This is a genomic window from Deltaproteobacteria bacterium, from assembly GCA_016210005.1.
In the GTDB taxonomy this organism is placed as follows: Bacteria; Desulfobacterota; Binatia; order HRBIN30; family JACQVA1; genus JACQVA1.
On the sequence record JACQVA010000076.1, the window covers coordinates 1 to 57671 of the forward strand.

The 57671-nt window shown below is 66.3% G+C and carries 34 protein-coding genes (1 of these 34 running past the window's edge); 10 read left to right on the top strand and 24 right to left on the bottom strand.

Going from position 1 to position 57671, the window contains the following annotated elements; genetic code table 11:
- On the bottom strand, positions 1-127 hold a 127-nt coding region (locus HY699_07775; protein MBI4515698.1), incomplete at its 3' end, for a GIY-YIG nuclease family protein.
- 162 nt (positions 128-289) lie between these two features.
- On the opposite strand from HY699_07775, the gene HY699_07780 reads away from it, so the two are divergent.
- Positions 290-598: a (2Fe-2S)-binding protein gene (locus HY699_07780; protein ID MBI4515699.1), complete on the top strand. Its 309-nt coding sequence runs from the start codon at positions 290-292 to the stop codon at positions 596-598.
- Positions 599-626: 28 nt separating this feature from the next.
- Here HY699_07780 and bamA read toward each other — a convergent pair whose 3' ends face one another.
- The 7 genes from bamA to HY699_07815 all read right to left on the bottom strand — a co-directional run bounded on the left by bamA (position 627) and on the right by HY699_07815 (position 13416).
- On the bottom strand, positions 627-3395 hold the full coding sequence (bamA, locus tag HY699_07785) for an outer membrane protein assembly factor BamA (protein ID MBI4515700.1): 2769 nt from the start codon (positions 3393-3395) through the stop codon (positions 627-629).
- On the bottom strand, positions 3385-7206 hold the full coding sequence (locus HY699_07790) for a translocation/assembly module TamB domain-containing protein (protein ID MBI4515701.1): 3822 nt from the start codon (positions 7204-7206) through the stop codon (positions 3385-3387). Before HY699_07790 ends, bamA begins: the two co-directional genes overlap by 11 nt.
- A 95-nt stretch (positions 7207-7301) precedes the next feature.
- Positions 7302-9128: a HAMP domain-containing histidine kinase gene (locus tag HY699_07795; protein ID MBI4515702.1), complete on the bottom strand. Its 1827-nt coding sequence runs from the start codon at positions 9126-9128 to the stop codon at positions 7302-7304.
- Between the two features lie 73 nt (positions 9129-9201).
- The gene (locus HY699_07800; GenBank protein MBI4515703.1) at positions 9202-10356 is read right to left on the bottom strand and encodes an MFS transporter; all 1155 of its coding nucleotides are present in this window, start codon (positions 10354-10356) and stop codon (positions 9202-9204) included.
- Positions 10357-10398: 42 nt separating this feature from the next.
- Positions 10399-10956 (bottom strand): dTDP-4-dehydrorhamnose 3,5-epimerase, encoded by a 558-nt coding sequence (gene rfbC, locus HY699_07805; protein MBI4515704.1) that lies wholly within the window; start codon positions 10954-10956, stop codon positions 10399-10401.
- Complete coding sequence (rfbA, locus tag HY699_07810; GenBank protein ID MBI4515705.1) at positions 10956-11828, bottom strand: glucose-1-phosphate thymidylyltransferase RfbA; 873 nt, start codon at positions 11826-11828, stop codon at positions 10956-10958. Before rfbA ends, rfbC begins: the two co-directional genes overlap by 1 nt.
- A 40-nt stretch (positions 11829-11868) precedes the next feature.
- Positions 11869-13416, bottom strand: coding sequence for a DUF4301 family protein (locus tag HY699_07815; protein MBI4515706.1), 1548 nt, complete (start codon positions 13414-13416; stop codon positions 11869-11871).
- 262 nt (positions 13417-13678) lie between these two features.
- Between HY699_07815 and HY699_07820 the strand changes: the two genes are divergently transcribed.
- Positions 13679-15367: a GAF domain-containing protein gene (locus tag HY699_07820; GenBank protein MBI4515707.1), complete on the top strand. Its 1689-nt coding sequence runs from the start codon at positions 13679-13681 to the stop codon at positions 15365-15367.
- Positions 15368-15590: 223 nt separating this feature from the next.
- Positions 15591-21203 (top strand): excinuclease ABC subunit UvrA, encoded by a 5613-nt coding sequence (gene uvrA, locus HY699_07825; GenBank protein MBI4515708.1) that lies wholly within the window; start codon positions 15591-15593, stop codon positions 21201-21203.
- Between the two features lie 29 nt (positions 21204-21232).
- On the opposite strand, the gene HY699_07830 is transcribed toward uvrA, so the two are convergent.
- The 12 genes from HY699_07830 to HY699_07885 all read right to left on the bottom strand — a co-directional run bounded on the left by HY699_07830 (position 21233) and on the right by HY699_07885 (position 41826).
- Positions 21233-22714 (bottom strand): NAD(P)/FAD-dependent oxidoreductase, encoded by a 1482-nt coding sequence (locus tag HY699_07830; protein MBI4515709.1) that lies wholly within the window; start codon positions 22712-22714, stop codon positions 21233-21235.
- An 18-nt stretch (positions 22715-22732) separates the two neighbouring features.
- A complete protein-coding gene (locus HY699_07835) occupies positions 22733-23242 on the bottom strand; it encodes a hypothetical protein (protein ID MBI4515710.1) in 510 nt (169 codons plus the stop codon).
- Entirely contained in the window at positions 23188-24861 is a 1674-nt protein-coding gene (locus tag HY699_07840) for an NAD(P)/FAD-dependent oxidoreductase (GenBank protein MBI4515711.1), read from the bottom strand. The genes HY699_07835 and HY699_07840 overlap by 55 nt, the downstream gene beginning before the upstream one ends.
- A 29-nt stretch (positions 24862-24890) precedes the next feature.
- A complete protein-coding gene (locus HY699_07845; GenBank protein ID MBI4515712.1) occupies positions 24891-26627 on the bottom strand; it encodes an NAD(P)/FAD-dependent oxidoreductase in 1737 nt (578 codons plus the stop codon).
- A gap of 119 nt (positions 26628-26746) precedes the next feature.
- On the bottom strand, positions 26747-28408 hold the full coding sequence (locus tag HY699_07850; protein ID MBI4515713.1) for an NAD(P)/FAD-dependent oxidoreductase: 1662 nt from the start codon (positions 28406-28408) through the stop codon (positions 26747-26749).
- Between the two features lie 64 nt (positions 28409-28472).
- Positions 28473-30146 (bottom strand): NAD(P)/FAD-dependent oxidoreductase, encoded by a 1674-nt coding sequence (locus HY699_07855; GenBank protein MBI4515714.1) that lies wholly within the window; start codon positions 30144-30146, stop codon positions 28473-28475.
- A 206-nt stretch (positions 30147-30352) separates the two neighbouring features.
- The gene (locus HY699_07860; GenBank protein ID MBI4515715.1) at positions 30353-30958 is read right to left on the bottom strand and encodes a TetR/AcrR family transcriptional regulator; all 606 of its coding nucleotides are present in this window, start codon (positions 30956-30958) and stop codon (positions 30353-30355) included.
- Between the two features lie 409 nt (positions 30959-31367).
- Entirely contained in the window at positions 31368-33551 is a 2184-nt protein-coding gene (locus HY699_07865) for a GAF domain-containing protein (protein ID MBI4515716.1), read from the bottom strand.
- A gap of 54 nt (positions 33552-33605) precedes the next feature.
- Complete coding sequence (locus tag HY699_07870) at positions 33606-36452, bottom strand: molybdopterin-dependent oxidoreductase (protein ID MBI4515717.1); 2847 nt, start codon at positions 36450-36452, stop codon at positions 33606-33608.
- A 24-nt stretch (positions 36453-36476) separates the two neighbouring features.
- On the bottom strand, positions 36477-37697 hold the full coding sequence (locus tag HY699_07875; protein MBI4515718.1) for an MFS transporter: 1221 nt from the start codon (positions 37695-37697) through the stop codon (positions 36477-36479).
- Positions 37698-37951: 254 nt separating this feature from the next.
- The gene (locus tag HY699_07880) at positions 37952-40732 is read right to left on the bottom strand and encodes a molybdopterin-dependent oxidoreductase (GenBank protein MBI4515719.1); all 2781 of its coding nucleotides are present in this window, start codon (positions 40730-40732) and stop codon (positions 37952-37954) included.
- Between the two features lie 74 nt (positions 40733-40806).
- A complete protein-coding gene (locus HY699_07885) occupies positions 40807-41826 on the bottom strand; it encodes a 4Fe-4S dicluster domain-containing protein (protein MBI4515720.1) in 1020 nt (339 codons plus the stop codon).
- A gap of 672 nt (positions 41827-42498) precedes the next feature.
- On the opposite strand from HY699_07885, the gene HY699_07890 reads away from it, so the two are divergent.
- Both HY699_07890 and HY699_07895 read left to right on the top strand, forming a co-directional pair.
- On the top strand, positions 42499-43989 hold the full coding sequence (locus HY699_07890; protein ID MBI4515721.1) for a caspase family protein: 1491 nt from the start codon (positions 42499-42501) through the stop codon (positions 43987-43989).
- A gap of 15 nt (positions 43990-44004) precedes the next feature.
- Positions 44005-44229 carry a hypothetical protein gene (locus tag HY699_07895; protein MBI4515722.1) on the top strand — a complete coding sequence of 75 codons (225 nt, stop codon included), beginning with the start codon at positions 44005-44007 and terminating at the stop codon, positions 44227-44229.
- 53 nt (positions 44230-44282) lie between these two features.
- Here the strand turns inward: HY699_07895 and HY699_07900 are convergent, their stop codons facing one another.
- Positions 44283-44582 (bottom strand): hypothetical protein, encoded by a 300-nt coding sequence (locus tag HY699_07900; GenBank protein ID MBI4515723.1) that lies wholly within the window; start codon positions 44580-44582, stop codon positions 44283-44285.
- A 10-nt stretch (positions 44583-44592) separates the two neighbouring features.
- Positions 44593-46569, bottom strand: coding sequence for a cation:proton antiporter (locus tag HY699_07905; GenBank protein MBI4515724.1), 1977 nt, complete (start codon positions 46567-46569; stop codon positions 44593-44595).
- 128 nt (positions 46570-46697) lie between these two features.
- Here HY699_07905 and HY699_07910 point away from each other — a divergent pair, with 128 nt between their 5' ends.
- From HY699_07910 to HY699_07920, 3 genes are read left to right on the top strand one after another with little or no spacing between them, the layout of a single operon-like run.
- Positions 46698-47858: a zinc-binding dehydrogenase gene (locus HY699_07910; protein MBI4515725.1), complete on the top strand. Its 1161-nt coding sequence runs from the start codon at positions 46698-46700 to the stop codon at positions 47856-47858.
- Positions 47859-47906: 48 nt separating this feature from the next.
- The gene (locus tag HY699_07915) at positions 47907-48137 is read left to right on the top strand and encodes a zinc ribbon domain-containing protein (GenBank protein ID MBI4515726.1); all 231 of its coding nucleotides are present in this window, start codon (positions 47907-47909) and stop codon (positions 48135-48137) included.
- Positions 48138-48182: 45 nt separating this feature from the next.
- Positions 48183-49217 (top strand): alcohol dehydrogenase catalytic domain-containing protein, encoded by a 1035-nt coding sequence (locus HY699_07920; protein ID MBI4515727.1) that lies wholly within the window; start codon positions 48183-48185, stop codon positions 49215-49217.
- Position 49218: 1 nt separating this feature from the next.
- On the opposite strand, the gene HY699_07925 is transcribed toward HY699_07920, so the two are convergent.
- Complete coding sequence (locus tag HY699_07925; GenBank protein ID MBI4515728.1) at positions 49219-51609, bottom strand: PAS domain S-box protein; 2391 nt, start codon at positions 51607-51609, stop codon at positions 49219-49221.
- A 175-nt stretch (positions 51610-51784) separates the two neighbouring features.
- Between HY699_07925 and HY699_07930 the strand changes: the two genes are divergently transcribed.
- Positions 51785-53473: a thiamine pyrophosphate-binding protein gene (locus HY699_07930; protein MBI4515729.1), complete on the top strand. Its 1689-nt coding sequence runs from the start codon at positions 51785-51787 to the stop codon at positions 53471-53473.
- Between the two features lie 47 nt (positions 53474-53520).
- Complete coding sequence (locus HY699_07935; protein ID MBI4515730.1) at positions 53521-55860, top strand: heavy metal translocating P-type ATPase; 2340 nt, start codon at positions 53521-53523, stop codon at positions 55858-55860.
- Positions 55861-55887: 27 nt separating this feature from the next.
- Here the strand turns inward: HY699_07935 and HY699_07940 are convergent, their stop codons facing one another.
- Positions 55888-57671, bottom strand: the 3' portion of a protein-coding gene (locus tag HY699_07940; protein MBI4515731.1) for a VCBS repeat-containing protein. The gene runs 1159 nt beyond the window's last position; only the last 1784 of its 2943 coding nucleotides appear in the window; its start codon lies off the right edge, out of view — the gene reads right to left on this strand; its stop codon occupies positions 55888-55890.

Here is a 57671-nt window from a genome sequence, read left to right on the forward strand (position 1 = left end):
CCGAAAAACCCTCCACTACCTTGCTCTTATGCTGCCACACCCGCGTTGCCAGCTCTGAGGTCACCCCAATGTACAGCGTGCCGTTCCGTTTGCTGGCCAGGATGTAAACGCAGAACTGCTTGTCCATAGCACCAAACGCCAAACTGGATTCCCGCTTTCGCGGGAATGACGGCCATAACACCGAACCACGTTACCCACAAATTTGTCGCGCACCCTTCCCCGCGCCGGTCGCAGCGGTGTTGGACTGGCGCGGGCCCCCCGCTACACTGGCGCGCACGTAAGCCGAGCCATGAGCAAGCCGCGTAGATTCACCGAGGACGAGCTGCGCGCTCGCCTGCGGGTGGTGTGCATTTGCAAAGGTATCAAGTTGGCCAAGATCAGCGATGCCATCGGCGCCGGTGCCCGCACCGTCGCAGAGGTCAACCGCGCCACCGGCAGCGGCGATGGGGGTTGCGGCGCTACTCGTTGCACACCGGTCATCCTTGAAATGCTGCGCCACGGCGGCCGGCCGCCGGCGAAGCTGCCCGCGCTCGCAGCGGCCGAGCACGACGAGGATTATTGGTTCCCGCCGCTGGCGCGCAAGACCGAGCACAAGTAGCAACCGCTGGCGGCGGGCGCGTACAAGCTCAGAACATGGCGCCGATGCTGAAGTGAAGCTCACCGACCGACTCGTCGGTGCGGCGGTCGAGTTTGAAGCCGTAATCGAGGCTGAGCGGACCCACCGGGGTGTTGTAACGCAACCCCAACCCGCAGCTGCGGCGGAAATCGTCCAAACTGGTCGCGCGGTCTTGCAGATAAACCCCACCGCCGTCGGCAAACACGGCCCCGCCGATGCCGAAGGCCAGCGGGAAGCGTAGCTCGGTGTTGAGAATACCAACCAGGTCGCCGCCCAAGGGGCTGCCGGCGCTGCCGGCCGGGCCGATGACGTTCTCGCCGAACCCGCGCACGGTGGTGCGCCCGCCGAGAAAGAAGCGCTCGCGGATCGGCACCTGATCGCCGTCGGCGAAGGCATAGGCCCAGCCGCCACGCAGTACGTACAGAAAGGTTACGCTCTCGGTGATGGGGACATAGTGTGTGTGCTGGCCCAGCAGCTTCACAAACGCGACGTCGGCGCCGAGCTCAGCCGGGGCGTAGCGCAGGCGCAACGAGTCGAAGACGCCGCGGCTGGGCATGAAGGCATCATCGCGTCCATCGTAGACCAAGAAGGGACCCAGACTGATGCTGCGCAATCGCCCCTGATCGCGGGGGTTGAAGGCGAGCACATCGCTGGCGACGTCGAACACCTGGCTCTGCTCCACTTGCAGATCAAAGCCCGCCCGCAGCTCGGGTAGCAGCGGTCGTTCAAGGGCGGGGATGAAGGCGAAGCGCTCGACGCTGAAGCGATCGACGGTGCGGGTGGCGCGCTGCGCGATCAAGTCGGAGCGCAGCGCCCACTGCGTGTCGGCCAGGCGTGGTTCGCGAAAGGCAAGATCACCCAGGTATTCATCGGGCGACAGCGACGCCGGCTCGAAGTTGAACTCGCCCCGCAGGCTCAAGCGGCGCGCTAGCCCCTGCAAGTTGCTGTGACTGATTTCGCCGAAGCCGCGAATGCCGTCGCGGGTGTTGTACCCGGCGCCCCACTGCAAGCTGCCTGGGGGTTTCTCGGCGACGCTGATGCCGATGTCGCGCCGGCCGCCGGCGGCTTGCCGCGGCAGCGGCCGAACTGTGACGCTGCGGAACAGCCCGAGACGGTAGAGCTGCGACTGCGCCAGCAGCAGCGCCTCGGGATCCAGCGGATCACCCGATTTGAACGGGAGAGCACGCGCAATCACCCCGGCCTTGGTGTCGAGGTTGTTCTGGATGATGATCGCGCCTACGCTCTCGGCGGTGCCGGGGGCCGCGGTAAAACGCACGCTAGCAGCCAGCTCGCCGCCGGCCGCGCTGGTGCTGACCTCGGCCGCTACCTCCGCGTGCGGAAAGCCGGCACGCGCCAGTGCGGTAACCAGCCGCTGCCGGTCGGCCTCCAGCGCCTCGCGATCGAGCGGCTCGCCCACGCGCAGGGCCAACTCCGGGGGCGCGAGCCGCAGCGGCTCGAAGCCGGCCAGCTCGACCGTCTGCACCCGCGTGCGTGGCCCCTCTTCGATGACGACGGTGATGAACACTCGGCCGCGCTCGGGCTCGAAGCGGGTGCGCAGATCGACGATCTCGGCCGCCTCGAAGCCGTAGCGGCGGTACAGGTACCACAGCCGCTTGAGATCGTCGGCCAGCACGTCATCGAGCAGCACGCCGCGCCGCCACGGCAGCCAACTCGGCGGTTGCGTCGCCATTACCGCCCGCAACTGCGCCGGCGATACGCCCTGCGCGCCCTCGAAGCCGACCTCGGCAACCCGAAAACGCCGGCCCTCGACGATGTCGAAGTGTACCGTCTTGGGCGGCCCCGGCGCGATGCTCAAGCCGACCCGCACGACGTAGTAGCCGGCCTCGCGATACGCGCGCTCGACGCGCCGTGCCAGCTCGCGCCACGAGCCGTCGGTGACGATGACCCGCCCGGGCAGATCCATCAGCTCCAGCAGCTGGCTCGCGCTAAAGCGGAGATTTCCCGACCATGTGAGGTCGAAGCGCGGTCCGGGGTCAAGCTGGAAGCGCAACGTTCCGCGCCGGTTCGCGCCCAACTCCCAGGTGCTATCGACCCGCGCCTCGAAGTAGCGCTCGGCACGCAGCAAGCGCACGATCGCCTTCTCTGCCGCCACCTGCCGCGAGCGCACGTAGCGCCCCTCGACGCGTATTCCGATCGCCCGTTGTAGTCGCCGCGGTGGCACCGGCAGCTCACCGGCAAATTCGATCGCGGCCACCCGCAGCGGCTCGCCCTCCTCAATTCTAAATGTCACATCGACTTCGCCGGCCGCCCCGGCGGTGACACCGGCGCTCACCTGCGCCAGCTCGAAGCCCTCGGCGGCGTAGCGCTGGCGCAGGCGCGCTACGGCCTGGTCGCGCAACTCCTCGGAGTAAATCGCTCCCGGCCGCAGCCGCACCAGCCGTTCGAGCTCATCGCCGCCGAGCGCATGGTTACCGCGAAAGCGCACCACGTTCACCACGATGTGGCGCTCCAGCCTGAGCGTCAGCGCCACCCCGTCTTCGCGCGCGACCGGCTCGATCGCGCTGGCCTTGAACAACCCCGTTTGCTCCAGCCGCCAGCCGGCTTCCTCTAGGTCAGCCCGCCGCAGCTCGTCGCCCACTCGCATGGGCAGCAAGGCCGCCAGTCCGCGGCGGTCGATCGGCGCGGTGCACTCGAAGCCGATCGCCACAATCCGGCGGCCCAGCCACTCGCTGTCCTGCGCCCAGCCGGGAGCCGCGGCCAGCGCCAGCAACGCGCTGAGTGCCAGACCAGCGCGCCGCCAGATGCACTCAGCGCTCATCCGCGGCCCCGCTGGCGCCGCCGGCGGGCATCAGCGACAATGGCAGCCGGCGGAATTCGTAACGAAACTTGACATCGCCGCCGAAAGCACCGGCTTGTGCCTGGGTCTGACTCTCCCAGCTTCCCAACAACGATATGCGCCGTGTCAGCCGATACTCCAGTTGCACGCTGCGCCGGGCCTCGACACCGAAGCTGCCCGAGGCGACTGCGCGCAGCCGCTCGGTGAGATCCTTACCGATGGTGACGCGCGGCTCGATCGCGCCGGTGGTGCGCGCCTGCGCCGCCTCGATCTCGAAGCGGTCGACCCCGACCAGCCGGCTCACGCGCTGCTCCACCGCGCGCGTGGGTAAGAGCGCCAGCACGTCGGTGGCGCTGACCCCGCCGCCTTCGCGCTGGAGTTGCGCGGTGGTCTTTCCGAAACTGACCAGGCTGAGGACGTCGTTCTGCGACAGGTTGGGGTCGTCGGCGCTGAACTGCACGCGCGGATGCTCGGCGGTGCCGGTCACCGCCACCGTCACGGTGTAATCGGCGTCGGCTGTGGCCACGTGCGTTTCGGCGTTGATGTTCAAGTTGGGATTGAGGGCGAAGCGATCGCGGAAGTCGACCGCCCCGCCGGTGATCGTGAAGGTGTGTCCGCGAAACGGCACCTCGCCGTTCAAGACCCCGATCGTGCCCTCGACCACCGGTCTATCGTTACTGCCGGTGAGGTGGAGATCAGTCCACATCTCGACCTTGGCGACGTTATTGTCGATGAAGAGGCCGTCGTGTGCGTACACCCGCAGGTCCCACTCCACTTTGCGCGTCGCCGCCTCTTTGCGTGGAGCCGGGAGAATCTGTTCCTTCAGCCAGGGGAACAAATCGGTGAGCTGGAGGTCGCGGTCGTAGAGGGCATCGACGATTTCCACGCTGCCGTCCAGCCGCAGCGCGGCCCAGGGGCCACCGGCGCTGCCGTGCCCGGACAGGCGCGCTTCCAACCCCTCGGCCAAGGTGAGCGCGACTTGATCAATCGTCCACGACACCTCGGGGCCACGATTCACGTCGACCGCGCCACTCACGCCAAAACCGCCGCCGCCGGCCTTGCCCTCCAGCTGCTCGATGCGGATCCGGCTGCCGGCCAAAGTAGCGCGGCCGTTGGTGTTGGTGAACACCAGCGGGGCGCCGACATCGAGGGCCGCGTCTTGGAGGCTGGCGCTGCCGCGCAACTGCCAAGTGCCCGCGGCGCTGCGCTGCGCGTCCGCTGCCACCGCGAACTCGCCCAAGGCCGACTTGACCGGCAGCGCCACCAGTTCGAGCAGGGCGAGGTTGCCGCCGCCCTCGACGCGCAGCTCAGCCACTCCCGCGGTGGTGATCTCGCCCGCCAGCTGCAATCGGCTGCCCTCGCCCGCCAGCGAACAGCTGGAGATGCGGAAACGCCCGTGTTCCCCGCGCACGACGATGGGCTCGGTAGCCTGCACGCGATAGGCTTGCCGCTCGACGTTCAGCACCGGCACCAGCAGTTCACCGCCGAGATCCGCCGGTGAGCTGAGACCGCCCGCCAAGCGCAGTGAGCCGGCGGTCTCCACCCGCAACAGCCCATCGCGAGCGATCAGCGGCGCGGCATCGGCGAGCTGCCATCGGCCATGCAACGTAAAGGGCCACTCCCGCGCTGTCGCCAGCGTGGCGGCAAGCTCTATCGCGCCGTCCAAAGCGGTCGTCTGCGCCTGCCACTGGCCGGCTTCACCTTCGGCGTTGACGGTAATTGGGCCGAGCGGACGGCCGCCGATGACCAGCGTCTGGCCCTCGAGCTGCAGCCGGCCGCCGAGTTGCGGCAGCGGGCCTTCGAGGTGTCCGCGCAAGGTAGCCGTGCCCTCGAGCCCGCGCAGACCAGCCCCGCGTAGATTGCCCAGCTGCCACCGGCTCGATTCGATGTCGGCACGCCAGGGTTGCCGGCCGCGGCCCGCTGCCGTAACTTTTAGTGATTCGGAGCGGGCGTGGGTCACGATCACCTCCGCCTGCCAGTCGGGCGGGGTCGCCGCAGCCCGCAGCGCCAGCATCGCCAGCGGCTCACGCAGCACCCACAGGCGTTGCAGATCGAGGCTGGCGGCGAGTGCCGGAGTGTGCCACGGCCCGCGGCAGCTGACCGCCCCGGTGGCGGTGCCGCCGTGCAGCGGCAGCTCGTGGCCGAGGGCCGCGGCCGCCGCCGTCACCAGCGACCAGTCGAAGTCCTGGAGCTGCAGCTGCCAATCATTGGTGGCCACGCCGGTCAACGCCAATACGCCGTCAAGTTGGCCGCTGCCGGTGGCGCTGGTGAGCTGCAACGCCCGCGCCGTCAATAGGCTATCGCTCCACTCGAGTTGCCCGCGCAGCGACGCCAGCGTGGCGCCCAGCACGGTTAGCCGGTCGCCTGCGAGCGCGCCGCTCAGCCTCGGCTCGGCGAGGGTACCGCTCAAGGTAACGTCAGCCGAAAGGCTGCCGGCCAGGGTCTCGCGCAGCGGTGTCGGCACCAGCGGCGCCAACTTGGCGACGTCGGCCAAATGGAGCGTCGCCCTTCCGCTTGTAGCCTCACCGCCAGTGAGCGAGGCGCTCACCTGAGCCCGATTGCCGGCAGCTTGCTCGATGGTTCCGGTCAGCTGCAAGTCGTCGCGGGAAATGCCCAGCCGTGCGGTCCACTGCGCCGGCGCCGCCGCGCTCTCACCGGTGCCTGCCGCCAGCGCTCCGGCGCCTTCGAGGCTGAGTGCCACCGGTTCCAGGGTTCCGGTCAGCTGCGCGCTCCCGTCAGAGCGGAATGACCACGGCTGCAGCGGCCCGCCGGGGCGGTTGATCCACGCAGCATCGAGGCCTTGCCAGGTCACAGATCCGGTTGCCGGCACCGGACCGGCCACGGTCAACTCGAGGCTCGCGGTCGCTGTCCCCTGCCACGCACTAATGGTGACGTCGCGCGCCGCCAGCAACTTGCCGCGGCGCAGGACCGTGCCCTTTACCTCACCGACGGGCAAGCCGCCGAATACGGCGCCGCCCAAGCTCGCCTGCGCTTCGATCTCGGAGTCAAACAGCTCGCCGGTGCAGGAGGCCTCGACGCTGAGTCTACCGGCGGCTTGCTTGAGCGGCTCGAACACCACTGCCAGCAACTCGAACGGCAACTCCGCCGTGAGGTGATGGCGCGTAGCTGGCGGCAGGGCCTGGTTCACGACGCTCAAGCTTACCTGCTCGCCGGCGATCGTCGCCTTGTGGAGGTAGAATTCTTTGCCTAGGACGCCGGCTTCCATATGGACCGCGGAGACCGAGAGCTGACGCTCGGCGCGCCGCAGCGCCGCCGCGCCGGCGTCGATGGTCATGGTGATGAAAGGCTGCTCTGGACTAATACCGACGCGGCCGTTGACCAGGGGCGCGGTGGCCTGGAGGGGTTGCCGATCGATAGGGAACTGGACCGTAACATCCTCGATGCTGGTGGCTGTAACCTCGAAGGCCACGGGTTTGGCGGCGGCGCCGGGCCGGGTGTCGCCCCCGGGCGCTGAGCCCTTCGGCAAGCCATCAATATCGAGGAATACACCAGCAGCGCGCAGGGTTGCCACCGGGCGCAGCCGGCGCAAGCTTTGCGTCAGCCGCAGCTGCACCGTGGCGCTGCGCACCGCCAGTATGGGCGCGTCACGGCCAATCCGGAAATCGCTAACCGTCAGCGTCGTCGGCCACCATGAGATGCTCACGTCGCCGACTTGGCAGGGGGCGTGGAACACGCCCGCCAGCTCTCGCTCACCCCATTGCCGCGCCCAGCGCAGCAGTGGCAGCGATCCGAACCACAGCGTCGCCGCGGCGAGCAGCGCGCCAATCAACATCCCCAGAACGAGCCGGCGTAACAGCCTCACAACGCCGAGGAGGTACCGACAAATGCGGGCGACCGCAAATGCTAGGGGGCGGCCGCTTAGCGCCGTCAGCCCGCCGCGGTGCGTGGCCCTTGGCGCGGCAACACCACGCGAAAGCAGGCCCCAGCCCCCGGCTGGCTGTGAACGCTCACGCTGCCGCCCAGCGCCTCGCTCAGGCGCTTGACAATGTAGAGCCCCAGTCCGACGCCGCCGTCGCGTCCCGGCGTCGCGCTGGCCTGGCGGAACATCTCGAAGATCGCCGTCTGGTCTTCGAGCGCGATGCCCGGGCCGGTGTCCGTAACCGAGAAGCACACCTGGGCCTGGTCCCCGACCTCTTCAGCGGCCACGCTGACAGCGCCCGCCTCGGTGTACTTGAGGGCATTGTGGATGAGGTTGCGCAAAATCATTTCCAGCTTGCCGCGGTCGGTTCGCAACGTCGCCGCGCCGCCGCGATTGAGCCAATCTACCTTCACTTTGGGCCCGCACCAGTTCGAAGGCACGCTGGTGCGCAGGCTGGCAAAGAGCGCGCCGAGGTCGAACTCCTCGAGATTCAGGCGCAAGCCGCCGGCATCGAGGCGGCTGACGTCGAGCATGGCTTGAATGAGGTCAAGCAACTGCAGCGACTGCTGGCGGATGCGGTCGAGCGCGGCGCTTTGCTCGCCGGGGTCGCCCAGCGCCGCTTCGCGCAACAAGTCAGTGTAGCCGATGATCACGTTCAGCGGCGTACGCAGCTCGTGGGAGACGGTGGCGACGAACTCCGACTTGAGGCGATTGGCGGCGCGGGCTTCCTCCATCAGGCGAGCATTCTCCAGCGCCACTGCCGCCTGGTTGGCGATGGCTGCCAGTAGGCGGCGCTCCTGCGGCCGAAACGGCCCGCGCGGCTGCACGTAGCAGCACGACACGACCGCGGTTATCTGCTGCTCGCGCATGATGCTTTGGCTCAAGAAGGCCGCCAGCCGCCAGCGCTGCAGCAGCGTCTGCGCAAGTGGCTCGCTACTCTCACTGTTGGTGAGTGCAACCCAGCCGTTCCTGCGCAGCGTCCGCTCGAAAGGGGCTATTACCTGCGGGCTGAAGCCGATGGTACGAATCTCCTCGGCGACGGCGGCCGGCACGCCGCTACCGGCTGCCAGCTCGAACGTTCGCCCGCTCTCGTTCCAGCGCAACAGCGCCGCCCAATCCGCCGCCAAGGCCTGGCGGGCGCACGCCGCCATCTGCTCCGCCAACGCCTGTGGATCACGGATAGTGGCGTTGAGCGCCCGCGCCACTTCGAGCAGTGCAGCGGAGAATAACTGAGCCCGCTCCAGCTCGGCGGCGCGCCAGTAGGCCGCAAAGCGGTGGCGCTCGAGCAGGTACGCCCCGGTGAGCGTCAGCCCGACGGCCGTACTCAGCGCAGCCAGGCCGTAAACGCTGGGCGAGGCCGTCGTTGCCCCGGCGAACGTGCTCAGCGGGTATCCCAGAGCCGCGCCCAGGCTTCCGAGCGCTTGCCCGCGCAAGCCCCAGGGAAAGAGCAGCACCACTCCGGTCAGATACAAAGTCAGAGTCAGCACCAGCATTTCGGCACGATTGTGCACCGCGGCCGAATACGCGGTCATGCACAGCGCCAGAGCGTTGGTAGCGGCCACCGTGATCGCGAAAGTCCGATCGGGCCGGCGACGCACGGCGACGACCGCGGCCACGCACAGCGCCGCGTACACCGCACAAGTGAGGAGCAACGCGCTGCGGCGAGTAGGGAAGTAGATCACCTCCAGGGTGGTGATCGCGCCGGCAAAGAGGAGAAAGAAGATGGACGCCGCTTGCACTCGGTGCGCCAGCAGGCGCTGTGTCTCCTGCCAATAGGCGGACAGCATCCCTTCGTCCGCACTGGTTGCATCAACGGTGCCCCCCTCGCGAGTCACGCTGGCATCCTACCACACTCGATCGCCGATCCGGTCACGCAAAGTGCATCTATGGTCAAATGCGCCGGCCGCCTCAGCCGGCGCCGCACCTGCGATCCCACAGCGCGAAGATAGTCGAGCCCGTCAACACCAGCAGCGCGGCAACGTTGAACATGACGGGATAACTGCCGAAGCGGATAACGGCGCCGAGGCTGGGGCCACCGAGCAGAACTCCGCCGTCGAACAACGCCGTGAACACCGACAGCGCCGCGCCCCGCTCCGCCGCCCGGGCGCGCTCGACTACCAGTCCCAACAGAATCGGGAACACGAACCCATGCCCCAACCCGCACAGAATGCCCGCGGCCACCACCTCGCTCGCCCGCGTCGTTCGTGCCAGGAGCACCAGACCCAGCGCCAGCACCGCCAGCGCCGGAAAGAGCACGCGCTTTGGCCCCACCCGTTCCGGCAACCAGGCGAAGAAGAGTCGCAGACTCACGGCGCTCAGAGCGTAGGCGGTGAAGAAACCGCCGACCGAACCGATTCCGGTAGCCAGTACGAAGGTCTTGAGGAAGGTGAAGTAAGCCGCCAGCGCGGTGGCGAACACAGTGCCGACAAACCACACCGGCAGCAGGTCGCGCTGCAGCGCGGCGGCGACAAACCCGCGGTTGGGCAGCTCGCCGCTAGATAGCACAGCGTCCCGCAGCGGTAACGATAGCGCCAGCGACGAGGCCGCCAACACCACCGAGGCGGCAAACACGGCCGCGTAGTCGGCCCGCGCCAGAATCGCATCGCCCATCAGACCACCGAACGAGATCGGCAGCATGCCGGAGACGCCGAACAACGCGAGGCCCCCGGTGCACCGCGAGGCCGGCACCAGATCCGCCGCCTGGGTAAAGAAGGCGGCAAACAGCGCGGCCTCGGCCAGGCCGTGCCCAACGCGAACCGCGTAGATCCAGGGGCCAAGTCGCCCAACGGTAAGATAGAGGCAACAAACGACGACGTTGAGCGCCCCGCCCGCCAAGATCAGCCGGCGCCGGCCATGGCTGTCCATTGCGCGCCCCAGCCACGGGCGCACCACGATCGCCACCGCTGCGGTCAGACCGAAGATGAACCCGATCTGCACCTCGCCCGCTCCCAGCTGCTGCAAGAAGCCGGGCAGATGCAGATACAAGTTGAAGGCCATGCCCTGGAGGAAGTTCGCCAGCGCGCAAAGCAGGAACGGCCCGGTAATCAACGGCGCCCGCGTCATCGCTGTCGCACGCAACCTCGGCGGGCCCTGCGCTGCCGGCGCCTATTGCGGCGGGTAAAGCGGCAGCCGCTCGGCGACCTCCGCCAGGCGCGGCGCGGCGCGGTCTTTGGCCGACAAGAGCGGGTCGGCTATCGGCCAAGCGACGCCGATGGCGGGATCATCCCACCGGACGTGCAGCTCGCCACCGGGATCGTAGAGATCGGTGCACTTGTACTCGATCTCGGCCGCATCACTGAGCACGCAAAAGCCATGAGCGAATCCGGGCGGAACATAGATCTGGCGAAAATTCTCCGCCGATAGATGTACCCCCACCCAGTGCGCGAAGCGCGGCGAGCCGCGGCGAATGTCGACGGCGACGTCGAAGATCTCGCCTTGCAGCACGCGCACCAGCTTGCCCTGCGGCCGGCGCCACTGGGCGTGGAGGCCACGCAGCGTTGCCCGGCCCGAGCGCGAGTGATTGTCCTGCACGAACGGTTCGGTAATACCGCCGTCGCGGTACTTCTCCCAGTGATAGGTTTCCAAGAAGAAGCCGCGGTCGTCGCGGTAGACGTCCGGCTCCACCACAATGATCTCGGGCAGCTCGGTACGCAGGAATTGCATCACCACTCCTGTTCGAGCATGCGTAGCAGGTACTGCCCGTAGCCGGTGCGGGCCATCGTTTGGGCAATACGCTGCACGTCGGCGGCGCTGATGTAGCCCATGCGATAGGCGATCTCCTCGACGCAGGCCACCTTCAGCCCCTGGCGTTCCTCGATGGCTTGGATGAAGTTAGAGGCCTGTAGCAAGGCCTCGTGCGTGCCGGTATCGAGCCAGGCGGTGCCGCGGCCGAGCTTTTCGACGTGCAGTTTGCCCGCGCGCAAGTATTCGAGGTTGACGTCGGTGATCTCCAATTCGCCGCGAGCGGACGGTTTGAGGCTTTCGGCGACCCGCACCACGTCGTTGTCGTAGAAGTACAGGCCGGTCACCGCGTAGGGCGAGCGGGGTTTCTCCGGCTTTTCCTCCAGCCCGATGGCGCGGCCCTGCTGATCGAACTCCACCACCCCGTAGCGCTCGGGATCACGCACCCAGTAGCCGAAGACCGTCGCCCCGACCGAGCGCGTGGCCGCCCGCCGCAGGAAGTCCGCGAAGCCGTGGCCGTAGAAGATGTTATCGCCCAGTGCCAGTGCCGCCGGCTCACCGGCGATGAAGTCGCGGCCGATCAGAAACGCCTGGGCAATGCCTTCCGGCTGCGGCTGCACCGCGTAGCGGATCTGCAGCCCCCACTCGCCGCCGTCGGTGAGCAAGCGTTTGAACCCGTCTTGTTCGTGCGGGGTGGTGATGACCAGGATTTCCCGAATGCCGGCGAGCATGAGCGTCGACAACGGATAGTAGATCATCGGCTTGTCGTAGATCGGAATCAGTTGCTTGCTCACGGCGCGGGTCAGCGGATAGAGGCGCGTACCCGATCCGCCCGCGAGAATGATGCCTTTCATGCCTGCTCCTTTACTTGCGAAGCGCGCGCCCGCGCCTTTTCTACTCCGGCTGATGCTGCGGGCGCAAAAGGTCGGTGACCGTCTTGACCGGGCAGAAGGTGGTGGCCGGCACCTCCACCAACAGTGTGATCCAGCGCGCCATCGCCCCGTTCCACAAGCCCGGCCGCTCCAGAGCCTTGAGGTTACGCCCGGCTTCCGACTTGTGCGCGATGAAGACGGCCTCCGGGTCGACAAACCGGCTCAGTTCGAATGATCGCCCGCGCCGGTCGCGCACACCGCACACCAGATCAACCGGGTTGAAATGGCTGGCCGAGCGGAAGACCGCCTGCTGCGCCGGTGAGGCGGGATCGACTTCCGCCCCCTCGACGATTTGCACGCTCAGCCGGCCTTGCGGCCCACGCACCCAGAACGGACCACCGCCGGGCTCACCGGCGTTGGCTACAACTCCGCAGACCCGCAGCGGCCGATCGAGCACCGCCGTCAGGGCCGCGCGCTGTTCCGCCTCACTGCCCGTTACCTCGAGAGCCAACTGCTGCTGCACGAAGCGCGCGGCGGCGCCGACGGCGGCAGCACCTGCCGCCGGCTGATCGAGAGCCGACAAGTGCGCGAAGATTTCGCGCTGCACCGCCACCAGCAGGCCGATGAGTGCCTGCCGCCACTTGATCACGATCGGCTGGCGATAATCGGGCAGCACGTTGTCGATGTTGTTGATGCAGACGATGTCGGCGGCGAGGTCGTTGAGGTTCTCGATCAACGCGCCGTGGCCGCCAGGGCGAAACAGCAGCCGCCCGTCATCCGTCCGAAACGGGCGGTTATCCAGGCCAACTGCCACGGTGTCGGTCGACGGCTTTTGCTCCGAGAAGCCGACCTCGAAGCGCACGCCGAGCTGCTGCTCCAAGGCCAGGGCCAACTCGCCCAGCAACGCCGCGAAGCGTTCCCGGTGTTGCGGCGAGATGGTGAAGTGCAGCCGGTAAACACCGCGGTCGTCGCACAGGTAGCCCGCCGCCTCGCGCAGATGCTCCTCGAACGCGGTGCGGCTACCGGTGGCGTAACGGTGAAATCGCACCAGGCCTTTCGGCAGGGCGGCGTAGTCCAGACCATGCGGCGCCAGCAAGTAGTCGATGATCTCGCCGAAGCAGCCGCGGGCGGCCAGGGCGGCGGCGTCCAAGCCGTTTGCTTGCATCAAGTGGCGCAAATCCTCGGCGAAGGCGAAGCGGGCGAAGCCGTCCATGAACTGGAGCAACTCGTGCGCCTCGGCATCGCCCCGAGCGGCGACCGCCTCACGGTTGGCATCGTTTCGCTCACGCGCCCGCAGCAACGATTTAAACATGCGAGTCGCCGCGCCGGAAGCCGGCACGAACTTGAGCAACCGGCCGGCGGCGCGCGCCGCTTGGTAGTGGTCTTGAAGCCGCTCGATCTCACTCGGAGCCAGCACCCTAATCCCATCGCCGCGCCCACAGGCGCGCTCCAGGTGGCGATACGAGCAGCCGGCGCGCAACTGCCGCAGTTGCCGGTGCACGTCGTCGGCGCGCATGCCGCGCGCGGCGATCTGCTGCAGATCGGCATCGTACAAGTCAGCGTCACCCATCAGTCAACATCCCAAATTGCTTGACCCCAAGCGAGCGGCCGGGTCAAGCCAGCACGCCCGTTCCTGTTCGCGAACTCCCCGGGCAGAGCCGACGGCAGCAGCGATGCAAGATCTCCTACAACCCCTTCTCGGTATCGGACAGCGCAATGCGATCGGCGAGAGCTTTCATACTGGCACCGGCGGGTTTACGCTAAGGACGATTGTACAGCAAGGAGCGCGGGGCGCACCCTGCGTGGCTCCGCGGGACTCGCCGGAGGTTGCCATGAAATCGCTCACTTCGCCCGGTAGTACGGCCGATCGCATCAGCACGCCCCGCCCCTTACGCGTGCTGCTGGTGGAGGACTGCGAGGATGACGCGGAGATTCTGTTGCGCGACCTGCGCAGCGGGCATTTCCAGCCGCACGCCCAACGGGTCGATACCGCCGCGGCCTTGACCGCGGCCCTGGCCGCCGAGACTTGGGACATTGTCATCGCCGACTACGCCATGCCGCGCTTCGACGGGCTGGCCGCCCTGGCGATCGTGCGCCAGAGCACCTTGGACCTGCCGTTCATCCTGGTTTCGGGAACCATCGGCGAGGACCGTGCGGTGGAGGCGATGAAGGCCGGGGCCCACGACTTCATCACAAAGGGCAACCTTGCCCGCTTGCTGCCGGCCATCGAGCGCGAACTTGCTGACGCAGAGGTGCGCCGAAGGCAGCGGCGGGCGGAAGCACAGCAAACGGCGCTGCTGGCAGTCAGCGAGGATATCGCGGGCCGGCTCGACGCTGCCGAGCTGCTCGAGCGGGTCCAGCAGCACGCGGTGCAACTGCTTCCCTGCGACGCGGTCATGACCTTCGGCCTGGATCGCGATACCGACAGCATCCGGCTGCTGTCGGGCTGCGGCCTGCCGGCGACCGAACTCGATCCGTTACGGGCCTTAGAGTTCCCGGCGCTCAAGCCGATGGACGGGCGGTTGGGCGAAAGCACCACGGTGATCATCAACGACATCACCGAGCAGCCCTGGTTGCCGGCGTCGTTCTGCGCTACGTGCAGGTTAACGGCGTTGATCGCCACGCCGCTGCGCGCCAAGACGCGCCACTTCGGCACGCTCGTGGCCTGCCAGACACAGCCGCCGCGGGCCTTCGAGCCGCATCAGACCGACCTGCTCAGGGGTATCGCCGGACAGCTGGCGGTGGCGATGGAGGCGGCCGAGCTGTACCGGATCATTCAGGAAGAAGCCGAGGTGTCGGGGCGACTCGCCCAACTCGGTGCCGAATTGTACCTCACCCTGGATACCGCCGTGTTGCGCCATCAGCTCTGCCGGATGGCCGCCGACGTGCTGGGTTGTGACCGCAGTATGACGGTGGTCTGGGAGCCCCGGCAGAACGCCTACGTCCCGGCGGCTTTCTATGGCCACAGCCCGGAGGCTTGGCAGTCGACACGGCTGATGATGTTGACGCCCGCGCACATGGAGCCGTTACTGAGCCGGCTCGAGCGCCACGAGGTGGCGCCGATCGGCACCGCTCAGCCCACCGCTGAACTGGCGGCGCTGGCCCAGCGGCTGGGCCTCAGCTGCGGCCTCGCCTTGGCGTTGCGCTGCGGAGACGAGCTGATTGGAGTCCAGATCGCCGGCCGTGCGCGCGCCGAGGCGCACTTCACGCGCCAACACAAGCGCATTGCCGAGGGGCTCGCACGCATTGCGTCGGTGGCGCTGGCCAACGCGCAAATGGTCGAGCGGCTAACGCAGGAAAACCGCGCGCGCTCGGAGTTCGTGGAAACCATGACCCGCGAGTCGCGCGCCACGCTCCACACCATCGTCGGCTACACCGATCTAGTGTGCGCCCGAGAACTCGGCCCACTCACCAGCGAGCAGCTCGATGCCCTCCAACGAGTGGACAAGAGCGCCACCGCGCTGATGGATCGCATCGCCACCGTCGATCTCAGCCGCATGGAGTTCGCCTCGACGCACTAGCTCTCTGCCTGCGCCCGCGTATCGGGACAGGCGGCTGCGTGATCGACGGGGCTCTAAGGCCGTGCACGGCCTGGCCGAGAGGATCGACGACTCAGCTGGTCACCGCAATCCTGAGCGCATTCCTCAGTCGCCGGTGCTACCGAACGAATCGGTAAGGTTGGCTCGGCGCCGACCCCGGTATTTTGTCTGCTCGCGTTTCGGCTATAGTACCGAGTTCGACTGTATGCCGTCGGACGCGATCAGAATCGTTGGCGCGCGCCAGAACAACCTCAAGGGGATTGATGTCGCGATCCCACTCGGCGCGCTCACCGTGATTACCGGGGTCTCGGGCTCGGGCAAGTCGAGCCTCGCCTTCGACGTGCTCTATGCCGAAGGCCAGCGCCGTTACGTGGAAAGCTTTTCGGCCTACACGCGGCAGTTCCTCGAACGCATGGACAAGCCGCAAGTCGAGCACATCGACGGCGTGCTGCCGGCGATTGCGATCGCCCAGGGCAATACGGTGAAGACGTCGCGCTCGACGGTAGCGACGATGACCGAGTTGCACGACCACCTCAAGCTGCTCTTCGCCAAGATCGGTGTCTTGCACTGCCGGCAGTGCGGCCAAGTGGTCGCGCGCGACTCGGCGGAATCAGTCGCCGCCCGGCTGCTGCACCGCCCGGAAGGCACGCGCGTGCTCATCACCTTCACTCTGCCGTTGCCGGACAACCTGCCGTGGGCGGAAGCCCGCGCCGGACTTCTGCGCGCCGGTTTCCGTCGCCTGCTTGTAGCAGGCGAGGTGCGCGAGGCCGAGGCGATGGCGGCGCTGCCGGACGCAACGGTGACGGTGGTGGCCGACCGTGCGCTGGTTCGCCAGGCGCACAAGGCGCGGCTGGTTGATTCACTCGAGCAGGCGTTTCGCTTCGGCCAAGGCCGCCTGGCACTGGTGTTCCCCGACGAAGGCATGCGGCAAGAACCCTTCGTCGATCGGCTCGAATGCCCGCGTTGCGCCATCGCCTACCGCGAGGCCACCGCCAACCTGTTCTCGTTCAACAGTCCGTTGGGGGCGTGCGATACCTGCCGCGGCTTCGGCCGAGTAATCGACGTCGATCTCGACCTGGTCATCCCCGATCCGCGCAAATCGCTTGCCGCCGGCGCCATCAAGCCGTGGAGCACGCCGGCCACCGAATGGGAGCGCGGCGAACTGGAGAGCGTTTGCCGCCGGCACCGGATTCCCCTCGACCGGCCGTGGGAGCGCCTGAGCGCGGCGCAGCGCGCGCTCATAATCGACGGCGAGGACAAGTCGGCGGGCAAGAAACGCTACTACGGCGTCCGCGGTTGGTTTCGCTGGCTCGAAGGCCGCAGCTACAAGATGCACGTGCGCGTCTTCTTGGCGCGCTACCGCAGCTATCGCCTCTGCCCGGCTTGCCAAGGCGGCCGGCTCAAGCCCGATGCCCTGCTCTACCGCATCAACGGCCGCAGCATGCCCGAGGTCAATCAACTGAGCGTGGCCGAGGCGGCGGCGTTCTTCGAGGCGTTGCGGCTGACCGATACCGAGGAGGAGATCGCACACCTGATCCTGGCCGAGATTCGCAATCGCCTGCGCTACCTGCTGGAGGTAGGCCTCGAGTACCTCACCCTCGACCGCCAGTCGCGCACGCTCTCCGGTGGTGAGTTGGCGCGCGTCGACCTCACTACCGCGGTCGGCTCATCGCTGGTCAACACGCTCTACGTCCTCGACGAGCCATCGGTCGGGCTGCATCCGCGCGATAGCCAGCGTCTGGTGCGCATTCTGCAAGCGTTGCGCGCGCAGGAAAACACCGTGGTCGTAGTCGAGCACGAGGCCGAAATCATCCGCGCGGCCGAACACATCATCGATCTCGGCCCCGGTGCCGGTGCCAGCGGCGGGCAGGTGGTGTTCGCCGGCAGCTACGCCGACCTGCTCGGCAACAACGCGAGCGAATCGCTCACCGGCCAGTATCTCTCCGGCCGCCGGCACATACCCGCCCCCAGCGCGCGCCGGGTGCCGATCGCCGGCCTGCGGCTCGGCATTCGCGGCGCGCGCGCCAATAACTTGCGCAACCTCGACGTCGACATCCCGCTCTCGCGCTTCGTCTGCGTCACCGGCGTCTCGGGCTCGGGCAAGTCCACGCTGATCGAAGATGTGCTCTACCGCGGCCTCAAGAAGCGACTCGGCCAGTTTGCCGGCGTGCCGGGCGAGCACGACGAGATCGAGGGCGCCAACCACATCGCCGAAGTGGTGCTGGTCGATCAGTCGCCGCTCGGCACTACCCCGCGCGCCAACCCGGCGACCTATCTCAAAGCCTTCGACCCGATCCGCACGCTGTTTGCGCAAACCGCGCTGGCGCGGTTGCGGGGTTATCAAGCCAACGCCTTCTCGTTCAACGTCGCCGGCGGGCGCTGCGAGTCTTGCAACGGCGAGGGTTGCGAGAAGGTCGAGATGCAGTTTCTCTCGGACGTGTACGTTACCTGCCCCGAGTGCAACGGGGCACGCTTTCGCGCCGAGATCTTGGAGGTGGCTCACGAGGGCAAGAACATCCGCGAGGTGCTGGATTTGAGCGTACGCGAGGCGCTGGGGTTCTTTCAGGCCGAGCCCGAGATCGTGCGCCGGCTGCAGCCGCTGGCCGAGGTCGGACTCGACTACGTGCGGCTCGGCCAGGCGCTGACGACACTGTCCGGCGGCGAGTCGCAGCGCCTCAAACTAGCCGCGGCGATGGGCCGTGAAGGCAAGCCGCACAGCCTCTTTCTGTTCGACGAGCCCAGCATCGGGCTGCACTTCGCCGACGTCGAGAAGCTACTGGCCGCCTTGCAAGGGCTGGTGGAACGCGGCCACTCACTGGTGGTGATCGAGCACAATCTCGAGATCATCAAGGCCGCCGATTACGTCATCGACCTCGGCCCCGAAGGCGGGCCTAATGGCGGCACGCTAATCGCCCGCGGCACCCCCGAGCAAGTGGCAGCGAGCCCCGGCTCGCTCACCGGTCACTACCTACAGGCGGCGCTGGCGGCCGCCGCGCCGAGTGTGCCGCTGGCACCGGCAGCGGTGCTGCCGGCCCGCGACGGCCGCGGCGTTATGCGCATCGCCGGCGCCAAGGAGCACAATCTGCGCAATCTCACCCTCGAGCTACCGCGCGACCAGTTCATTGTGGTGACCGGTTTGAGTGGTTCGGGTAAGTCCACCCTCGCCTTCGACATCCTTTACGCCGAGGGCCAGCGCCGTTACCTCGACAGCCTCTCGGCCTACGCCCGCCAGTTCGTGAAAGTGATGGCGCGCCCGGCGGTGGATCTGCTGTCGGGAATCCCGCCGACGGTGGCCATCGAGCAGCGCCTCAGCCGCGGCAGCAAGAAGTCGACGGTGGCGACGATCACCGAGATCTATCACTACCTGCGGCTGCTGTACGCCAAGATCGGGATCCAGCACTGCACTAGGTGTGATCGTCCGATCACTGCGCAGACGCGCCAGCAGATCATCGATCGCATCCGCCGCGAGCAGCGCTCGAAGTCGATCACCTTGCTGGCGCCGGCCGTGCGCGGCCGCAAGGGTCACTACCACGAACTGTTCTTAACCATGCGCAAACTCGGCTTTACGCGGGCTCGGGTGGACGGCGTGGTGGTGGCGGTGGCGCCGGCCCCGGCTCTGGCGCGCTACCGTCCCCACGATATCGACATTGTGGTCGGGGAAGTCGAGGTCACCCGTGCCGGCGCCGGGCGCTTGCCCGATTTGGTGGCCACTGCGCTGCGCTATGGCAGCGGTGCGCTGATCGTTCAAGCCGGCGGCGGCGAGCAGGTGTTCAGCGAGCGCCTCGCTTGCACTGCCTGTGGCCTCGGCTATGAGGCGCTCGACCCGCGGATGTTTTCGTTCAACTCGCCCCAGGGGGCCTGCCCCGACTGCGATGGTATCGGTTCGCTGCCGGCTTTCGAGCCCGAGCTGATTGTCGGCGATTCGAGTCGGCCGGTGGGCGCGACGCTGGCCGCTGTGCTCGAGCCCTTCGGCGTGCGCGGCCAGCGCCAGCTGGAAGCGACGCTAGCGCACGCCGGCGTCGCTCGCCAGCGGCCGTGCCGGAAGCTGACGGTGAAGCAGCGACACGCGCTGTTGCACGGCGACGGCTCGCTGGGCGTCATCCCCTTCTTGCAAGCGCAACTCGAGGATGAAGCCAAGGCGGCGCTGCTGGCACCGTTTCTGAGTGAACGGGCTTGCCCGAGCTGCGGCGGGCGACGGCTACAAGCGCGCGCGCAAGCGGTGCGGGTCAACGGTCACACCATTGCTGAAGTGACCGCACAATCGGTAGCCGCGGCCCGGCGCGAGTGGTCCGGCCGCCGCTTCAGCGGCCGCGAAGGGGTAATCGCAGCGAATGTGGTGAAGGAGATCGTGCCGCGGCTGGAGTTCCTCGAACGGGTTGGGCTTTCCTATCTCACGCTCGATCGCCGCGCCGACACGCTCTCGGGCGGCGAGGCGCAGCGCATTCGGTTGGCGGCCCAGCTCGGCTCCAATCTGCGCGGCGTCTGCTACATCCTGGACGAGCCCACCATCGGCCTGCATCCGCGCGACAACGCCATGCTGCTCGAGACCCTGCTGGAGCTGAAGCGACACGGCAACACCGTCGTCGTGGTCGAGCATGACGAGGCCACCATTCAAGCGGCGGACGTGGTGGTTGATCTCGGCCCGGGCGGCGGCACGCACGGCGGCGAGCTGGTCGCGTTGGGTGCGCCGGCGACGCTGCGAACGCAGCCGGCGTCGGTGACCGGCCGCTACCTGGGCCAACCGCGCCCGCGCCTGGGCCCGCTGCGCGCGGTAAGCGGGAAGCAACGGCGGCTAGTGATCGAAGGCGCGTCTGAGCACAACCTCAAGAATATCCGTGTCGAGGTACCGCTGGGGGCGTGGAGCTGCGTCACCGGCGTTTCCGGCTCAGGCAAGTCCACGCTCGTGCGCGACGTTCTCTTCGCCGGCGTCCGGCGCGCCCTGGGTCTGCCCAGCGGGCGCGTCGGTGCGCACCGGCGCATCCGCGGCGGCGAGCACATCGAGCGGGTGGTCGAGGTCGATCAGACTCCGATCGGGCGCACGCCGCGCTCGATTCCGGCCTCGTACGTCGGCTTCTTCGATGATATCCGCAAGCTCTTCGCGCTGACCCCGGCGGCACGGGTGCGGGGCTACAGCGCCGGGCGATTCTCCTTCAACCTCAAGGGCGGCCGCTGCGAAACCTGCGCCGGGCAGGGCAAGATCAAGATGGCGATGAGCTTCCTGCCCGATCTCTACGTCGAGTGCGAGAGCTGCAGCGGGCGGCGCTTTACCGACGAAACCCTGGCCGTGACGTTCAACGGGCGCAGCATCGCCGAGGTACTGGCGATGACGATCGAGGAGGCAGTGGGGTTCTTCGCGGGCGTGCGCCACCTCGCGGCGCCGTTACAGCTATTGCAGGATATCGGCCTCGGCTACCTGACGCTCGGGCAGGGCAGTAACACGCTCTCGGGCGGCGAAGCGCAGCGCATCAAGCTCGCCTACGAGTTGGGCAAGGAGTCGCGCGGCGCGACCTTGTACGTGCTCGATGAGCCGACCACCGGCCTGCACTTCGCCGACATCGACCGGCTGATCGACGTGCTGCATCGCCTAGTCGATCGCGGCAACAGCGTTGTGACAATCGAGCACAACTTGGACATCATCAAGGAAGCCGACTGGATCATCGACCTTGGCCCCGAGGGCGGTGAGGCCGGCGGTGAAGTGGTGGCGATGGGCCCACCGCATGAGATCATCGCCAAGGGCGCGCGCTCGCACACCGCCGAGTTTCTGCGCCGGTTTCTCAACGGTGCCCAGCAAGCTCCGGCCGGCCGCGGGCGCCGCTGATCGCGCTGGCGCCGCGGCTCACTCGTCCGCTACTGCGCCTTGCGGCGCTTGTTGAGGTAGTGCCCGGCCAGGCGTGCCACCTCCATACCGGAGCAGGCGGCCTGGTGTGTGCCCATGCCGGCGCCGCCGGCGTCGGCACCGGCATAGTAAAGACCGCGAATCGGGGCCGCCGGGTTGGGTTTCAGCTTGCCGCATTGGCCGACGACCTGACCCAGCCCGACGCACTCGCCGCCTTGGCCGGGTAGCACGCTGTCGCGGGTCATGTTGCTGATGTCGCGCGGGCCGGCGTACTCGCGCCGCTCGGTGGCCGCCCAGATCTCGGGGAAGAACTTCACCATCTGTTCATCCATCCGCCGCCAGAGCCCTTCGATCTCGCGGGCCTCGGGATTGGGGGAGCAGACGGTGCCGGAGATGAGCACCTGCTTCCCCGGCGGCGCGGCCTCGGCGTCGTAGAAGGAATGGTTGCACATGAAGAGGATAACCTCGTCCGGAATATGGCCTTCTTTGACGCGGCAGAAGCGCTCCATGTTCCACCAGCTGTCATCGGAGTAGGCGACGTACATGGCGACGTCCATAACCGGCTTGCTGAGGAAATAGCGAATGCTGGTGAAGCCCCAGCCGGGGGCGAGCCCCTTGATGTAGTTGACGTAGCTGCGGTCGAACTGGTCTGCGCCCACCAACTTGAGCACGGTGGGCTGGATGCCGGCGCTGCTCACCACCACCGGGGCTTTGAAAGTCCCCTTCGTGGTCACCACGCCGGTGACGGCACCGTCCTCGACCATGATCTTCTCGACCTTGGTGTTGCGTATCAATTCACCGCCGTTGTTCTCGAACTCGCGCATCATCACGTCGGTGAGCATGCCGAAGCCACCGGGATACTGCCCGCCGCCGCCCTGGAGCATGATCTGTTTGAGAATCACAATCTGCTCCGAGGCCGCCACCAGATCGATAGGCTCGGCCAGCGAGGCATTGGCGTGGAAGGCCATGTAGCTGTACAGCTCGTAGGGGACGTCGCGGCGCGAGATGTACTCGTGCATGCTGACGTTGTCGAAGTCGTTTATGCGTTCATCCGGCATGGTGGCGATTTCGGTCATGAACGCGATCGTCTTCTGCTGCGCCTCGGCGTCGATATCCCAGAGCCGGAAGAAGGGGGTGGCATCCGTCATCGCCTGCGCCTGCGGTGCTATGCGGTAACTGCTCCAATCCCGCCGGCGATAGCAGATCTTGATGACGTCGCGGGTATCATCGGGTTGAAGCCCGGGACGGAACTCGCCGCTCACGCCGAGCTCGTTGAAGATGGACTCGAAGGCGGGCTGGCGCATCGGCACCTGCCCGTGCGGGAAGAGATCGTAAGCGTACCCGTCCTTCTTGAGGCTCACCATCTTGCCCCCGAGGAAGCTGTTCTTCTCGATGAGCAAGGTGTTGATGCCGCGCTTTTGCAGCAAGGTGGCGCACGAGCCCCCGCCGGGGCCGCTGCCGATCACGATGACGTCATATTGTTCCTTCGCCATGGGCTAACCTCCTCAAACTTACAGCATCGTGGCCACGGCCGCGAGCAAGCGGTGGTGCTTCTCGCTGTCGAGGACCATTGCCTCCAACAGGGTGCCGAAGAGTTCGGCGTGCTCTGCCGGCAGCTGCGATTTCGCGGTGCGACAGGCAGCGATCGTTTCCAGTTCGTGCTTCTGGAGTTCCGCGGTCAGGCGCAGCAGCTCGGCGCGGTCAACGTCAGGCGGGGTGCAGGGCTCTTGTTGGCTGGGGGCTTCACGCAGCCATTTCGCCAAGGTGCGCAAGAGGAGATGGTGCAGCTCCTCCTCGGTCAGGATGTGGCTCACAAGGTTCGCGGCAGAGCTGCTGCCAAGTTTTTCCGCCAGCACGCGGTACTGCGCCAGGATCTTGCCCTCTTCGTCCGCATGACGCTCGAACTTCGCGGCGAGCGATGCCCGCTCTATATCGCTGCTCACGGTTTTCTCCTTTCGTGGCGCCGTTATTCCAGGTACGTCGCAACGTACTTCTCCATTTCCTTCGTCGGCTTCCACCACTTCTTCACGCCTAGGTCGTCGGCCACCTTGTTGGCGCCGAGGTAACCCCCGGCTCCCAAGACGCAGCCCCCTGGATAGTTGGAAGCGCCGGCCGTGTACAGCCCCGGGATGGGGGTGTTCGTGCCGGAACAGTCCTGGTTGGGGCGGAAGCAGCCGAGCTGGATCGGCAGGTAGTCGCCGTGCTTGATCGAACCCCGGCGCATGTTGGGGAAGCGGATCTTGACGTCGACGGGCGTTTCCTGGTGGGTCATGACGACGTTGGCCCGCTTCATGTTCGGCGCGTAGCGCTCCCAGCGCTTCAGCATCGCTTCTTCAATTTCCGCGCCGCGCTGCTCCCAACCGCCCTGAAGATCGTACGGCGCGTGCATCTGTAGGAAGGAGATCTGCCGGTGCGCACGCGACGGCGGCACGCGCACGAGGTGGCTGTCCCACGCGCTCTCGCAGGTGGCGTGGCCGCCGAAGGTGTTCGGATCGATCTTGCCGGCGATCACGTTGTCCCAGTGCGCCAGCATCTGCGCGCTGCTCTCGAAGCCGAGGATCGTCATGAACGCTTGGCTGGCCTGCGGGTCCTTGGGAAGGTAGCGTGGGGCCTCTTCGGTCACGACATGGAGCGTGTTGAAACTCCACTTGTCGTACTTCCAGCCTTCAACGGACTGCCTCAGATCCGGCGGCACGTTCTCGGCACCGACGAAGTTGAGGAACGTGGTGTGCGGATCGAGGGTGGAGATGACGACGTTGCTGTACAGGGTTCGCCCTTCCCACAGCTCGACGCCGGCGACCGCGCCGTTCTTGAGCAGGATCTTGTTGACCTGGGAGGAGTCGAGGATAACGCCGCCGGCGCGGACGAACTCGCGCGCGAGCGAGCTGGCCAGCTTGTGCGAGCCGCCTTGGCAGTAACACTTGTTCATCAGCCGATCGAGGTAGAGCGGCACGAACAAGCCGAGGCCGGTCTCGCGCGGATCGAGCCCCCACATGCAGACGTGGTAGAGCAGGAAGGCGCGCACGCGATCGTTCTCGAAGAGATCGTTGATGATCTCGAGCGGGCTGCGCTCGACGAGTTCGAGCAGCTCCTTGCCCTCGGCCGTGCGGTCCAGAGCCATCGTGATGTCGAGTGGAGACATGGGCGGCAGATACGTCGACGGCGCGATGATGTCGCGCACGATCTTGCGCCAGCGGCCCATCGTACGGCTGAAGGTGTCGGAGTCCTTGACCGAGAACTTCATGAACGAATCGGCGGTATCCTCGATCATCCTTGTCAGCAGCAGCGACTCGCCGTTCTCGAACACCATCGAGCTTTGCAGGTTCGGTTTGATCCACACCAGGCCGTGCTTGGACAGATTGAAGTCTTGCAGCGCCGGCATGTAGTCCACCATCATGTGGTAGATGGCGTGGATATTCGAATAGTAGCCGGGGAAGAGGATCTCCTCGGTAGCGAGGCCGCCGCCGATCTCGTAGCGACGCTCGACCAGCGCGACGCGCAGGCCCGCCTTGGCCAAGTAAGCCGCGGCGATCAGCCCGTTCGGCCCGGCGCCGATGACGACCACGTCCCAGTGGCTTTCGGGTGGAAACTCCTCGAAGAAACTTTGGGGGTGTTGATGTCCTTTGAATTCGTTTGCCATGGTCTAATCACTCCTTATCGGTCCACGCCTCATGCTGACTTCCGGCCGTCGGCCGCCGAAATCTTTCCCTTCTCGGGGATGTACCAGGGCGAGGCGTACCACCACGGTCCGGGCTCGGCGACGCCGTCTTCGATGAGGATGTGCATGAGGTTGTAGCCGACGGCCATCAGGCACAAGCCGCCCGGATGCGCCGCCGACTGGTGCGCGAGGTACAGGCCTTCGATGTCGGGCACACGATAGCGCGCCAACTCCGGCAGCGGGCGTTCGTTCCACCACTCGTCGCGGTCGCAGCGGGTGCCGTACCACGAGCCGCCGAGCATGCCGGTGTTGCGGAACTCCTGCTCCCACGGGCTGTCGCTCCACATGCGCACGAGGTTCTTCTCGTCGAGGTTCTCGACGATGCAGGACAAGGTCTTGCACATGTAGTCGTCCCACTTCTTCTTGTCTTCGGGGCCGCGGTCCATCGCCTCGACGCCGTCGACGTTGTACTGCGGCGTCGGCACCATCATCCACAGCGGGCCGTTGATGTAGTAGCCCTCGCGGGTGCACTGCGGCTGCGTCTTGTCGTAGAGGCTGGCGGCCACCATGCCCCACATGGCCTCCTCGGGAGGGATGTCGAGGTTCTGCTGCCGGCCGATCACGCACTCGAGGTTCTTGTAGTACAGCTCCTTCGACTCCATGCAGTAGAAGCCGCCGGTGAACGGATGCGGCTCCTGGTTCATCCACTTGAACTGCGGGCGGTAGCGCAGCTCCTCGCGGGTGAGGAAGTGAGCCATGTACAGGCTGCCGCCCTTGAGGCTGAGGTCCTTGATCTTCTGCAAGAAGCCGGCGTCGAGGTGGCGCGGGCCGATCATGTTGAGGAAGGTCGGCTTGATGTGCGCGGCGCTGATCACCGCCTTGTTGGCCCAGATTTTCTTCGCGCCCCACGTCGCGTCGTCACGCAAGCGGACGCCGGCGGCGCGGCCGTTTTCGATGATGATCTCCTCCACCGGGCAGCAGGTGCGGAAGATCGCGCCGTGCGCCACGGCGCAGCGGAACAGCGCGTGAAAGTAGCCGTGCATGTTGCCGCGCGCCGCGACCGGCTTCGCGACCGCGGGCGGCAGCACGGTGGCGACGCACTCGAGCGCCGGAACCGCGACGCCCGGAAAATGCCCGAAGGCACCGGAGACGTTGGCGATGTACGCCTGGTGGACCTTGAACGGCTCGCTCTTGATGGTTTGGTCCATGAGATCGAACATGGTCCATTCGAGCATCTCCTTGGACCACAGGTCGGGGATACGGTCGCGGTAGACCTGCATGTACGGAATCGTGTTCTCGTCGAGCTCGATGTAGCGCGGATGCGGCGGGGTCCAGAACGTGGCCCGCAGCAGGTCTTTGAAACAGGGCGGGTCGCTGAGCAGGCCGGTGATCTTGGCCCAGCCCATCTTGTCTTCCATGGAGACCGGCACCAGGCCCTCGCGGGTCATCGGGCCGCGGTCTTGATCGAACGGCACCTCGTAGCGCGGATCGTAATCCATCCGGAAGCCGTAGCGCCACAGTTCGAGCTGCTCCCAGCCGGGGGCCGAGCCGCCGTAGTTGCCGATGGCGTGCGGCTGGATGCGGACCCCGGCCATGGGTTCGACGGTCTCCTGCGCGCCGCCGCACTCCGGCCGGTCCTCCAGCACGCAGACGCTTAGTCCGCACTTGGCCAGGTATGCCGCGGTCGTGGTGCCGTTGTGGCCGGCTCCGATGATGACCACGTCGTAGCGTTCCTCTTTACTCATCATTCACCTCCGTCAGTCAGGTTCCCCTCCTTACCAAGGAGGGGCCAGGGGAGGTGATGAACGCCGATTGCCGACACCGACCTCCCCCTGACCCCCTCCTTGGTGAGGAGGGGGAACATCGCTCATTCCAGATACGTCTTGACGTACCGCTCCATCTCCGGTGTTGGCTGCCACCATTTCTTTAGCCCCAAATCCTCGGCCACCTTGTTGGCGGCGAGATATCCGGGTGCACCGAGTACCAGCCCTCCCGGATATGTGGAGGCGCCGCACACGTAGAGACCGGCGATCGGCGTCTTGGTGCTCGAGCACTCCTGGTTGGGCCGGAAGCAGCCGAGCTGGACCGGCTTGTAGTCGCCGTGTTTGATCGATCCGCGGCGCATGTTGGGCAAGCGGATTTCGATGTCCTCGGGCGTTTCCATGCTGGTACGGATGATGTTCTCGCGTTTCATGTTCGGCGCGGCCTTGCGCCACTTGGCGAACATCGCGTCTTCCACCTCGCGGGCGCGTGGTTCCCAGCCGCCGGCCAGCTCGTAGGGGGCGTGCATTTGGAAGAAGGACACGTGCTTGCCCGGGAACCGTGTCAGATGCGGATCGAGCCGCGTCTCGCAGGTAACATGGCCGCCGAGGCTCTTCGCGTCGATCTTACCGGCGCTGACGTTGTCCCAGTGCGCGAGAATCTGCGCGGTGCTCTCGAAGCCGACGATGGTCATGAACGACTCGTCGACCCACGGATCACCGCAGGCGTAGTGCGGCGCCTCTTCCGAGGCGACGTGCAGGGTGTTGAAGCTCCACTTGTCGTACTTCCAGCCCTCGACGGCTGATGCCAAATCGCCCGGCAGGTTCTCCTTGCCGACCAGGTTGAAGAACGTGCTGTGCGGGTCGAGACTCGAGATGACCACTTCGCTGTGGAGCGTGCGGCCTTCCCACAACTCCACGCCGCAAACGGCGCCGTTGCGCAGGGTGATCCTGTTGACCTGCGAGGCGTCGAGAATAGTGCCGCCGGCGCGGATGATCTCGCGCGCCAGCGACGCCGCCAGCTTGTGCGAGCCACCCTGCGGGTAGGACTTGTTCATTCCGCGGTCGATCAGCAACGGCACGAAGAACCCGAGCCCGGTCTCGCGCGGGTCGAGTCCCCACATGCAACAGGTGTAAAGCATGAGGGCGCGCACGCGGTCGTTCTCGAAGGTGTCGTTGATGAGATCGAGCGGGCTGCGCTCGGTGATCTCCAGCATCTCTCGGCCGACGTCGGTGCGCTGCATGGCCACCGAGATATCCAGCGGTGACATCGGCGGCAGATAGGTGGCGGGCACCGCGATCTCACGCGAAATCCGGCGCCAGTTGCGCATCACCTTTCCGAACGCGACGGCGTCCTTCTGCGAGAACTTGTGGATCGAATCGGTGGTGTCCTCGATCATGCGCGTGAGCAGCAGCGAGCTGCCGTCCTCGAACACCATCGCGGTTTGCAGGTTGGGCTTGATCCATACGAGCCCATGCTGGCTGAGATCGAAGTCCCGCAGCGCCGGCATGTAGTCCACCATCATGTGGTAGATCGCGTGGATGTTGGAGTAGAAGCCGGGGTAGAGAATCTCTTCCGTCGCCAGGCCGCCGCCGACTTCGTAGCGGCGCTCGACCAGCGCGACCTTGAGGCCGGCCCGGGCGAGATAGGCGGCGGTGATCAGGCCATTGGGACCGGCGCCGATCACGACCGCGTCCCACTCGCTTTCGATCGGGAACTCGGAGAAGAAACTCTGCGCGTGCGGTTGCTCGACTAATTCTTTCGCCATCGCCGTTCTCCTCTCTCCATCTTCAGCAGGGCTTGGCGGCGGAGATCTTGCCGGCTTCGGGGACCTACCACGGCGAGGCGTACCACCACTTGCCGGGCTGGGCGATGCCGTCTTCGATCAGGATGTGCATCAGGTTGTAGCCGACCGCCATCAGACACAAGCCGCCGGGATGGGCGCCGGACTGGTGTGCAAGGTAGAGCCCGTCGATCCCGGGCACGCGATAACGCGCCATCTCTGGCAGCGGGCGCTCGTTCCACCACTGGTCGCGGTCGCAGCGGATGCCGTACCACGAGCCGCCGAGCATGCCGGTGTTGCGGAACTCCTGTTCGAGCGGCGACTCGCCCCAGATGCGCACCAGGTTGGGCGGCTCGACATTCTCGACGACGCAGGAGAGCGCCTGGCGCATGTACTCGTCCCACTTGGCCTTCTCTTTGTCCATGGCGTCCATGCCGGCGACGTTGTACTCGGGCGTCGGCACCAGCATCCACAGCGGCCCGTTGACGACGTAGCCCGAGCGCGTGCACTGAGGATTGCTGGGATCGTAGAGCGAGCTGGACACCATGCCCCACATGGCCCGCTCGGGCGGCAGCGTGAGATTGGCCTGGCGGCCGAGCACGTCGCGCACGTTCTCGAAGTAGATCTCGCGGCTGTCGGAAGGGAAGAACGGGCCGACGAAGGGCTGCGGCTCGTCCGACGGGCGTTGGAACTTGGGCCGATAGCGCAACTCCTCGCGAGTGAGGAAGTGTGCCATGTAGAGACTGCCGCCCTTGAGGCTCAGGTCTTTGATGCGCTGGAGGAAGCCGGCGTCGAGATGGCGCGGGCCGATCATGTTCAAGAACGTCGGCTTGATGTGCGCGGCGCTGATCACCGCCTTGTTGGCCCAGATCTTCTTCGCGCCCCAGGTCGCATCGTCGCGCAAGCGGACGCCGGCGGCGCGGCCGTTCTCGATGATGATCTCCTCCACCGGGCAGCAGGCGCGGAAGATCGCCCCGTGCGCCACGGCGCAGCGAAACAGGGCGTGATAGTAGCCGTGCATGTTGCCGCGTGCGGCGACGGGTTTGGCCACTGCCGGCGGGAACACGGTGGCGACGCTGCAGAGCGCCGGAATGGCCACGCCTTCCATGTGGCCGTGGGCGCCGGAGACCAGCGCCGTCCACGCCATGTTCACCTTGAACGGTTCGGTCTCACAATGTTCGTCCATCAGGTCGAACATCGTCATTTCCATCAGCTCGCGGCTCCACACCTCGGGCAGGTGCTGCTTGTACACCTGCATGTAGGGGATGGTGTGCTCGTTCAGCTCGACCCCGCGCGGATGCGGCGGGCACCAGAACGTGGCCCGCATCAGATCCTTGTAGAAGGGCGGGCTGTTCAACAGGCCGGTGATCTTCGCCCAGCCCATCTTGTCCTTCTCGGTGATCTTGACCGGCCCATCGCTGGTGAAGAGGTAGCGATCGGAATCGAACGGCACGGGAATGTTCGGGTTCCAATCCATCCGGAAACCGTAGCGCCACAGTTCGAGCTGCTCCCACCCGGGGGCAGAGCCACCGTAGTTGGCGATCGCGTGCGGTTGGATGCGCACGCCGGCAATGGGTTCACAGGTCTCCTGCGCCCCGCCGCATTCCGGCCGTTCTTCGAGCACACAGACACTGAGCCCGCACTTGGCCAGATACGCCGCGGTCGTGGTGCCGTTGTGGCCGGCGCCGATGATGACGACATCATACCGTTCTTCCTTGGCCATCGACCAACCCCCTTTCACCTAAGACGCAATTAGCCTTGATCGGGCAGAATACGTTCACCACGAAGGGCACCACGACCACGAAGGACGGCAATGCGAGATCGGCGGATCGGTCTGGAGCCAATTTCATCAGCCATGGAATTACTTTGGTGTTCTCTCTTCGTGCTCTTCGCGAACTTCGTGGTGAGGATTTGTTTGTCTCATCAAGGTTAGGCAGCGCGCCGCCGGATTGCGGGCAGCAGCCAGCGCTTGAGAAAGGCGCGGATCTCCGACTCGGTACGCGGGCGTGGTCCCGGATCGGTGAGAAAGGACTGCAACAGTCGGAGGATCAACTCCGCGAGTTCGTCCACCTCTTTGGAAGTCAGCGGCGACCAATCTTCGTTCACCGCCCGCAGGGCGCCGTGACTCACCTCCAGAGTGACCACGGAGGACATGCTCCGGCCGCCACGCCCACCGTTGCGACCCTGGCTAAAGAGCGGACCGAGTCGCGGGTCGGCTGGAATTTCGCGCAACAGGAAGAGCATCGCTTCGATGATCCGCTCGCCGGGGTCCCGGCGACGGCGGGCGTGCCGTAGCATGCGCTCGACGATGCCGCCCGCCGTCAGCGCGAAGGCCGCCCGCAGCAGTTCATCGGTGCTGTCGAAGTAACGGTATACGGTCCGCCGGGTGACACCTGCCTCCGCCGCCACGTCAGCGATGCTCGTCTTCTCGAGGCCAAAACGCTCGAAGCAACGCCGGGCCGCATCCAGCAGTCGACTGCGTGCCTCGGTGTCGTTGGCAGGTGCCGGCAAGCCGGCCCAGGCAGGTGCACGCATCGTCTTCGATCACTCCAATGGTTCGCCCCTGGCCTTGGACTACGGACGCCGCCTTTCGCCCAAGGCAATGAGGATACACAGATACGAAGCGTGTATCTCCATGTCAAGCGAAATCTAGCGGGGAACAGGAGGAAGGAGGGAAGGTTCATACTCCCTCTTCATATGCCCGCCTTTCCTTGGGGTCGGCTTTCCGAACCGAGATCAATCGAACGTCGTCGCCGCGATAGGTGTAGGCGATGGCCATGAGAGAGATTTGATCGGAACAGCCTGGGACGCTAGCAGCCGCGGGGAAGTGACCGTCCGCTCCGCCGATGGCTCATGCGCGGCACCCGGGCCGCCTGGCGTCAACACCGACTTCGGTTCCCGGCCGGGAGTGCTGTGGTTCTCAGGCTTGCTTAACGCGATCCTTTCACAGTCTCGGCTCGCTACCGTGGCTTGGCACCGCCGCAATGTGCACGCAGAAAGTCGAACCGCGACCGGGCTCGCTGTCGACCTCGATGGTGCCGCCGAGGGCGTCGACCAAGCGGCGCACGATATAAAGGCCGAGCCCAACGCCGCCGTAACGATGAGCTATCGATCTGTCGGCCTGACGAAAGGCCTCGAAGATCACCGGCAGTGCCTCGGCCGCAATACCGATACCGGTATCGCTGACGGTAATGGCCACGCCGTTGCGCTGGGCACGCACATCGACGGTAACCGTACCGCGGTCGGTGAACTTGATCGCGTTGGTGACCAAATTCTTGACCACGACCTTGAGCTTGATGGGATCGGTGTGCACCAGCGGCAGGTCCGGATCCACGCGCCAGACCAGCTCAACCCCCGGCTTGTCCTCCGCCAGGCCCTCGGCTTCCAAGGCGCAAAAGAGCTCAGCTAGCGGCACGTCGCTCATGTCGAGCGGGAGCCGGCCGCTCTCGAGGCGGCTGAGGTCGAGCGTGGCATTGATCAGATCGAGCAGCTCCTGCGCGCTCTTGTGCACCCGGCGCACCACTTCTGTCTGCTCACCGCCGAGCTGCCCGAACTCGCCGTCGCCGAGCAGGTCGGTGTAGCCGATCATGACATTGAGCGGCGTGCGCAGCTCGTGCGACATGGTGGCGACGAATTCGGACTTGAGCTGATTTGCCCGCTCCAGCTCTTCCACCAACCGGGCGTTCTCCAAGGCCAGTGACGCCAGCTGTCCGATACCGCGGGCGATGCGCTCCTGTTGCGGGTTCATCGGCTCGCGCCGGCCGCGGTAGCCGGCGGTGTGTAGCCCGAGCAGTTCGTCCCCGCGCCGCAAGGCAACGTACAGGAGAGCGGTAATACCGTAGCGTAGCGGCAATGTCACCGCGGCCTCACCGGACGGCTGTGTCGCGCCGACGTTGACCATTCCCTCACGCTGTAGGCGATCGAGCAGACCGGCCAGCAGCGGCCGGGGCACCCGCAGCACGCGCAGGGCTTCCCATTGCTCCGGCTGGTCACCGTGGCCGGCGACCGGAACGAAGACGTCGGCATCGCGCTGCCAGAGATAGGTGTGACTGCAATCGCAGCCGAGCATCTCGGTGGTGAGCTGGCACAAACGGTCGAGCAGCCTGGGCGTGTCGAGCGACGAGATCAGCTCGTGGCCGACGCGCGCCAGCGCGCCCGAAACCACCGCCTCCTCGGTCTTGGCGCGGTAGAGCTGGGCCGACTCGATCGCCATCGCCAGCTGCCGTGCAATGCCCTCGCACAGCTCGAGCTGGGCGGCATCGAAAGGGCGGTCGACCATGCCGCCGCAACAGGCCAAGGCGCCGAAGACGTGGCCGCGTACCATCAGCGGCACCACCATCATGGCGGCGATGCGAAAGCTGCGAAACAGCTCGCCGACCACCGGGGCGAAGTGACAGGTGTCATTGACGACCACGCTCTGGCCGTTGGTGATGCGGCCGCCGAACAACCCGGTCGGCACGAACTCCAATGCCGCCGCCTCACCCAACAAGTCCGCCGGCACGCCGTAGTGCGAAAGGATTCGAAACGCTTCGCGGGCCTCATCCCAGTGGAAGGTAGCCACTCGCTCACAGGGAAGAACGGCGGCGACGCGGCGCTCGACACGCTCGAGCAGCTCGGCCAGATCCAACGTCCCGCTGATGTCGCGGGCGATCTCCAGCAACGCCGCCATGCGTTGCTCCGCCTGCTTGCGCTCGGTGATATCGACCATCATGCCGCGCAAAGCCTGGATCCGCCCGCCGGCGTCGCGCACCACCCGCACCCGGTCGCGTACCCACACCACGCGGCCGTCCGCACCCATCAGGCGGTAGGCCAGATTGTGGTTGCCACCTGCGGAAAGCACCGCCTCGTAAAATGCCGCGGCCTGCTCACGATCGTCCGGATGAGCATGGGGTGGCCAGAAATGCGGCTGCATCAGCCAGCGCTCGACCGGGTAGCCCAAGATGGCCTCAGCCCGGCGGCTGACGAAAGTGAGTCTGAAAGTGTCCAAACCGGTTCGGCCGATTGCGGCCATGATCGGGGTTGCTTCCCACAGGATCGCGTCGAGATCCTGTACCAGATCGTGAAACCGCTGTTCCGACTCCGCGATGACGGTGCGCAGATGGGCCACGTCGGTGCTGACCGGGCTCATAGAGTGTTGCTCGCCTTTCCGCGCGTGCCGTCGACCGCCACGCGAGCGTGCTGACTACACGTTGGCGCGCTCTATCTCAACCGGCACGCCACGGGGTACGTGCACCGGACCGCTGGCGAAGGCGCGGAAGCGCAGATGCCCGTAGTCGCCGACGAAGTGAACCGGCTTGTAGGGCGAGGCGACCACCTCCATGTTGCTCTGCCAGCCCGGAAACTGCAGCGGCTCCCAGGCGTGATAGATTATGGCTTCGCCCGGGGCGATCGCGGCCGACAGGCGTGCGCGCACGCGAAAAGAGCCCTGCTCGTTACGGACGGCGACGAACTCATGATCCCTGATGCCACGTGCCTGCGCATCCGCAATAGACATCCACATGGAGGGTTCGCCCCGTTGCAGGTGCAGCATCGTGCGCTCGGCGCGCCAGATCGCGTGAATGCTCCAACGGGTGTGGCCGCCGGTGAGAAAGATCGGATAAGCCCCGCCCGCTCCCGGCAGCGGCTTCCAGCGTGGCAACACTTCGTCGGCTTCGGCGAACCAGGGGTGATCAAGATAGAACTGCTGCCGCCCGGTGAGCGTGGGCCAGGCGTGCTTGTCTTCGACGTGAATGCGCGACGGGCTTAGGCTGCCTTGCGCTTCCACCTGGCTGCCGATGCCGTTGGTTGTACCCCAGGTACTGATCGCGCGCGCCTGCACGGCACCGACCTGACGCGCCTCTCGCCAAGTCATGCCGCGTGTCGGCGCGGAATCCTGCAAGATGCGATCGAGCACCTTCTCGTCGTCCTGCGCCCCGTACTGCCCGTTGTCGGTGAAACGATCGGCGATCGTTGCCAGCCCGTCTGTGAGGCCGCGCGCGCGGGCGCGTTCTTGCACCCGCTGCGCCAGGTGCGACATGATTTCCCACTCCGGCTTGGACTCGCCCAGTGGGTTCATCGCCTGATCGCCGACCACGATGTACGGCGCCAGTGCGACCGCGTACTTGATGCCGCGCTTTTCGTAGTAGCCCGCCGCCGGCAGCAGCAGGTCAGCCTTGGCGCCGGTGGTGGAGAGCCGCGTATCAACGGCGACTATCAACTTGAGCTTCGGCCACAGTACCCGTTCGATGACCTGGGGTAGCGGCCAGCGTCGCAGCGGGTTTACGCCCGAGGTCACCAGCACGCGCGGCGGGCGATCAGCCGCCGGGCGCACCGGCAGCCAGCCGCGCTCGACCGCCTCTTTGAAGTACACATGCCCGGCTCGCGGCAGCGTCGGGTCGGCCACGATCTTGTCTTGGGCCTCGCCCAGACCGCCGTGGACGTGCAAGAACAGGTGTGACGGCGTCCACGTCAGCTGGGTACGCGAGAACTCCGCGATGGCTTGCTCCATGGCTCGCGGCGGCGGGGTGTAGACCTTCAGCACCTGCCGTTGCAGCCAAGAAGGGCCCGAGCCGAGCAGTTGATCGCCGCCCTCGAACGGGATCCAAGCGGCGAAGCGCACTCCCGAGCCAGTGTGGCCGTGTTGACCGCGCAGGGCCGAGAGTAGGATCAGCGTTCGCTGCAAGAGATCCGCGTGGTAGAACTTGCACGAGCCCCAGGTGGCGTAGATGAGCGTACGCTTGGAGGTCGCCAGCAGCGCGGCCAGCTGTTCTTGAACTTGCGGCCCGACGCCGGTGACCTGCGTCACGTACGCGGGCGTGTACGACGCGACGCGCTCGCGCAGGCGATCGAGCACCGGGCGTACGCTCAGCGTTGCGCCCGGCGTTTGTGCCTCGAAGCGGCCCGTTAGCGCCGGCACCACCTCGCCGAGGGCAAGCGAGTCACTCCAGCATCCGGAGGTGCCGGGGGCCTCGACGATCTTTCCCGCGCTGGTATCGAAGACGTAGAAGACGTCCGGCTTGCCGCCGTCAGCCATGTCCGATTGGCGCAAGAAGCGGCCGTTGTCATCGCGTACCAGGAAGGGCAGGTCGGTTTGCTCGCGGATGTAGGCTTCGTCGATAGCGTTGCGTGCCAGCAGTGCGCGCACCAGCCCGAGGGCCAATGCAGTATCGCTGCCGAGGCGGGCATTCACCCACAGTGAGGCATGGATGGCACTGGGCGAGAGATCAGGACTGACGGTGACCACGGTGGTGCCGCGGTAGCGTGCTTCGGTGGCGAAGTGGGCGTCGGGAATCCGGGTCGAGACCGGGTTGCAGTGCCAGAAGATCAGGGTGTCGCTGCGGCACCAATCGTCGGAGCTGCCGTCGACGAAGGAAGTCCCCCACGTCTGGAGCGCACCCTTAGCGAGGTCACCGGTGCCGGCGAAGCCGTCGAGCATGGTGGCACCCATGAGCGTGAACAGGCGCATCTCGCCGATGGTGCTCGGGCCCCAGTCGACGTTCGAGGTACCGTTGTCGTAGACCACGGTCTCGATCCCGGCCTCCTGGGCCGCCTCGACGATGGCATCGGCGATGCGGCTGTAGGCTTCGTCCCAGGAGAGCCGCCGCCATTGCCCCGAGCCGCGCGGACCGACGCGCTCCAGCGGATAGGTCAGCCGCCCCGGTGAAAGCGCCAACGAGCTGTAGCAGTTGCCCTTTTGGCAGCCGCGCGGCGCGTAGTCCGGCAGCCCAGCGGCGTCGCGGCCATAGACGTCCGCTTGCTCCTCGCGCCAGACCACGCCGTCTTTGACGTAGAGATCGAAGGCGCAGGCGCTGAAGCAATTGGCGCGCAGATGCGTGCCCTTGACCACGCGGTCCCACCGCCAGGCGGTGCGGTAGACGTCCTCCCAGGCGGTGTAATCAGGCAGCGGTTGAGCGGCGTGCGCCACTCCCGTGGCCGGGGCTGAGCGTGGCGCGAGGTGATGCAGCGACAGGGCCAAGGCCGCGGCACCGCTGCCGACCAGCAGCTGGCGGCGGGTGAGTCCGCGGTCTCGAGCTGACGGGTCGTCTTGCATACCCCTGCGCCTCCTTGACTGGGGTTACGCCGCGCGCCGGATAGCAGCCGGCTGGCCGGTGGCCGGGCGCATGAACCATGCGATCACGGTGGCCAGCACCATGGCTGAGCCCCACACCAGCAGCGCGCCGCCATAACTGTGAGTGCGATCGAAGATGATGCCCGACGACACCGGCCCGACCGCCGAGGCCAGCATGGCCGCCAGCTGCATGATGCCGAAAAGCGTGCCGAAGCGTGCGCCCCCGAGAATGTCCAACGCGATGGCGGGGATCACCGCGATCTGGGTGCCGAACGCCAAGCCGTACAACACCACGAAAGCGAGCAGGATCGGCGTGGTGCCGGCGTGATGCAGCAGCGCCAACGCCGCCACCCAGGCGATAAACGCCAGCCGTACCGTGCGCAGTACGCCGACGCGGTCGGCGATGAACCCGCCGGCTACCTTGCCGATGGCGGAGATACCGATGGTGCCACCGAGGGCGGCGGCGGCGAGGGTGCCCGAGTGACCGAGTCCGGTCAGGTAGGGCACCAAGTGCACCGAGACGCTGAAACCTGCCAGGCCCGGCAGGATCATGATGCCGGCGAGCGCGGGCACGCCGGGGCGGCGCAGATCAGCGCCCAGGCTCGCTTGCGGCCCGGCGCTCGAAGCGTGCCGCGGCAAGCGTCCGCGCGGCAGGGTGAAGAGCAGGAACGGCACCGGTGTCAGAACCACCGCGCTGCCCAACACCGCGTAGGCCCCACGCCAGCCGAAGGCCTCGGCCGCCGCCTGTACCGCCGGGGCCAGCACCAGCGCGCCGATGCTGGCGCCGGAGCCGATGATACCGAGAGCCAGGGCCGTGCGATCCGGCACCCGCAACGTCACCGCGACCGTGATCGGCAACATGGCGGTGCCGGCAAAGCCTGGGCCGAGCAGCACGTTGGCAGCGACGAAGTGCCAGGGCTCGGTCATGCCGAGCAGGATGACGAAGCCGGCGGCGAGGAAGAGCACGCCGGCCAGCATCGGGACGCGCACGCCGTAGCGATCGACCGCCATCCCGACCGCCGGTGTGCTCAACGCCGCGCAGGCAGCGCCCACGCTTACCCCCAGGGACAAGCCCGAGCGCGGCCAGCCGGTGGCCTGCGTGATGGCGTTGATAAACACGCTCACCGTATCGATCCCGCCGCCCACGAGAACGAACGAAATCACGAACCCCGCCACCACCAGTGGCAACGCCGGCCGCAGTCCATCGGACTGAGCATCTGCGCTCATGTCGTCCTCACCCGACAGGGCCAAGTGCCAAAGCCACCGACATCTCGCGCAGTGCCGACCACTAGCCCCGCCTGTTCTCGCCGGGCACCGACGTCGCGAGAGACGAACCCTTCGAACTCATCACTCTCGATGTACTCGAAAACCCGGACGGTTTGAAAGCGCAATCGGCGGTGCCGGTTCATGGCTGGGCGCAACCTGTTGGCCGCAAATGAGTGGGAGCGCACCGTCGGTGCACCCCCACCCTTGCAGATGGCCTACGCCTTGCGCACGTCGACGTGGACGGCGCGGTCGATCGGAATCGGTTGCCAGTGGATGCCGCGGTACTGCAAGTGGCCGTAGCCGCCGGCGAAGTGCAGCCACTTGACCATGCCGGGCTCGATGTTCTCCGGCCCCTTCCACTGCTTGAACTGGAATGGCTCGTAGCCGTTGTAGACCACCACCTGTCCGGGCTTGGTGCCGGGCGACAGGCGCACGCGGATACGCATTTCGGCCAGATCGTTGACCATGACCGCCTCGTCGTCGTTGTTCAGCCCGCGCGCCTTCATGTCGTCGGGGTTCATGTACATGACCGGGTAGCCGCGATGGGTGCCGAGCATGATGCTGCTGGTGTGGTTCATCGAGTGGATGCTCCAGCGCGGGTGTCCGCTGGTGAGGCGCAGGGGGTGCTCGCCGCCGTGGTGGGGGTTGTCCTTGTGCACCGGCAGCTCTTCGCCGGCTTCGAGATACCACTCGTGATCGATGTAGAACGAGGCGCGGCGGTTGAGCGTGGGATAGGGCTTGAGCTGCTCGATGTGGTTGCGGAACGGGGTGTGGGTCTTGTTGGGCTCGATCGGCGACTGCTGGCAGACCATCATCGCCGAGTTGCCCCAGCCGACCGCGCGCACCGCGCCGTGCTTGCGCATCGAGTCGAGGGTGGTGTCGGCCGGGATGGTGCCGAGCAGGGCGCTGTCGCGGAAGATCTCGTCGATCAGGCGGTCGTCATCGGCCAGGTCGCCGCCCTTGGTGATCCAGTTCCACAGGTTGTGCACCGGCACCGGCTCGCCGTTCTTGCGGTTCCATCCCGGCAGGCCGCGCTCCTTGGAGCGGGTTTCGAGGGCTTTGGCGACGCCCTGGATGATCTGCCACTCACTCTTGGCTTCGCCCTGGGGCTCGGCGGCCTTTTCGATCAGCAGCACGTGCAGGTGCATCGGGCTGGAGTAGGGCTGGTTGGTCTTCTCGTAGTGTTGCGCGGCGGGCAGGATGTAATCGGCCCACAGCCCGGTGGTGTTGATGCGCCAGTCCACCGACACGATCATCTTCAGCTTCGGCCACAAGTGCTCCAGCAACTGGCGCGCGCCGCCGCGCTGGCGGCGCAGTAAGTTGCCGCCGACCTCGACCAGGAAGCGCGGCTCGGCGTTGCGGGTGTGCCCGTCCATCGGCGCCCACCAGCCCTTCTCCATCGCTTCGTTGAAGTACTCATCGAAGGTGCGCTTCATGCCGGGGTCGCCGTAGCCCTTGCGGTTCCAGATCTCGCGGTAGCCGCAGTGATGGTACCAAAAGAGCGCCGGCGGGGTGAAGAAGCCCATCATCTGCGTCATCTGGCGCTCGACTTCGTACTTGGCGATCTCGTCGGTGACAGTAGGGTCGGCCTCCATCATCATCTTGACCATGGCGTCGGCCATACCGCGGGTAGCCAGGGTCATCTCCGGGCCGGCCTGGCTCTTGAGCAGCACGGTAAACATGCCGTCGTTGAGGCCGACGGCCCAGCTGCGGGCGCCGGTGCCGTGCTTGCCCCAGTTACCGGTGAGCCCGAGGATGAGCATCATCGAGCGCTCCATCAGGTCGCCGTGGTAGTACTTGCCCGAGTTCCAGCCCATCATGATGCGGGTGCGCCGCTTGGCGATCTTGCGCGCAAGTTTGCGGGTGGTGTCGGGGTGGATGCCGGTTAGGGCTTGGACCTTCTCGGGGGTGTATTGCGCGTTGAGCAGGTCGCGCAGCAACTCGAATACCGGGCGCACTTCCACGCTGGTGCCGTCGGCGAGCTTTACGCTCAGGCGGCCTTCGAGCGCGGGGTCAGCGGTGCCGGGATCGAGTGTGCCGCGGGGGGCTTCGACCATACTGCCGGTCTTGGCATCGAGCCAGTAGAATTGCTCGTTGCTGCCGCCGGCGGCGAGATCGGCGGCGCGCAGAAAGCGCTTGGTGTCGGTGCGCACCAACAGCGGCAGATCGGTCTGCCGCTTGACGAAATCGTAGTCCACCAAGCGCTCTTCGATCACCACCTGCGACATGGCGTTGGCGAAGGCCGAGTCGGTGCCGATCTCGATCGGAACGTGAATGTCGGCGTGCACGGCCGAGGGGCTGAAGTCGGGGGCGATGGTGACGACCTCGCCGCCGTTGTAACGGGCCTCCTGCATGAAGTGGTACCAGGTCATGTTGGTGTAGACCGGGTTGGCGTGCCAGATCAGCACCAGCTCGGTCTTGAAGAAGTCATCGGCGCCGGGCGCGGGGTCGAACTTGCCGAAGGTGGTGTAGATGCCGGGGCTGAAGTCGTTGATCTCGGCCTGCAGGTCAGTCATCTGGAAGCCGAGCTGGGCCGAGAAGTTGTTCCACAGAATCTGCTGCGTGCCGCCCTCGCCGGGGGTGCCGATGTGGTAGCACGACTGCGGCCCCTGCTCCTGGATGGCATCGAGCATGGCGTCGGCGATCTCGGTGAAGGCGGTCTGCCACGAGACCCGCTGCCACTTGCCCTCGCCGCGCTTGCCGGCGCGCTTCATCGGGTAGAGCACGCGCTCTTCGTTGTAATGTTGCTGACTCCAGGCGGCGCCCTTCTGGCAGCCCATCGGGTTCATGTCGGGCACGCCCGGCTCGATGGTCGGGAAGATCCCGGCTTGCTCCTCGCGCACGATCTTGCCGTCCTTGGAGTACACCCGCCACGGACAGCCGCCCGGATAGCAGTCCACGGCGTGGCAGCCCCAAGTGACTTTGTCCCACTTCCAGGCGTTGCGGTACTTCTCTTCCGAGGCCTGGTGCTGGTTGCTGGCTGGTTTGGTCGACATCGCAGTGCTCCTTCTCAACGGTCCCTTCTCCTGCGGGCAGAAGGGCGGGGGAAATCGAGTTACTTCTATCTCCACTACCAGGTGATGGTGGCGGGATCGCGATCGAACGGTCCGAGCAGCTCGGCCCACTTGTAGACGATCAGCGTATCTATCAGCTCGGAGGCTTCGCCGCGGCGGCGCTTGCCCATCTCGGCTTCGAGCGTGCGCAGCGCCCCGCCCACCGCCGGGCCGAAGAGCGATTCGAGGTATGACAACGGCAGGCGGCGGTGCGACTCGTCGATGGTGCCGTCGGGCCGGACCGCGAACGCCGAGATCGGCGGCACGTAGAACACGTTGGCCTGCGTGTTCCACTCCGGATGCAGCGGCAGGGCCACTTTGTAGCGGTCAACCAGCTTGTGGATCGCACCCTGGGTATCGTCGCGGTAGCCGACGAACATGGCGCGGCCGGGGCACTGACGCACGCAGGCGGGGGCGACGCCGTGCTCCAAGCGCGGGAAGCAGCCGATGCAGTGCTGGCTGATGTTGCGCACCGAGTCGAAATAGATCTTCTTGTACGGACAGGCTTCCGCGCACTTCTGGGTGCCCTTGCAGAGCTCGTCGTCGCGCAGCACCAGGCCCAAGTCCTCGCGCTTGTACATCGCCCCGGTGGGGCAGGCTTCGACGCAACTCGGCTTGGTGCAGTGGTTGCAGATGCGCGGCATGTAGAAGAAGTAGGCGTTGGGATAGCTACCCGCGCCTTCGTCTTCGTCCCAGTTCATTGCCCAGCTCGGCTCACCGTTCTTTGGCTGAAGATGCACCCCGCCGCCGTTGCGGTTGCTCGACTGATGCACGGCGGCCCAATTGAAGTCCGAAGCCCCGCCGAACTCTTCCTGGCTGGGCAGCTTTCCCAGTACCAGCTTGCCCTTGGCGTCGTAGCCGCCGCCCATGCTCTCGTAATCGCGGGGGGTACCGCGCCCGGGCTGGGTATTCACCGAGCACCACCACATGTCCCGTTTACCTTCTTCGTTGGTCCACAGGACCTTGCAGGCGACTGAGCAGGTCTGGCAGCCGATGCACTTGTTGAGGTCGAAGACCATCGCGATCTGTTTGCCCATGCACTGTTCCTCCCGGGGATGTCCGCCAATAGGCGGGAGCGTCCAACCTTCCTACCGTCCGGTAGGTTGTCTGCGGAGGGCGTCGCTCATGGAGCGGCATGACAAAGCTCAGCATTTCATACCGGCCAGTGTCGCCCTGCCAGGCGCGAGGGCGCCCAGGCGCACGAAGTTGTAGTGATCCGAGGCGGCCACCCTCCTCCGCCAAGACGCGCGTTGGATGTGAAGTTGGCGGCGGGGCCGAGCCCGCGGCGACCGGCGGGCCTACCGGGCCACGACCTAGACTAGCTCCAAGCCGTAAGCGGTGAAATCCAAACACACCACCACGTGTGCGGGCTAGATGGACCGGCGCTCGTCAACAAGCTTCGATTGACACAGGCACGCCGTGTGGGGCAGATGACTACTGTGCGCCGCGGCTGGATTGTGAGCCTTGTGCTCTTGTGTATGGCGGCCGCCACGTTCGCCGCCGGCGCTGCGCACGGTGAATCGGGGGCGCTACCTCCGTCAAAACTTCGCACCGGCGAATCATCGCAAGAGGCGGCGCCGAGCGACTCGGGGGTACTACCTCCGTCGAAACTTCGCCCGTTCGAGCCGGCGCCGCGAACGGGCAGGACATCTCAGACGACCGGGCCGATTGTAACCTACTTCGGTGCGGCCCGTGCTGACGGAAGCTTGATGGCTCCAGCCTCGGTCGACAACGCCATTCCCGCCTACTTGAGCCGGGCTGGCTCCGGATTCATGCTCGTGGTGGAGGCAAAGCCGGGCGCTAGCGGGCGGCCGGTGGGCCGCGTCGTTTCTGCACACGATTCCACCGATCCATCGATTCGGCCGGACCTGGAGATCATCACTAGCCAGGCTCTGGGCGATGGCAGTGCAACCGTATGCGACAGGAAGGCGCCGGCGATTGGCGGTGTTCCGGCGACGGTGCCAGCGAGCTTCGCTAGCACCCAACGGATTAGCGACACGATCAGCGACCTTGCTTGCCGTTTCGAAGTATTCGTCGACTCGGCCGCTGCCTGCACGACGACCAGCAAGGGCGAGTTTTCGTTCGTGGACAAGGGCTCTACCGCGCAATTCTGCATGGTTGTGGCGCGTGCCTGGGGCTTCCCGCTCGGAGACACACTACTCACAGTTCGCGTTCGCGATGTCGACGGCAACTCGGGACCGAGCAAGCAGTTGCGAATTCGCGTCCCCTCCGCCGCCGACGCGCAAATGGCCGAGCCGCGTCTAGACCAGCCGGCCCCTGGCAAAGCGGAGGTAAACGCCGTGCCGCAGACGGCCCACAGCGGATCGACGACAAGTGGATCGGTGACCAAACCCGCGGTCTTGCCTGCGCCGACAACCCTTCCGTCCGAACCAGTTGCTGCGGCTCGATCGAGCGGACAACGCCCCGCAGGCCCGGAGGTCCCGGTGCTGACCGCGGCGCAGCGAGCCCTTACCGATAGTGACCTTGCGGTCGTCGTTGGCATCGAGAAGTACCAAGACCTGCCCGCGTCCGACTACTCCGGTGCCGACGCAGGCTTGGTGAAGCAGTACTTCGTCGCCCTGGGCGTGCCCGAGCGCAACATCGAACTCCTGCTCAACGAGCGCGCTACCCAATCCGGCATCAGAAAGATCGTGGAGTCATGGCTCCCCAACCGCGTCAAGGCTGGCAGTCGCGTGTTCTTCTACTACTCCGGCCATGGAGCGCCAGATCCGGCGAGCGGCAACGCTTATCTGGTACCGTACGACGGCGATCCCAACTACCTCGCGACAACTGGCTACGCGATCCAGACGCTCTACGACAAACTGGGCGCGTTGCCGGCCACGGAGGTAGCCGTGGTGCTCGACGCCTGCTTCTCCGGCACCGGTGGACGCAGCGTGCTCGCCAAGGGGGCGCGCCCGCTGGTTATGGTCGCCGAAACACGGAGCGTAGCACCCAACTTAGCGGTGCTGGGCGCTACGACCGCGGCGCAGATCAGCACGTCCTCAGCGGAAATCGGCCACGGCATACTTACGTACTATTTTCTGAAGGCGATCAACGACGGCAAGAGGGACCTCGCCGAGATCTACACCGCCATCACGCCGGAGGTCGAGGACGCCGCCAAGCTGCTGAACGTGAGGCAGACGCCCAGTCTGCTGCCCGACGTCTCCGAGCTGCGCGGCCGATTCCGTTTCCGCAATTGAGGAGGAGCCAGGGCCGTGGGAACGAACAGGCGTTGTGTCTTTGGCCTCGAAGAGCGGGTTCCCGCCGATGCAATGATATATGCGGATCAACGTCTCAACCCGCTCGGATTCAAAGAAGGCATGTTCGGGGTCTTCGATGCGAAGGGAACGGGAACGATCTCCGATCTTACCAAGCGTCTCACTCAGCTGGAGCCGACCGACTGGACGCAGCAGATGGTGACGTACGTGCTCAGTAAGTAGGGCACCGTCCGCCAATGCACGCTCCGAGTCGGCCCCAAACTGAGCAGTCCGACTTAGTGCCGTACGGCCCGAACATCGAAATAGAGGGTGTACTCCCGCTCGCACTTGCCGCACTCGAGATGAACGATCCGCAGGGCCTGGCGTGAGCCTTCGCCGCGCGCAAACAAGCGTGTGCCGCAACGGCAGCGGGCGGTGCGCACGACCGCGTCGATCTCGCCGTAGTCGGAGACGGTGATGGCGCTGCTCTCGCTACGGCCGGGGCGAGTGGCATCGAGCCGCAGGCCCTGCCATTTGCGCCAGCCCACGGCCAGGGCCGCAATCAGCGCTACTAGTCCGAGCAGAGAGCCGATCACAGCGCAGCCTTCAGCCCTCCGCCGGTGCCGGCGGCTGCAGGATAGCCATGGCGCGATCCAGCTCGGTGTGATCGCCGAGCAGCACCAGAATGTCTTCGGCTTCGATGCAGAAGTCCGCCGGCGGATTGGTTATCGGCCTGCCGTTACGAACGGCGGCGATGATGGTGACACCGGCGGCGTGGCGCAGCCCCAACTCGCGCACAGTCTTGCCCGCGGCGATGCTGGCGGCGTCGACGAGATAGGTTTCGGTGAGCGTTGCCGCCAATAGGTGCTGGATGTCGTGCAGGCTCTGGCGCGGCAGGCTGAGGCCGCGCAGCATGCCGTAACGCTCGCCGCGGATGATGTCGACTTGCACGTTGATGACGTTGCGCGGAATACGCAATCGCCGCAACACGCGAGCGAAAATCTCGACCGAGGTCTCGAACTCCTCGGGAATTACCTCGGTTGCGCCGAGGCGGTAGAGGGCATCGATTTCCGCCACCGCGCGGGTGCGCACGATCACGGTGGCCTGAGCGTTGAGCTGGCGCACGACCGCGACAATGCGACGGGTGGCGGCGGCATCCGAGATCGCGATCACCACCACCTGCGCGCGTTCGACGTGCACACTGCGCAACACCGGCGCCCGCGTGGCGTCGCCGAACAGCACCGGTTCGCCGGCCCGGCGCGCGCTGGCGGCAGCGTCGGGATTGAGTTCGAGAATGCGGTAGAGCAGCCCGGTTTCGCGCAACACCCGCGCCAGGTTGCGCCCGTTGAGGCCATAGCCGACGATTACCACGTGGCCCTGCAACGCCGGCTCCGGTGGCACGGTCGGGCGCCGATCGGCACCGCGTTGGAAGAAAGAGGCGAGCGCCGGCGCCAGCTGCAGCAGTAATGGCGTGAGCGCCATCGTCAGCACCGTGACCGCCAGGAACAACTCGTAGCGCAGGCCAGCGAGCAGGTGAAAGGAGTCGGCGGTACGCGCCAGCACGAACGACAGCTCGCCCATCTGCCCCAGAGCCGCGGCCACCAGCGCTGCCACCCGCACCGAGCGGGTGGCGTAGACCACCAAGGTGCCGATGATCAGCCCTTTGAGACCGATCAGAGCGAGTGCCAAGCCGGCGAGCGCCGCCGCGTGTTGTACCACCACGCTGACGTGCAGCAGCATGCCGACCGAGGTGAAGAAGATGCTGTTGAAGGTGTCGCGAAACGGCAGGATCTCCGCCACCGCCTGGTGGCTGTACTCCGACTCGGAGATCACCAGGCCGGCCAGGAGCGCGCCAAAGGCGAGCGACAGCCCGAACTGTGCCGCCAGCCAAGCCGTTCCCAAGCAGAACAGCACCACCGCCGCCGTTAGCAGCTCGCGGATACCCAGGCGCACGACCCCCGCCAGCAGCCGCGGCAACAGCAGCCGGGCGGCAAACACGACGACGGCGATGACGACGACGGCCTTGGCAATTGCCAGCGCAATCTCCACCAACGTGACCGATGCCGGCGCCCCCAACACCGGCACGAGCAACATCATCGGCACCAGACAGAGGTCCTGAATCACGGCAATGCCGGCGGCCAGCCGCCCGTGCAGGCTGTTCAGCTCGCCGCGGTCGGCGAGCAGCTTGAGCGCCACCGCCGTGCTGGAGTGCACCACCAAGAAGCCGATGAACACGGCCTCGGACAGCGGCACGCCGGCAGCCGCGGCCAGGCCCGCCGCCGCTGCCAGGGTGATCAGCACTTGCAGGCCGCCACACAACAGTACGGTTCGGCCAAGTTTGGTGAATTCTTCGAGCGACAGCTCGAGGCCGACGACGAAGAGCAGTAGCACCACCCCCAGCTCGGCCAGCCGTTCGACCTCCGCGGCGCGAGGAATCAGCGCTAGACCGTGCGGACCGATCACGACGCCGGCAATCAAGAAGCCGACGATGGTGGGCAGATTGAGGCGATGGAAGATGAAGACGATGGGAATCGCCGCGGCAAACAACACCAGCAGGTCGCGCAGCAACGGCGCATCGGCCATAGCGCCACCTCTTAGCTGATTCAGCCGGCCTTGTGCGAGCCCGTTGGTAGACCGCTCGGTTGACCCGTCGCCGCCCCCAGACTAAAGAACGGCTCGCCGATCAGGTTGCCAACACAGCCGAGGAGACCATGCCCCGAGCATACTCGATTACAGCCGAAGCCATCGCGGAGGAGCGCCGCCGCGTCAACAACGACTTGTCGCAGTTCGACGTCGCACGCGTCATTCGCCTTGACGAGTTGACGCTGCGGCCACTGGGCCGGCGCGACGTGCGGCTGCGCATCTTGGCGGTATCGGCCGAGCACAACGTCGACCACGCCGCGCTGGCGGATACCGTCAACATCACCGAGCTGCGCGGCGGCAAGATCTACCCGGGCAACAGCGCGGTCGGCGAAGTCGTTGCCGCTGGCAGCGATGTCACCCGCTTCAAGGCCGGCGACGTCGTCGTTACCCACTGCAACGGCGAGCCCGACATCTACGGGTATCCCTTGCGCATCTGGGCTTACGACCAGCCCGACTCGATCGGCTGGTACGGTGAGGAGGCGGTGGTGGGCGACTGGCAGATTCTGCCGGCGCCGCTGAAATGCGGGCTCAATCTGTGGGAGATCGCCGCGCTGCCGTTGCGGGCGCCGACGGCGTATCATCTCTGGCGCCGGGCGCACGAGATCTTTCGCATCAAAGTACCGCGCGAGAAGTTGGCGCGGCTCAACGTGATGGGGTTCGGCGGTGGAGTTTCGGAGCTGTTTCTCATGCTCGCCCGCGCCGAAGGGCACCGGGCTTTCTTCTGCTCGGGCAGCAGCGCCCGGCGCGCGCATCTGCAGCAACTCGGCATCGAGCCCATCGATCAGGGCGCGTTCCATCGTTTCGCCGCTGCCGATGACATCAAGGCGTTCAGCAAGGAGATCAAGCGACTCACCGGTAGTGAGGGGATGCACGTCGTCTGCGATATGCTGCGTGGACCGGTGTTCGCGGCCGGGCTGGCGGCAATGGCGCGCCAGGGGGTGAACGTCAGCGCCGGCTGGCAGCTCGACAAGCGCATCAGTTATGACTCGGCCGGATTGTCGGTGCGCCAGATCACGTTGGATCACACGCACTACGAGACCATCGACGGTTGCAATGCCGCCACCGCCTTGTACGGCAGCGTTTTCCGCCCGACCGTGCACGGCGAGGTCTATGCCTTCGAGGACCTGCCGCGTTGCATGCACGAGATGCAGCGCAACGTGCAGACCGGCATTCCGATCGTGCGGGTGGCGCGCGAGATGCCGGCGGCGGTGGCAACCCTGATACCTTAAGCGCCGGCCGCGTTGACTCATGCTGCCGGCTCTGCTTTCTGTGTCGCCATGCCGATCTACGAGTACCTCTGTGCTGACTGCAAGCGGCCGTTCGAAGAACTGGTGTTTTCGACCACGGCCAAAGTGAAGTGCCCGATGTGTCAAGGCCGCCGCGTTGAGCGCCAGATGTCGGTGTTCGCCTCGCGCGCCGGCGATAGCAGCTCCGGGCCCGCGCCGGTCGCCGGCGGCAACGGCGGGGGCGGCGGCGGTTGTTGCGGCGGCGGCTGTGGCTGCCGCTGAAGCCCGTGCTGGCCGCCACCACCGATTGAGCGCTGACACCTCTTCATGAAAGCGGCGTACGCCACCGGCCCGGGGCAGCTCGAACTGCGGGAAGTACCGCGGCCGGCACCCGGCACCGGCGAAGTCATCGTCCGGGTGCGCAACTGCGGCATTTGCGGCAGCGACTTGCATTGGTTCCACGGCGGCTTTCCGCCACCTTACGTGTGCCCAGGACACGAGATTAGTGGCGAAGTGCTCGAGCTGGGCACGGGCGTGCAACGGCTCCGCCCCGGCGACCGCGTGGTGGTCGAGCCGCTGATCGCCTGCCGTGAGTGCAGCTATTGCCGTACCGGTGACTATCAGCTGTGCAAGGAGCTGCGTTTGCTCGGCACTTCGGCCGAGGGCGGCTTTGCCGAGTTTTTGCGCATGCCGGAGTACGCTCTGTTTGCGCTGCCGGCCGAATTGGATTGGGAAGTGGGCGCGCTGGCCGAGCCGCTGGCGGTGTGCGTGCACGCGGTGCGGGTGGCCAACGTGCGCTTGGGTGATCGGGTGTTGGTGCTGGGGGCCGGCACCATCGGCCTGCTGGCCGTCGTGGCGGCGCGCGCGGCGGGCGCCGGCGAGGTGGTCATAACGGCGCGTTACCCGCACCAGCAAGCCGCCGCGCGCGCGCTCGGGGCAAAGGTATTTGACACCACCAGTGGTGGCACTGCGGCTCTCGGGGCCTATGCGCAGGAGAACGCCCTCGACGTGGTCATCGAGACCGTCGGCGGCAGCGCCGATACGCTCAACGAGGCGGTGCAGTTGGTGCGGCCGGGCGGCATGGTCTCGGTGCTCGGCGTCTTCAGCGGGCCGGTGGCGTGCAGTGGCCTGCTGCTGCTGTTGAAGGAAGTGCGCATTGTCGGCTCGCTCACCTACGGGCGCTGCGGCACCCGTGCCGACTTCGAGATCGCGCTCGACCTGCTCAGCGCCCAGCGCGATCGGCTGCGGGCGCTGATTACACACCGGGTTGCGCTTGCCGACATCGCCGCCGGTTTCACCGCCGCCGCCGACAAGAAGTCCGGCGCAATCAAAGTGACCGTAACCCCTGAGGCAACGACCTAGCCTAGTCCTGGCCTTCCAGCGGTAGGCAGAAGCTCACGGTGGTGCCGCGCCCCGGCCCGCCCTGAATGCTCACCCGGCCGCCGAGCAGATGGGCACGCTCGCGGATGCCGAGCAAGCCGAGCGAGGTCGGCGCCGACAACTCGGTGGCGGTTACACCGCGACCGTTGTCGGCAACTTCGAGTTGGACGCAGTCATCTTCTTGTGTCAACGCGACGCCCACCCGGGTGGCGTTGGCGTGGCGCAGCACATTGGTCAAAGCCTCTTGCAAGACGCGAAATAGCGCGGTGGCACGCGCCGGCTCGAGGGTGATCGGCTCGATCGGGGCGGAGAAGGTGCAGTGAATACCGGTGCGGCTCTCGAATTCACGCGCCTGCCACTCGAGCGCGGGTGTGAGGCCGAGGTCGTCGAGCAAACTCGGACGCAGCTCGGTGCAAAGACCCTGCACCGACGCGATCATCGAGTCCGCCAGCCCCGACATAGCCGCCAGCTTCTGGCGCAGGAACAGCGGCAGCTCACAGGTGCCCGCCAGTTGCTGCGGCAGCACGTCGAGCTCCAACTTGAGTGCGGTCAGCACCTGGCCCAGTTGGTCGTGCAGTTCGCGGGCAATGCGCGTGCCTTCATCCTCGCGGATGGTTTGCAGCCGGGCAGAGAGGGCGCGGAACTGCTCTTTCGAGCGCGCCAGCTGTTCCTCGGCGCGCGTGCGCTCGGTGATATCGCGGGCGTTGATCACCACGCCAGCGACGGCGCGGTCGCCCAAGAGATTCTTGCCGATCACCTCGACCACGCGCCAGGAGCGGTCCTTGTGGCGCAAGCGCAGCATCCGCGAGACCTGCGCACCGAGGTTCGGCAGCTGCTGCAAAAACAGTTGCGAGATCTCAGCCAGCTCGTCGGGGTGCGTCAGATTGAAGGCGTTGGTGTTGAGCAACTCGGCCGGCGTGTAGCCGAGCACGCGTTCAATCGACGGGCTGACGTAGGTCAGCATCCCGCTCACATCCAAGATCACGATCAGGTCGAGCGCGTTTTCGGTCAGCGAGCGGAAGTGTTCCTCGCTGTAGCGCAGGGCATCTTCGGCCCGCTTACGTTCCATGAACTGACCGAGCTGGCGGCCGATGGTGGCAAACATCTCAAGCAGCCCCGGGTCCGGTGTCGAGGGCTGGCAGCTGTAGAACGCCAGCACGGCCGAGACCTCACCGCCGATCTGGATGGGCAGCGCGAGCGCTGCCCGCAACCCTTCGCGCGCCGCGATCACGGCCCGGACGAAGCCGGGGTGCTCCGTCATGTCGGCGACCCACAGCGCTTCACCCATGGCCCAGCTAGAGCCGACGAGCCCGAGGTGCGGTGGCACCAGGGTGTCATGCCCGAAGGCGGTGAACTCGGGAAATGCCTGCTCCGAACGCTGCCAGCAGGCCAGCCGGCGCAGCGCGTTAGCGTCGGGATCGGCGCCCCACAGCTCCGCCGAGTCATAGCCGAGATGCTGGCAAATCACCGCAAGGACGCGCGGTGCAGCCTCGGCCACGCTGGACGACTGCGCCAGGATCTCGGTGGCGGTGTGCTGTAGGGCCAGCCGTTGCTGCGCCCGCTTTCGGTCGGTGATGTCGCGAGCAATGGCCATGAATCCGCTAGGGGCACCGGCGCGATCGTGCAACAGCGAGGCGGTCAGCTCGATTGGCACACGCTTACCGTCGAGCCGGACCAGTACGTACTCGTGGCTCCTGACGTCGCCTTGCGTCATGGCCAAGACGGCATTCGCCCGGGCCGCCGCCACCGACTCCTCGGCCAGCAGGCTGACGGCATTGCGCCCGCTGAGCTGGCTCAGATCGGTAGCACCGCTCAAGTCGAGGGCCGCTTGGTTGGCAAAAACGATCGCCAGGGTCAGGTCGGTGACAACGATGCCGTCATGCGCAGCATTGACCAAGGAGCGGAAACGTTGCTCGGAGAGCGTCAGAGCCTCTTCGGCTTGCTTACGTTCGGTTATGTCCTGCGCGGCGCCGTAGACGCGCACGACCCTCCGGCGTGCCACGTCCCACACCGGCCGAACGTAGTTGCGCACCCAGCGGCATTCGCCGCTCTTGGTGACCAGTCTAAACTCGGCGACGTCAGTGGCGCCGTCTCGAATACGTGCAGCGTGGGCGCGCGCGACAGGCCAGTCCTCGGCGTAGATCAGGCTCTGCCAACCGCCGCGGGCTTGTACCTCGGCGATGCTGTAGCCGATGGTGCGGTGGAAAGCGGCGCTCACCCACTCGGGAATCAAATGGTCTCCGCCGTCGTGCACGAAGGTGTATGCATAATCGGAGATCAGCTCCGAGATAACGCGATAGCGCGCTTCCGATCGCGGCAGCGTTTCATCGGCGGCCGCGGTCAGCCTACCGCGCCAGTGGGAAGTTCGCGCCATGGCCAAACCTTCAGCCGATTGTAGATTGTCCGCTGGGCGAATTTCAAAGGCAGCGGCGCTTTCATTTTGGCGGCGGCCTCAATAAAAAGACCTGCGGGGTGGGGTCGTAATGCCGGACATGGATTGGGGCAGGTCGCTTTTTGGCTCTCCCGAGCAATCACGGAGTGAACCGAGCATGGCCATCGTCGATGGAGGAACATTGGTTGGCCGGCTGTTGCGCGAGCAGGGAGTGCAGTACCTGTTCGCGATCAACGGCGGGCACACCTTTCCGATTCTCGCCAGCTTGCGCGAGCACGGTATCAAGCTGATTCACATGCGTCACGAGCAGGCCTGCGCCTACGCCGCCGACGCCTATGCCCGCAGCAGTGGGCGGCCCGGGGTTTGTAGTGTCACGGCTGGCTGCGGTTTGACCAACGCCGTCACCGGCCTTTGCGCCGCCGGCCTGGCCGGCAGTGCCGTGGTGTGCATCGCCGGACAGCACCCGACCACGGAGGATTACCTCGGCTCGTTTCAGGAAGCCTACGGCTCGGAGGTGTGCCGCTCCTTCTCCAAGTTCGTCAAGCGGGTAGTCGACTGGAGCACAATCGGTGTCGATTTGCGCCAGGCATTCCGCGAGGCGACGACGCCACCACAGGGGCCGGCACTGATCGAGATTCCCACTAACATCCTTTATCACGGCGACGACGAGACGCGGCAGCGCACGGGTGCCACGGTCTATGACCCGGCCGAGCTGCGCGCGCAGGGCGACCCGGCCAAGATCGAGCGCGCGCTGGCGCTGCTACTGGAAGCCGAGCGGCCGCTGCTGGCTTGCGGTGACGGGATTTTTTGGTCTCAGGCAGCTCCCGAGCTGCGCGAGTTCGCTGCGCTGGCGCACATTCCGACCTACGCGCGGCGAGCGGGCCAGGGGGCGATGCCCGAGGATGATCCGCTGGCGGTGCGCGGCGCCTGGAAGAAGCCGTTCACCAGCCGCGCCGATGTGGTGCTGGCGCTCGGCTTCAAGTTCTGGAGCGGCGAGCACTTCGGCGAGCCGCCGACATGGAACGGCCAGGCCACCTATATCCAGGTCGACGCGGTACCGGCGCGCATTGGCTGGCACGTGCCGGCGGCGGTGGCGATCGTCGGTGATCCCAAATTGGTACTGCGCCAGCTGATCGACACGGCCAAGCGCCTGCGGCTGGACTTCTCGCGCCGGCGCGACTCGCCGTGGCTGAAGGAAGTCGCCGAGGTGCGCGCCAATTACGAGCGCACGATTGCGCTGAACGAGAATGCCGTGCGCAAGCAGATCCCCGTGCACGCCGATGTTCTTGCCCGCGCGCTTTGCACCGTGCTGGATAAGGATGCCACGTTGGTGCTCGATTCATTCACCATGAGTGGCTGGCTGTCGCAATGGTTTCAGGCGCGCTTTCCGGGCCAAATCGTCGATGCCGGCCCGCTGGCGCCGGTGGGGCACGGCGTCGGCATGGCGATCGGCGCACAGCTGGCGCGGCCGGGCAAACAGGTGGTGGTGGTCAGCGGCGATGGCGGCTTGGGCATCGGCGGCTGGGACATCGAAACCGCGCTGCGCTACGGCCTGCCGATTCATACCGTGCTGTGGAACAACAGCTCATGGGGGCCGGGCTTCGAAGAGATGCCGCTGCTCAAGGGTCGCACCGACCCGTTCAACATGCTGCCGAACATCCGTTACGATCAGATGTTCGCGATCATGGGCTGTCACGCCGAGTACGTCGAGCAGCCGGCCGAGATCGTCCCAGCGCTGGAGCGCGCCTTCAGCTCCGGCACCGCCTCGCTCATCAACGTGATCGGCGACAAGCGCGTCGGACATCCACGACTCGGAGGCAACCTCTTGGGCTCGACCCAGGCATGAGGCGCCGGGCACAGCGGAAGAACACTAGCTAGGAGGCGGCTGCACGGATGAGGACCAGCCAGCACAGTGATAAGGCGACCGCACCGGAGCCCCGCGATCCCGTCTGCGGCATGAGCGTTGATCCGGCCGCGCCAAGAGGGGGCTCGTGGACATACGAGCGCCAGACCTACTACTTCTGCAATCCGAAGTGCCGCGAGAAGTTCCGGCTGGCACCGGAGCAGTATCTAAAGCCGCCGGCAGCGAAGGCCGCCGCGCCGGATGAGCAAACGCGGGACAGCCTGTACACCTGCCCGATGCATCCCGAGGTGCGCCAGGTCGGCCCGGGCTCGTGCCCCGATTGCGGCATGGCGTTGGAACCGCTCGAACTGTCGGCCGACGAAGGGCCGAATCCCGAGCTGATAGACATGAGCCGCCGCTTCTGGATCAGCCTGGTACTGGCAGCTCCGGTCTTTGTGCTCGGCATGTCGGACATGATTCCAGGGCAACCGTTGCTACACGCGCTCGGCCGCGGGGTCACCTGGATTCAGTTCGTCCTGGCAACGCCAGTGGTGTTGTGGGCGGGGTGGCCGTTCTTCGAGCGCGGCTGGGCCTCGGTGGTCAGCCGGCGGTTGAACATGTTCACCCTGATCGCGCTCGGAACGGGCACGGCGTACGCCTATAGCGCCGTGGCGGCCGTGCTGCCGGACATCTTCCCGGATTCTTTTCGTGGCCACGGCGGTGCCGTTCCGCTGTATTTCGAGAGTGCCGCGGTGATCACGACGCTCGTGCTGATGGGACAGGTGCTGGAGCTGCGTGCACGCGGCCGGACCAGCAGCGCCATCCGTGCCCTGCTGGGTCTGGCTCCGAAGACTGCGCGCGTAATCCGAAACAACGGGCTGGACGAGGACATCGCTTTGGAACTGGTACGAGTGGGCGACCGCCTGCGGGTGCGCCCGGGTGAGAGGGTACCGGTGGACGGGGTGGTGCTGGAGGGGAGCAGCGCGGTCGATGAGTCGATGATCACGGGCGAAGCGATGCCGGTGAACAAGGGGCCGGGTGATCGGGTGACCGGCGCGACAGTCAACGGCACCGGCAGTTTGGTCATGGGTGCCGAGCGTGTCGGCGCCGGAACTTTGCTGGCGCAGATCGTGCGCATGGTCGGCGAGGCGCAGCGCAGCCGCGCGCCGATCCAGCGCCTGGCGGACGTGGTGGCGGGATACTTCGTGCCGGTGGTGGTGGCGAGCGCGGCGATTACCTTCGTGACCTGGGCACTGGTGGGCCCGGCGCCCCGGATGGCATACGCGCTGCTCAATGCCGTGGCGGTGTTGATCATCGCGTGTCCGTGCGCGCTCGGGCTGGCTACGCCGATGTCGATCATGGTGGGCACGGGGCGCGGGGCTACGGCCGGTGTCCTGATCAAACACGCCGAAGCGCTCGAGCTGATGGAGAGGATCGATACGTTGCTGGTCGACAAGACCGGAACGCTGACCGAGGGCCGCCCGCAGCTGACCGCGGTGACCGCGGTGGGGCAGTGGAGCGAAATGGAAGTGCTGCGGTTGGCCGCCAGCCTGGAGCGCGGCAGCGAGCATCCGTTGGCCGACGCCATTGTCGGCGGCGCCACCCGACATCAGCTCGATCTCGTCAGCCCGGCGCAGGTTCAGACATTTCCGGGTAAGGGCATCACCGGGAGTGTGCGCGGGCGGCTGGTGGCTCTGGGCAACCCCTCGCTGTTTGAGCAGCTGGGCGTGGATCTGGGCGAGCTGCGCCGGGCCGGCGACGGTTTCCAGCGCAGTGCCCAGATCGCAATGTTCGTGGCCATCGATGGTCAGCCGGCCGGCTTGCTGAGCGTCGCTGACCCGGTGAAAGCGACGACGCCAGCGGCGATCGCCGCGCTGCAACGCGACGGAATTCGAATCGTCATGCTGAGTGGAGACAGCCGCGTCACGGCGGAAGCGGTGGCGCACCAGCTCGGCATTACCGAGGTCGAGGCGGAGGTGCTGCCGGAACAGAAGGCGGCCATCGTCAGACGGCTGCAGGCCGCCGGCCGGATGGTGGCCATGTCCGGCGACGGCATCAATGACGCACCCGCGTTAGCACAAGCCCACGTCGGCATTGCCATGGGCACGGGCACGGACGTGGCCATGGCGAGCGCGGGCATCACGCTGGTGCAGGGCGACTTGCGCGCCCTGGCCAACGCCCGCCGGCTCAGCCGCGCCACCATGCGCAATATCCGCCAGAACTTGTTCTTCGCCTTCTTCTACAATGCCGTCAGCGTACCGCTGGCGGCGGGGGCGCTCTATCCGATATTCGGCCTGCTGCTGAGCCCGATGATCGCCAGTGCAGCGATGAGCTTCAGCTCACTGTCCGTAATCAGCAACGCACTGCGACTGCGGCGGCTGCCACTGTAAGCCGCCCGTACTTACGCGGCGGAGGGGTTACGGCGGCGGGGTCTCTGTCGGCGTCGCCGTCGGCGTCTCGGTGGGAGTGTCGGTAGGGGTCTCTGTGGGTGTGTCGGTTGGCGTTTCAGTAGGCGTGTCGGTCGGCGTCGCCGTCGGCGTGTCAGTTGGAGTGGCGGTGGGCGTTTCCGTGGGCGTTGCGGTTGGCGTTTCAGTGGGCGTGTGAGTTGGGGTATCGGTTGGCGTCGCCGTCGGTGTCTCGGTCGGGGTGTCGGTGGGGGTTGCCGTAGGCGTGTCGGTCGGCGTCGCCGTCGGCGTCTCCGTTGGTGTATCAGTCGGAGTGGCCGTGGGAGTTTCCGTGGGCGTTGCGGTTGGTGTTTCAGTGGGCGTGTGAGTTGGGGTGTCGGTCGGAGTAGCCGTCGGTGTCTCGGTCGGAGTGTCAGTGGGGGTGGCCGTGGGCGTGTCGGTCGGCGTCTCCGTTGGCGTGTCAGTCGGAGTGTCAGTCGGGGTGGCGGTGGGCGTTTCCGTGGGCGTTGCGGTTGGCGTTTCAGTAGGCGTGTGAGTTGGGGTGTCGGTCGGAGTAGCCGTCGGTGTCTCGGTCGGGGTGTCGGTGGGGGTTGCCGTGGGCGTGTCGGTCGGCGTCGCCGTCGGCGTCTCCGTTGGTGTGTCAGTCGGAGTGGCCGTGGGAGTTTCCGTGGGCGTTGCGGTTGCTGTTTCAGTGGGCGTGTGAGTTGGGGTGTCGGTTGGCGTCGCCGTCGGTGTCTCGGTCGGGGTTGCCGTAGGCGTGTCGGTCGGCGTTACCGTCGGTGTTTCCGTTGGTGTGTCAGTCGGAGTGGCGGTGGGTGTCTCCGTCGGCGTATCCGTCGGCGTGTAAGTCGGCGTGACGGTCGGTGTATCGGTTGGCGTTGCCGTTGGCGTATCGGTGGGGGTCACCGTAGGAGTGTCGGTCGGGGTCGCCGTCGGTGTCTCAGTCGGGGTCGACGTCGGTGTTCTGGTCGGCGTGTCGGTGGGTGTAGCAGTCGGTGTGTCAGTGGGGGTCGCGCTCGGCGTCGCCGTGGGAGTACTGGTCGGCGAGGCAGTCGGGGTCACCGTCGGTGTTGCGGTCGGCGTCGCCGAGGGTGTTGCTGTCGGGGTGGCCGTCGGTGTCGGCGTTGGTGTGAACGTTGGTGTCGGCGTCGGCGTGGGAGTTCTCACCGCCGGTGGGAAACACCCGTTGAGGGCGACGTTTACCGCCAAGATCAGTTCGTCGACGGTGACCGAGGAGTCGTTGTTAGCATCGAACGGCAGGCAGGCAGTCAGCGACAGGTTGCCGAGGGCGATGTTCACGCCTCTTACCAACTCATCGACCGTGATCTGGCCGTCGAAGGTGCAGTCGCCCGGGCAGGAAACCGCGACAGCGCCATCGACCACGTGTGCTAACAGCGGATCGCCCGCCGGGTCGCTGACCGCGAGGCCAGAGCCAACCAAGGGATGGGTGCCGGTCGCTGCGTCGTCGTGGATGGCCACATCGCAGCTATACAGGACCGACCCGTCGGGGATGGGGTCAACGTTATCGAGTGCCACAACGACCGCCCGCATCTGCGTGCAGTCGACCCCAGCGGTACAGCCGGCTGGAAGCAAGCGGAACGTACTCGCGGTCTTGTCGATCAGCGGGTTAACAGTGCAACTGAGAATCGGCACGGACAAGTCGAACGTAATATCGTTCTGAACTGAGGCGACCTGGATGTTCCTCGCCTTCAGCACGACGTCGATCGCGGGTTGCTTGCCCCAGTCGCCGAACGCGGAGCCGAGCGCGACCACAGCGCCCGGCTGGCTCACGAAAG

Bases quoted from the DNA above. Each gene is read 5' to 3' on its own strand.
- HY699_07830 (MBI4515709.1), bottom strand. From the start codon at position 22,714: ATGGCGAAGGAACAATATGACGTCATCGTGATCGGCAGCGGCCCCGGC.
- HY699_07800 (MBI4515703.1), bottom strand. From the start codon at position 10,356: ATGACGCGGGCGCCGTTGATTACCGGGCCGTTCCTGCTTTGCGCGCTG.
- HY699_07905 (MBI4515724.1), bottom strand. From the start codon at position 46,569: ATGGCCGATGCGCCGTTGCTGCGCGACCTGCTGGTGTTGTTTGCCGCG.
- uvrA (MBI4515708.1), top strand. From the start codon at position 15,591: ATGCCGTCGGACGCGATCAGAATCGTTGGCGCGCGCCAGAACAACCTC.
- HY699_07860 (MBI4515715.1), bottom strand. From the start codon at position 30,958: ATGCGTGCACCTGCCTGGGCCGGCTTGCCGGCACCTGCCAACGACACC.
- HY699_07815 (MBI4515706.1), bottom strand. From the start codon at position 13,416: ATGGGTGACGCTGACTTGTACGATGCCGATCTGCAGCAGATCGCCGCG.
- HY699_07790 (MBI4515701.1), bottom strand. From the start codon at position 7,206: ATGTTGATTGGCGCGCTGCTCGCCGCGGCGACGCTGTGGTTCGGATCG.
- HY699_07865 (MBI4515716.1), bottom strand. From the start codon at position 33,551: ATGAGCCCGGTCAGCACCGACGTGGCCCATCTGCGCACCGTCATCGCG.
- HY699_07935 (MBI4515730.1), top strand. From the start codon at position 53,521: ATGAGGACCAGCCAGCACAGTGATAAGGCGACCGCACCGGAGCCCCGC.
- HY699_07880 (MBI4515719.1), bottom strand. From the start codon at position 40,732: ATGTCGACCAAACCAGCCAGCAACCAGCACCAGGCCTCGGAAGAGAAG.
- HY699_07850 (MBI4515713.1), bottom strand. From the start codon at position 28,408: ATGGCGAAAGAATTAGTCGAGCAACCGCACGCGCAGAGTTTCTTCTCC.
- HY699_07855 (MBI4515714.1), bottom strand. From the start codon at position 30,146: ATGGCCAAGGAAGAACGGTATGATGTCGTCATCATCGGCGCCGGCCAC.
- HY699_07780 (MBI4515699.1), top strand. From the start codon at position 290: ATGAGCAAGCCGCGTAGATTCACCGAGGACGAGCTGCGCGCTCGCCTG.
- HY699_07920 (MBI4515727.1), top strand. From the start codon at position 48,183: ATGAAAGCGGCGTACGCCACCGGCCCGGGGCAGCTCGAACTGCGGGAA.
- HY699_07840 (MBI4515711.1), bottom strand. From the start codon at position 24,861: ATGGCAAACGAATTCAAAGGACATCAACACCCCCAAAGTTTCTTCGAG.
- HY699_07925 (MBI4515728.1), bottom strand. From the start codon at position 51,609: ATGGCGCGAACTTCCCACTGGCGCGGTAGGCTGACCGCGGCCGCCGAT.
- rfbA (MBI4515705.1), bottom strand. From the start codon at position 11,828: ATGAAAGGCATCATTCTCGCGGGCGGATCGGGTACGCGCCTCTATCCG.
- HY699_07910 (MBI4515725.1), top strand. From the start codon at position 46,698: ATGCCCCGAGCATACTCGATTACAGCCGAAGCCATCGCGGAGGAGCGC.
- HY699_07820 (MBI4515707.1), top strand. From the start codon at position 13,679: ATGAAATCGCTCACTTCGCCCGGTAGTACGGCCGATCGCATCAGCACG.
- bamA (MBI4515700.1), bottom strand. From the start codon at position 3,395: ATGAGCGCTGAGTGCATCTGGCGGCGCGCTGGTCTGGCACTCAGCGCG.
- HY699_07930 (MBI4515729.1), top strand. From the start codon at position 51,785: ATGGCCATCGTCGATGGAGGAACATTGGTTGGCCGGCTGTTGCGCGAG.
- HY699_07845 (MBI4515712.1), bottom strand. From the start codon at position 26,627: ATGATGAGTAAAGAGGAACGCTACGACGTGGTCATCATCGGAGCCGGC.
- HY699_07890 (MBI4515721.1), top strand. From the start codon at position 42,499: ATGGCTCCAGCCTCGGTCGACAACGCCATTCCCGCCTACTTGAGCCGG.
- HY699_07875 (MBI4515718.1), bottom strand. From the start codon at position 37,697: ATGAGCGCAGATGCTCAGTCCGATGGACTGCGGCCGGCGTTGCCACTG.
- HY699_07870 (MBI4515717.1), bottom strand. From the start codon at position 36,452: ATGCAAGACGACCCGTCAGCTCGAGACCGCGGACTCACCCGCCGCCAG.
- rfbC (MBI4515704.1), bottom strand. From the start codon at position 10,956: ATGCAATTCCTGCGTACCGAGCTGCCCGAGATCATTGTGGTGGAGCCG.
- HY699_07885 (MBI4515720.1), bottom strand. From the start codon at position 41,826: ATGGGCAAACAGATCGCGATGGTCTTCGACCTCAACAAGTGCATCGGC.
- HY699_07915 (MBI4515726.1), top strand. From the start codon at position 47,907: ATGCCGATCTACGAGTACCTCTGTGCTGACTGCAAGCGGCCGTTCGAA.